General features: G+C 36.7%; 53 protein-coding genes (2 of these 53 cut by a window edge). 34 read left to right on the forward strand and 19 right to left on the reverse strand.

Annotation, left to right across the window (positions count from 1 at the left end; translation table 11 throughout):
• The 11 genes from D0T85_RS06020 to D0T85_RS06070 form a co-directional block, all read left to right on the forward strand.
• Nucleotides 1-4,262, forward strand: the 3' portion of a protein-coding gene (locus tag D0T85_RS06020) for an RHS repeat-associated core domain-containing protein (RefSeq protein WP_163211232.1). The gene continues 1,648 nt to the left of window position 1, outside the view; the window shows 4,262 of its 5,910 coding nt (coding positions 1,649-5,910); its start codon lies off the left edge, out of view; it ends in the stop codon at nucleotides 4,260-4,262.
• Complete coding sequence (locus D0T85_RS06025; RefSeq protein WP_163211234.1) at nucleotides 4,262-4,504, forward strand: hypothetical protein; 243 nt, start codon at nucleotides 4,262-4,264, stop codon at nucleotides 4,502-4,504. Before D0T85_RS06020 ends, D0T85_RS06025 begins: the two co-directional genes overlap by 1 nt.
• Before the next feature lie 154 nt (nucleotides 4,505-4,658).
• Complete coding sequence (locus D0T85_RS06030; protein WP_163211236.1) at nucleotides 4,659-4,820, forward strand: hypothetical protein; 162 nt, start codon at nucleotides 4,659-4,661, stop codon at nucleotides 4,818-4,820.
• A 292-nt stretch (nucleotides 4,821-5,112) separates the two neighbouring features.
• On the forward strand, nucleotides 5,113-5,442 hold the full coding sequence (locus tag D0T85_RS06035) for a DUF1493 family protein (protein WP_163211238.1): 330 nt from the start codon (nucleotides 5,113-5,115) through the stop codon (nucleotides 5,440-5,442).
• A gap of 165 nt (nucleotides 5,443-5,607) precedes the next feature.
• Entirely contained in the window at nucleotides 5,608-5,931 is a 324-nt protein-coding gene (locus D0T85_RS06040; RefSeq protein WP_163211240.1) for a hypothetical protein, read from the forward strand.
• A 140-nt stretch (nucleotides 5,932-6,071) separates the two neighbouring features.
• The gene (locus D0T85_RS06045; RefSeq protein WP_163211242.1) at nucleotides 6,072-6,470 is read left to right on the forward strand and encodes a D-Ala-D-Ala carboxypeptidase family metallohydrolase; all 399 of its coding nucleotides are present in this window, start codon (nucleotides 6,072-6,074) and stop codon (nucleotides 6,468-6,470) included.
• A gap of 86 nt (nucleotides 6,471-6,556) precedes the next feature.
• Complete coding sequence (locus D0T85_RS06050; protein ID WP_163211244.1) at nucleotides 6,557-7,132, forward strand: hypothetical protein; 576 nt, start codon at nucleotides 6,557-6,559, stop codon at nucleotides 7,130-7,132.
• Nucleotides 7,133-7,247: 115 nt separating this feature from the next.
• Nucleotides 7,248-7,754, forward strand: a complete 507-nt coding sequence (locus tag D0T85_RS06055) for a hypothetical protein (RefSeq protein ID WP_163211246.1) — start codon at nucleotides 7,248-7,250, stop codon at nucleotides 7,752-7,754.
• 66 nt (nucleotides 7,755-7,820) lie between these two features.
• Nucleotides 7,821-8,276, forward strand: a complete 456-nt coding sequence (locus D0T85_RS22485) for a hypothetical protein (protein WP_203558422.1) — start codon at nucleotides 7,821-7,823, stop codon at nucleotides 8,274-8,276.
• Between the two features lie 127 nt (nucleotides 8,277-8,403).
• Complete coding sequence (locus tag D0T85_RS06065) at nucleotides 8,404-8,979, forward strand: helix-turn-helix domain-containing protein (RefSeq protein ID WP_163211250.1); 576 nt, start codon at nucleotides 8,404-8,406, stop codon at nucleotides 8,977-8,979.
• Nucleotides 8,980-9,068: 89 nt separating this feature from the next.
• Complete coding sequence (locus D0T85_RS06070; protein WP_163211253.1) at nucleotides 9,069-10,718, forward strand: AMP-binding protein; 1,650 nt, start codon at nucleotides 9,069-9,071, stop codon at nucleotides 10,716-10,718.
• Between the two features lie 100 nt (nucleotides 10,719-10,818).
• Here D0T85_RS06070 and D0T85_RS06075 read toward each other — a convergent pair whose 3' ends face one another.
• The 6 genes from D0T85_RS06075 to D0T85_RS06100 form a co-directional block, all read right to left on the reverse strand.
• Nucleotides 10,819-11,658, reverse strand: coding sequence for a LytTR family DNA-binding domain-containing protein (locus tag D0T85_RS06075; protein WP_163211255.1), 840 nt, complete (start codon nucleotides 11,656-11,658; stop codon nucleotides 10,819-10,821).
• Nucleotides 11,659-12,155: 497 nt separating this feature from the next.
• Nucleotides 12,156-13,121, reverse strand: a complete 966-nt coding sequence (locus D0T85_RS06080) for a phosphatase PAP2 family protein (protein ID WP_163211257.1) — start codon at nucleotides 13,119-13,121, stop codon at nucleotides 12,156-12,158.
• Nucleotides 13,112-14,122: an NAD(P)-dependent oxidoreductase gene (locus D0T85_RS06085; protein WP_163211259.1), complete on the reverse strand. Its 1,011-nt coding sequence runs from the start codon at nucleotides 14,120-14,122 to the stop codon at nucleotides 13,112-13,114. The genes D0T85_RS06080 and D0T85_RS06085 overlap by 10 nt, the downstream gene beginning before the upstream one ends.
• Nucleotides 14,123-14,204: 82 nt before the next feature.
• The gene (locus D0T85_RS06090) at nucleotides 14,205-15,218 is read right to left on the reverse strand and encodes a 2-oxoacid:ferredoxin oxidoreductase subunit beta (RefSeq protein WP_163211261.1); all 1,014 of its coding nucleotides are present in this window, start codon (nucleotides 15,216-15,218) and stop codon (nucleotides 14,205-14,207) included.
• Between the two features lies 1 nt (nucleotide 15,219).
• Nucleotides 15,220-17,076, reverse strand: a complete 1,857-nt coding sequence (locus D0T85_RS06095) for a 2-oxoacid:acceptor oxidoreductase subunit alpha (protein ID WP_163211263.1) — start codon at nucleotides 17,074-17,076, stop codon at nucleotides 15,220-15,222.
• Between the two features lie 394 nt (nucleotides 17,077-17,470).
• A complete protein-coding gene (locus D0T85_RS06100; RefSeq protein WP_163211265.1) occupies nucleotides 17,471-18,019 on the reverse strand; it encodes an RNA polymerase sigma-70 factor in 549 nt (182 codons plus the stop codon).
• 417 nt (nucleotides 18,020-18,436) lie between these two features.
• Here D0T85_RS06100 and D0T85_RS06105 point away from each other — a divergent pair, with 417 nt between their 5' ends.
• The 8 genes from D0T85_RS06105 to D0T85_RS06140 all read left to right on the forward strand — a co-directional run bounded on the left by D0T85_RS06105 (nucleotide 18,437) and on the right by D0T85_RS06140 (nucleotide 28,894).
• A complete protein-coding gene (locus D0T85_RS06105; protein ID WP_163211267.1) occupies nucleotides 18,437-19,372 on the forward strand; it encodes a FecR family protein in 936 nt (311 codons plus the stop codon).
• A gap of 256 nt (nucleotides 19,373-19,628) precedes the next feature.
• The gene (locus D0T85_RS06110) at nucleotides 19,629-22,946 is read left to right on the forward strand and encodes a SusC/RagA family TonB-linked outer membrane protein (protein WP_163211269.1); all 3,318 of its coding nucleotides are present in this window, start codon (nucleotides 19,629-19,631) and stop codon (nucleotides 22,944-22,946) included.
• Nucleotides 22,947-22,951: 5 nt separating this feature from the next.
• Complete coding sequence (locus D0T85_RS06115) at nucleotides 22,952-24,577, forward strand: SusD/RagB family nutrient-binding outer membrane lipoprotein (protein ID WP_163211271.1); 1,626 nt, start codon at nucleotides 22,952-22,954, stop codon at nucleotides 24,575-24,577.
• A 480-nt stretch (nucleotides 24,578-25,057) separates the two neighbouring features.
• Nucleotides 25,058-25,552, forward strand: a complete 495-nt coding sequence (locus tag D0T85_RS06120) for a DUF3836 domain-containing protein (protein ID WP_163211273.1) — start codon at nucleotides 25,058-25,060, stop codon at nucleotides 25,550-25,552.
• Between the two features lie 54 nt (nucleotides 25,553-25,606).
• On the forward strand, nucleotides 25,607-26,401 hold the full coding sequence (locus D0T85_RS06125; RefSeq protein ID WP_163211275.1) for a CPBP family intramembrane glutamic endopeptidase: 795 nt from the start codon (nucleotides 25,607-25,609) through the stop codon (nucleotides 26,399-26,401).
• Nucleotides 26,402-26,502: 101 nt separating this feature from the next.
• Nucleotides 26,503-27,456 (forward strand): IS110 family transposase, encoded by a 954-nt coding sequence (locus D0T85_RS06130; RefSeq protein WP_163211277.1) that lies wholly within the window; start codon nucleotides 26,503-26,505, stop codon nucleotides 27,454-27,456.
• 640 nt (nucleotides 27,457-28,096) lie between these two features.
• Complete coding sequence (locus tag D0T85_RS06135; protein WP_163211279.1) at nucleotides 28,097-28,672, forward strand: DUF2975 domain-containing protein; 576 nt, start codon at nucleotides 28,097-28,099, stop codon at nucleotides 28,670-28,672.
• An 18-nt stretch (nucleotides 28,673-28,690) separates the two neighbouring features.
• Nucleotides 28,691-28,894, forward strand: a complete 204-nt coding sequence (locus D0T85_RS06140; protein WP_163211281.1) for a helix-turn-helix transcriptional regulator — start codon at nucleotides 28,691-28,693, stop codon at nucleotides 28,892-28,894.
• Between the two features lie 125 nt (nucleotides 28,895-29,019).
• Here D0T85_RS06140 and D0T85_RS06145 read toward each other — a convergent pair whose 3' ends face one another.
• Together D0T85_RS06145 and D0T85_RS06150 are read right to left on the reverse strand one after the other, a co-directional pair.
• Nucleotides 29,020-30,216 carry a DUF418 domain-containing protein gene (locus D0T85_RS06145; protein WP_163211283.1) on the reverse strand — a complete coding sequence of 399 codons (1,197 nt, stop codon included), beginning with the start codon at nucleotides 30,214-30,216 and terminating at the stop codon, nucleotides 29,020-29,022.
• A 99-nt stretch (nucleotides 30,217-30,315) separates the two neighbouring features.
• Nucleotides 30,316-30,852 (reverse strand): RNA methyltransferase, encoded by a 537-nt coding sequence (locus D0T85_RS06150; RefSeq protein ID WP_163211285.1) that lies wholly within the window; start codon nucleotides 30,850-30,852, stop codon nucleotides 30,316-30,318.
• Between the two features lie 461 nt (nucleotides 30,853-31,313).
• On the opposite strand from D0T85_RS06150, the gene nadA reads away from it, so the two are divergent.
• A complete protein-coding gene (gene nadA / locus D0T85_RS06155; protein WP_163211287.1) occupies nucleotides 31,314-32,306 on the forward strand; it encodes a quinolinate synthase NadA in 993 nt (330 codons plus the stop codon).
• Between the two features lie 25 nt (nucleotides 32,307-32,331).
• Here the strand turns inward: nadA and D0T85_RS06160 are convergent, their stop codons facing one another.
• The 3 genes from D0T85_RS06160 to leuS all read right to left on the reverse strand — a co-directional run bounded on the left by D0T85_RS06160 (nucleotide 32,332) and on the right by leuS (nucleotide 36,785).
• Nucleotides 32,332-32,907, reverse strand: coding sequence for a non-canonical purine NTP diphosphatase (locus tag D0T85_RS06160; protein WP_163211289.1), 576 nt, complete (start codon nucleotides 32,905-32,907; stop codon nucleotides 32,332-32,334).
• A 66-nt stretch (nucleotides 32,908-32,973) separates the two neighbouring features.
• Nucleotides 32,974-33,855: a YitT family protein gene (locus tag D0T85_RS06165; RefSeq protein ID WP_163211291.1), complete on the reverse strand. Its 882-nt coding sequence runs from the start codon at nucleotides 33,853-33,855 to the stop codon at nucleotides 32,974-32,976.
• A gap of 95 nt (nucleotides 33,856-33,950) precedes the next feature.
• Complete coding sequence (gene leuS / locus D0T85_RS06170; protein WP_163211293.1) at nucleotides 33,951-36,785, reverse strand: leucine--tRNA ligase; 2,835 nt, start codon at nucleotides 36,783-36,785, stop codon at nucleotides 33,951-33,953.
• A gap of 263 nt (nucleotides 36,786-37,048) precedes the next feature.
• On the opposite strand from leuS, the gene D0T85_RS06175 reads away from it, so the two are divergent.
• The 9 genes from D0T85_RS06175 to D0T85_RS06215 all read left to right on the forward strand — a co-directional run bounded on the left by D0T85_RS06175 (nucleotide 37,049) and on the right by D0T85_RS06215 (nucleotide 44,889).
• Nucleotides 37,049-37,570, forward strand: coding sequence for a porin family protein (locus tag D0T85_RS06175; RefSeq protein WP_163211295.1), 522 nt, complete (start codon nucleotides 37,049-37,051; stop codon nucleotides 37,568-37,570).
• A 903-nt stretch (nucleotides 37,571-38,473) separates the two neighbouring features.
• A complete protein-coding gene (locus D0T85_RS06180; protein WP_163211297.1) occupies nucleotides 38,474-40,027 on the forward strand; it encodes a tetratricopeptide repeat protein in 1,554 nt (517 codons plus the stop codon).
• Between the two features lie 223 nt (nucleotides 40,028-40,250).
• Nucleotides 40,251-40,895, forward strand: coding sequence for a hypothetical protein (locus D0T85_RS06185; RefSeq protein ID WP_163211299.1), 645 nt, complete (start codon nucleotides 40,251-40,253; stop codon nucleotides 40,893-40,895).
• Nucleotides 40,896-40,907: 12 nt separating this feature from the next.
• The gene (locus D0T85_RS06190; RefSeq protein ID WP_163211301.1) at nucleotides 40,908-41,471 is read left to right on the forward strand and encodes a hypothetical protein; all 564 of its coding nucleotides are present in this window, start codon (nucleotides 40,908-40,910) and stop codon (nucleotides 41,469-41,471) included.
• Nucleotides 41,472-41,530: 59 nt separating this feature from the next.
• Entirely contained in the window at nucleotides 41,531-42,193 is a 663-nt protein-coding gene (locus D0T85_RS06195; protein ID WP_163211302.1) for a hypothetical protein, read from the forward strand.
• Between the two features lie 163 nt (nucleotides 42,194-42,356).
• The gene (locus D0T85_RS06200; protein WP_163211304.1) at nucleotides 42,357-42,842 is read left to right on the forward strand and encodes a DUF5025 domain-containing protein; all 486 of its coding nucleotides are present in this window, start codon (nucleotides 42,357-42,359) and stop codon (nucleotides 42,840-42,842) included.
• A gap of 106 nt (nucleotides 42,843-42,948) precedes the next feature.
• Nucleotides 42,949-43,554 (forward strand): hypothetical protein, encoded by a 606-nt coding sequence (locus D0T85_RS06205; RefSeq protein WP_163211306.1) that lies wholly within the window; start codon nucleotides 42,949-42,951, stop codon nucleotides 43,552-43,554.
• Between the two features lie 82 nt (nucleotides 43,555-43,636).
• Entirely contained in the window at nucleotides 43,637-44,215 is a 579-nt protein-coding gene (locus D0T85_RS06210) for a hypothetical protein (protein WP_163211308.1), read from the forward strand.
• 23 nt (nucleotides 44,216-44,238) lie between these two features.
• Nucleotides 44,239-44,889, forward strand: coding sequence for a hypothetical protein (locus tag D0T85_RS06215; RefSeq protein WP_163211310.1), 651 nt, complete (start codon nucleotides 44,239-44,241; stop codon nucleotides 44,887-44,889).
• A gap of 103 nt (nucleotides 44,890-44,992) precedes the next feature.
• Here the strand turns inward: D0T85_RS06215 and D0T85_RS06220 are convergent, their stop codons facing one another.
• Entirely contained in the window at nucleotides 44,993-45,538 is a 546-nt protein-coding gene (locus D0T85_RS06220; protein ID WP_163211312.1) for an NERD domain-containing protein, read from the reverse strand.
• Complete coding sequence (locus tag D0T85_RS06225) at nucleotides 45,538-46,587, reverse strand: ATP/GTP-binding protein (RefSeq protein ID WP_163211314.1); 1,050 nt, start codon at nucleotides 46,585-46,587, stop codon at nucleotides 45,538-45,540. The genes D0T85_RS06220 and D0T85_RS06225 overlap by 1 nt, the downstream gene beginning before the upstream one ends.
• An 83-nt stretch (nucleotides 46,588-46,670) precedes the next feature.
• On the opposite strand from D0T85_RS06225, the gene mutS reads away from it, so the two are divergent.
• The 3 genes from mutS to D0T85_RS06240 all read left to right on the forward strand — a co-directional run bounded on the left by mutS (nucleotide 46,671) and on the right by D0T85_RS06240 (nucleotide 49,925).
• Nucleotides 46,671-49,304, forward strand: coding sequence for a DNA mismatch repair protein MutS (gene mutS / locus D0T85_RS06230; RefSeq protein ID WP_203558423.1), 2,634 nt, complete (start codon nucleotides 46,671-46,673; stop codon nucleotides 49,302-49,304).
• Nucleotides 49,305-49,387: 83 nt separating this feature from the next.
• Nucleotides 49,388-49,621, forward strand: coding sequence for a hypothetical protein (locus D0T85_RS06235; protein WP_163211316.1), 234 nt, complete (start codon nucleotides 49,388-49,390; stop codon nucleotides 49,619-49,621).
• Nucleotides 49,614-49,925 carry a type II toxin-antitoxin system RelE/ParE family toxin gene (locus D0T85_RS06240; RefSeq protein WP_163211318.1) on the forward strand — a complete coding sequence of 104 codons (312 nt, stop codon included), beginning with the start codon at nucleotides 49,614-49,616 and terminating at the stop codon, nucleotides 49,923-49,925. Before D0T85_RS06235 ends, D0T85_RS06240 begins: the two co-directional genes overlap by 8 nt.
• 68 nt (nucleotides 49,926-49,993) lie before the next feature.
• Here D0T85_RS06240 and lgt read toward each other — a convergent pair whose 3' ends face one another.
• From lgt to ychF, 3 genes are all read right to left on the reverse strand, one after another.
• Entirely contained in the window at nucleotides 49,994-50,857 is an 864-nt protein-coding gene (gene lgt, locus D0T85_RS06245) for a prolipoprotein diacylglyceryl transferase (RefSeq protein WP_370459934.1), read from the reverse strand.
• A 45-nt stretch (nucleotides 50,858-50,902) separates the two neighbouring features.
• Complete coding sequence (locus tag D0T85_RS06250) at nucleotides 50,903-51,808, reverse strand: ketopantoate reductase family protein (RefSeq protein ID WP_163211320.1); 906 nt, start codon at nucleotides 51,806-51,808, stop codon at nucleotides 50,903-50,905.
• A gap of 92 nt (nucleotides 51,809-51,900) precedes the next feature.
• On the reverse strand, nucleotides 51,901-53,004 hold the full coding sequence (ychF, locus tag D0T85_RS06255) for a redox-regulated ATPase YchF (protein ID WP_163211322.1): 1,104 nt from the start codon (nucleotides 53,002-53,004) through the stop codon (nucleotides 51,901-51,903).
• A 235-nt stretch (nucleotides 53,005-53,239) separates the two neighbouring features.
• Between ychF and D0T85_RS06260 the strand changes: the two genes are divergently transcribed.
• Both D0T85_RS06260 and D0T85_RS06265 read left to right on the forward strand, forming a co-directional pair.
• Nucleotides 53,240-53,749: an RNA polymerase sigma factor gene (locus D0T85_RS06260; RefSeq protein ID WP_163211324.1), complete on the forward strand. Its 510-nt coding sequence runs from the start codon at nucleotides 53,240-53,242 to the stop codon at nucleotides 53,747-53,749.
• Nucleotides 53,750-53,932: 183 nt separating this feature from the next.
• Nucleotides 53,933-54,442, forward strand: a complete 510-nt coding sequence (locus D0T85_RS06265; RefSeq protein WP_163211325.1) for an RNA polymerase sigma factor — start codon at nucleotides 53,933-53,935, stop codon at nucleotides 54,440-54,442.
• Between the two features lie 4 nt (nucleotides 54,443-54,446).
• On the opposite strand, the gene D0T85_RS06270 is transcribed toward D0T85_RS06265, so the two are convergent.
• From D0T85_RS06270 to D0T85_RS06280, 3 genes are all read right to left on the reverse strand, one after another.
• Nucleotides 54,447-55,700 carry a histidine phosphatase family protein gene (locus tag D0T85_RS06270; protein WP_163211327.1) on the reverse strand — a complete coding sequence of 418 codons (1,254 nt, stop codon included), beginning with the start codon at nucleotides 55,698-55,700 and terminating at the stop codon, nucleotides 54,447-54,449.
• A 1-nt stretch (nucleotide 55,701) separates the two neighbouring features.
• Nucleotides 55,702-57,102: a glycoside hydrolase family 28 protein gene (locus D0T85_RS06275; RefSeq protein WP_163211329.1), complete on the reverse strand. Its 1,401-nt coding sequence runs from the start codon at nucleotides 57,100-57,102 to the stop codon at nucleotides 55,702-55,704.
• A 181-nt stretch (nucleotides 57,103-57,283) separates the two neighbouring features.
• On the reverse strand, nucleotides 57,284-57,671 hold the final stretch of the coding sequence (locus D0T85_RS06280; RefSeq protein WP_163211331.1) for a GH92 family glycosyl hydrolase. 1,913 nt of this gene lie beyond the right edge of the window; 388 of the gene's 2,301 nt are visible here — the last part of the coding sequence; its start codon lies off the right edge, out of view — the gene reads right to left on this strand; the stop codon is at nucleotides 57,284-57,286.

Consider the following 57,671-nt stretch of genomic DNA (forward strand, 5'->3'; position numbering starts at 1 on the left):
GCAATGTAGCACCTACGGTAATTCTTGACAAGTGGTTACATATGTTATCATTGAATATACAGGGGAATATACAATTTTTTGTTGGTCATTTTAACAACGACCGCTATGCCGATGTACTTATATCGAATGGAAAAGGTGGAACTGGATATATTGGTGAGTTTACCCTTTTTACCAACAACGGAGCATCAGATTTCATAATTAAACGAGGAGTTGCCAATAGAACAAGCACAAAAACCCTGTTTGCCATTACTGATTATGATAAAGATGGAGTAATGGAAATGCTGGAGTTTACCAGTTATGCCGACGAGGGTTTAAAGAATAATAATATAACCCCCAGTATATACAATGTATATGTAAGTTGTACAAAATTTAATGGTGAAAGAGGCGTAACAACCAACATGAATTATCATACTCTGCATCTTTCCGATCCTATAAATCCTGGTCCCGGATATGTAGTGCAGCCAGGTTATTACTTATATAACCAAAAGGTGTACAAGTATCCGAAGTCATACGAAATGATAGCAGGTAATTTTACAGCCGACGGAAGAACAGAGTTGCTATTTATGAACTATTTTACACAACCCGATGGTAGCACATTAATAAAAAGAAACATACTGTCGCTAAGTGAAAATGACAGATCGGATTTAATTACCGATATTGTCGATGGCAACCATTCTGTTCGTTCTATTCAATACGAATCATCGTTGGGGTCGAAAGTAGGAAAAAAAAGATACCACAGTGTGTATTATACCGATTGGAGCAAAAATCCACCCAATATGCCAACAGTATCAAATATAAAGCTTACCAATAAAAGTAAGAATATTGTAATGGAAGATAAATCGTACGAATATAAAACGCCATTATACCGAAAGTCTGGCGCAGCCCGCTTCATGGGATTTGCACAGGAGATAATTACCGATAACTTGTATAATACAGTGCGAACAAATACTTACAATGCAATAAATGCATTTGTATACAATAGAAGTTCGGAAGAAAAAACAAATAGTTTATCATCAGTATTATATGAATGTGTATATTTCAGTAGTAGTTATGCATACGGAAGGATTTATCCACGCTTGTACATGACTCGTGAAAAAAGCAATCTGACACAACAAGATATAACAACCATTTTTTCTAATGATAATCATGGAAATATTATCCAAAAGAATATTTCCTATAAGAATGGGGCAAATAGTACAACCGAAAACCATACCATGACGTATCTTACTTTTGGTCGATATCCGTCCAGAGTAGCTACTCATTCGGTGGTGTACAAAAAGTCGAATATGCCTGATATTACCCGCAATAAAACCTATACATACAATGCAAAAGGCAAAGTGAGTACCGAAACCAACAATGGACATACCATTGAGTATGGATATGATGGCACCACCGGATTACCAACCAGTGTAACAAAAGTAACAGGAACAATTCGAAGAGTAACGCAGTATGCATACGATGCTGAAAAGAAATATATCAATAAAATTACCGGACCAACAGGATTAATAAGTAGTTTTACTAGAGATGAATACGGAAATCCGCTAACAGAGAAAGCACCTGGTAACCTAACTACCCAATACAGTTATGATAACTTTGGCCGGGTTATACGTATTACAGCTCCTGATGGCATAATTACTACTAATACTTATGGCAGAACAGACACTGAGTCTCCTGCAAATACGGTTAATTATGTAAGTGTTCAATCGAATGGATCATTTGCAGGCGCACAACATCTGGATTGTTTCGGAAGAACTTTACGTGAAATAAGTCCGTTATTAAATGGTAAAAAACAATATATTGATTATATTTACAATTCTAAAGGTCAATTGTTAAAAGAAGAAACTGTGTATCCTTCTGCATCAACTACCCCAACGCATCGTATTACTTATACATACGATAATTATAACAGAGTAACCAAACTGGTTTCTTCTGCCCGTAATGCTGTGGGTAGCACCGGATTCACAACCACTTATAACTATTCCGGACCAAGTATATCCACTACTACTGTTTACGGTAATGCAGCCGATACAAAAACCAGCACTCAGGTCTATAACTGTTCCGGATTGCTGGAAAGCGAAACTGACAATAGTGGAACAACTTCATATACTTACGATGCTGCCAGCAACCTGATTAAAACTGTTACAGGAGGATATGCCATTGAAGCTGCATACAATACGTATGGATTACGAACCAGTTTAAAGAATTCCGATAGTGGAACATCAACTTACAAGTACAATTTATTTGATGAGTTGATTGAAGAAACCGATGCTGCAGGTAATATAACTACTTATACCTATAACAACAATGGTGATGTAGTGACTCGTAAAGTTGGTGGTAAAACAACCACATATACCTATAATGCAACTTCGGGACTTCCGACTAAAGTTGAAATGGCCGGACACAAAATAGAGTATGTGTATGATAACCTTTACAGGGTTACCAAAGAAACCCAGACTATTGGTACTGAGGTTATGGCCAAAAGTTATAGTTACGATACAAAAGGAAGGTTGGCTACCTACACCAGCCCATCTGGTTTAGTGCAGAAAAATGTATATGATGCTTATAATGATTTAACTGAAATCAGAAATAATGCCAACAATGCATTGATCTGGAAAAGAAACGTAGTTGATAACCGGGGCAGAATAACCCAGGCACTCAATGGCGCCAATAAGCAAATTAATTACACATACGATAATTTCGATAACTGTACGCGTATACAAGTACCTAATGCCATTGACTTTGTATATACTTACAACGACAGGGAGTTACTGGCATCGCGTAATGAAAAGTACTATGTAAATGCAGCTTGGAGTGGCTTTACCGAAAGTTTCGGTTATGATAAACCTGAGAGACTGACTTCGAGCAAAATTGGAACGAGTGCTGCTAAAACGGTAACATATAGGGAAGGCAGTAAGATAGATAATAAATCTGATATTGGTACTTATTATTATTCGGCAGGCAAAGGACAAATCAGACGCATCGTTCCTGCCAGCGGCTATACAGCACGTAATCAGGATTTAACGTATAATGCCACCAATCGGGTTGCTTCTATTACCGAGAATGGCTATACCTGGAATTATGAGTACGATGTGTTTAATGCGCGTATGAAATCTACTCTAAAGCAATCATCAACTTTAAAGAAAACCCGCTACTATTTTGGAGATTACGAAAAGGAGGTAAATGCTACAAATGGAGTTGCAACTCATACGGATTATATATATGCGTATGGTGATTTAGTGGCAATGCAAAAGAAAACAGGTACCACCGCTACATTATACTATACTTATACAGATAATCTGGGATCAATCCGATGTATAACCGATGCTTCGGGAAACATTGTACAGCAATTAAGTTATGATCCGTGGGGTAAAAGAAGAAATCCAACCACAGGAGCGGTACTTACAGCAGCACAATTAACCAGTGCGTCGAGTATTAGCAGCCGGGGATACACATTGCATGAACATATTGATGAAATGAATCTGATTAATATGAATGCACGTATTTATGATCCGGAGTTGGGCAACTTTATCAGTGTGGATCCAAAGGCTGAGAAGTATTTCTCAAGTAGTGCGTATACATATTGTGGTGGTAATCCGATGAATGCGATTGATCCGACGGGGGAAGATTGGTATAGAAATGGAGATGGGAGTGTTTGGGTATGGAAGGACACTCAAGACAGTGATATCACTGTCACAATAGAAGGGGATGAAGGTTCTGAGACAATACAATTGTTTAACTATGGCTCCTCATATATTTCTTATCTAGATGATGGAACTACATTATTCTGGGATCAGAATAAATTAAGTTCGGTAAGAGAACCGCAATACTTTGAGTCTGGGGAAGTCGGATTTTGGGAGAATATAAGCAACTCAAATAATTTCTTTTTAAACTTAGGTTATAATATTGCGAATGACTTATACATTGTCTCTCAATCTTTTACATTTGGAATGGTTGGTGAATATAATACTAATGAATTGACAGGAAAAAGAGCATATAAAAACCTAGATGGAAGTTCTAACTATAAAGGTATTGATTCTTTTATTAGCGTTGCTAATAGTTTTATACATCCGGCAGGAGTATCGAGATACATGAACGTATATCAACAAACTATTCCTAAAGGACTTCTCAACATCAACTATGTTAGTCAAGGAAAATGGTATTCTACAGGATTAAATTTTGGGTTAAAAACTATAAATTCTCAGATAGCGGGAGGTAAAATAGTTAAGCAGATAAAAAATATAAACTCTAATAATTCAGAATAATGGATGATAGTTTTATAGATTTATTTTATGATCTTATTGCAGATCCGATAGGTGTTTATACACGTTATTTCTTTTTTAAATTAATACGCAAAGAAAAAAACTTAGAATATTTGAGAGGTAATTCTGTTGATCCATCAAATAATTTAAGTCATACAACAATAAATTTTATCGTTGGAATAGCTGTTTTATGTTCCATTATTTTAGGAATTGCATACTTGTTATTTATTCTCGGATTATTATAATATGTCTTGCTTAACATAGGCTAATACTAACATCTCGACAGATGAGAAATTTGTCGGGATGTTTGCCAAATTTACTTGGATATAGAATAATTATAATGGAAATAACAGAAAAACAAGATTAAAATTTGTTGGGGTTTCGAAATCGTGGGATGAGATGTTTGATTTTGTGGCAGGTATTAACCCTAAAAATGAAGAAAATTCTTCTAATTCAATAGTCCCACATGTTTTAGGAGGAATAGGAGTTGGATTGGTTGGTACAACAGGGGGAGTAATTCATAAAAATTCTAAGTTTGCAAGAGCCATTTGGAGCAAGTAGAGTTGCTTTGGGGTCATCTAAACATACTTCTATTTTGTCACTCATACTTAGAAAAAATGAAGAAAAAGTAGTCAAACGAATTCCTAACTGGTTGCTCAAGTATTTACCAAAGGCCACTTCAGTTGGAGGACAATTAGGTCGATTGGGGTTACCCTTACACCTGTAGGAATTGGTTTTATAATTTATGATGCGTTCCAACTAGGATATAAATATGGTCCAATTTCTACATATATTGAATATAAAAGAAAGCCAAAGCCATTTAAATCAGTCTTATTAAATTAATATTATAATCATGAATAGAGAATTGATTGATTTCATAATAAAATCAACTACTTTAAAAGAAGAGGTTTTAAATGAAAATGCAAAACTAGAAAAAGATTTATATTTTTATGGAGAAGATGCGGATTTTTTTATGTATAATTATAGTGAATCCTTTCATGTTGACATATCAAATTTAGATTTTTCTCTATATTTTACGCCTGAAATATATTTCTATTTTTACCCTTTATATAGACGTTTTTCTAAACGCTATAAGCAAAAAAAAGATTTAACTATAGGAGATTTAGAAAAAGGCATCAAATATGGTCGCTTAGATGATGAAATTATTTTTATGAAAGACTGACCCTATGTTATAGAAAGAAGAGAAGGAGATACTAGAACTCGTTATAAACAATGAAGTCATCTTGACTTTTATGAATTAGCATAAAAAATAAGGAAGCGTTAACTTTGTAATTGCTAAACAACAAATAACGCTTCCTATGTACATCGATTTAAAGCAAACTAATTTATGATTAAAGACCAAATCAATTTACTAAAGAACAGTCTTTATAATTTAGGACTTTCTTTCTCTGAACAACAAAAGCTTTTTCCTGAATTCGTTGATATTGTAGATGAAGTGGTAGATGACTTTGCCAACTCATTTCAATACCTCCCGTATTTGATGGAAAATAAAGCTATTGAGTATGACACTGTAAGATATATTATTAAGTGCAAAATTCAAATAGATCAAATATGGAATGACGAGGAGAAACTTACTGATGAAAGTTTTGCTTCGGATAAATCTTGGAATTTATTGAGAGGATATGCTAAGAAAGCATTGGAATCATTTTAAAGAATGTCTCACTCTTCTTTTTACAGACAAGCAGTAGCTTGTCTGTGTCCCTTGATACTTTATGTCTTATCTTAGATTATTAACATCCTGGCAGATAAAAGATCTGTTGGGATGTTCTCCCTTACTTAATTATAAATCAAATGACCCACTTCACCCTCCCGGAACTCTGTCGCAGCGCTACAGCCCGGAAATACAAAATAAACAACGAATGTTCCCTCGACCACATTCAAAAACTAACCTCTTTAGTAACCAATGTACTTGATCCGCTTCGCGAGGCTTGGGGCAAACCCATATATGTAAACAGTGGATATCGATCGGCTGCATTAAACAGGAAATTGAAAGGAGCACCAAACTCGCAGCACTTAACCGGCGAAGCTGCCGATATTACTACCGGAAGCATAGCGGGTAATAAACAACTGTTTGAACTGGTGCAAGCGTTGAATCTTCCGTTTGATCAACTGATTGACGAGAAAGGATTCAGGTGGGTACATGTTAGTCATCGGGAAAAGAGGAATCGGGGGCAAGTGTTGAGGAAGTGAGGGAAAGTTTCGTTATCTTTGCCTAAGTCGCTTGTAATTAATGGAGTAACGCATACATATAGGTCGCAAGTATTATGAAAAAAAACATGTTATTATTAATCGTTTTATTATTTTTAAGCTGTTCTTCATCAAAGAATACAAAAATGATAGTGAAGTATAGCCAAAAAGAAGATGTTATCTCTCTTGTTATATCAGACTTTATAAAGACATGTAGATTGTATAAAGAAGATTCTGTTTTTTTTATTTCTTTTCTTGATACTGTGCATGGGTTAACTCTAAAAAGAACAGAAAACACTTATGTATGGGTTCGCGATACGATTTATGAAGATCTGATAGCAGTCAGCATATCTGGAGGACGTAGTAAATGGTTGTATGGGCAGTTTAGCAAGTTGCCTCCTATTCAATACATAGAGAAAAATGACAGACTCTTTTATTGGTTAGAAGATTATCCATCATCTGATGAGATACTCAATGTATTGCAAAAATATGATATGTTACAGTATGATGAAGGAGGATGGATTAAAATGCCTGATGCAGTAATTGATGATTCCAAGAAAGGTGCTGATTATTATTTTTGTAGAAATAATATATTGAAATATAAAAAGATTATTACTAGTAAAGGTACTGGGTATTATAAACCTCCTAAAGTAAAATGTAATTAAATTATTATACTCTAGCTTAACATCCTGACAGATTTATCGGTCGGCAGGTAAGCAACTGTTTGAACCTGGTGCAATCGTTGAATTGATGAGATAGTGTTTAAAATGGACAGTAATTATGAAAAAATTATATCTGATTGGAGGATTCCTTTTAATTCTATCTTGTGGAAATCATAGAGAAAAGATAGCAATATCTATTTTTGATTCTACAAGACTAAATAAAGATTTTATAGAATTGATACATCCAAAACTACGTGAAGGAATATTGGAGTTAGTAAATGATAGTACTCTTATCCAGTTTTATCCCGAGATTGAAATGAAGGAAAGTTGCTTGGTTCTATATTCTATGGTTAATCCAGAACTAAAAGGAATCTATTTTTCTGATACTACTTTAAATATTACTTTCAATTCTGATGTTCTTTCTTTTGATAATTATAAAGGGGTTATAAATGTCGAAGGCTACAATATAGCTATTTTCGATGCCTATAATTTTATGGGAAACTATTATAATATGGATAGTTTACAAAATACTCCTTACTCTAAATTCAAGAAATATTCTTTAAACATAATAGAAACAATGAGTTATTATTTAAAGAATGGGCAGTTATATTATTGGAATCCTTAGCATATTTAGACATTCTAATATTACTAACATCCTGACAAACAAAATTATGGACCTAAATTATAGTACATGAAAACAAGAATTATATTTTTTTCTTTTATTATATTCATTATATCTACTTCATGTGTATCAAACAAGCATACAGAAATTACACATATAAGAAATATTGATTCAACGCATGTTGCATCGAAGTTATACGAAGTATACAAAATTGATTCTATTAATAATTACTATTTGATTTACTTAAGGAAGGATTCCCAAAAGTATAAAGTAGTATCGAAAATGGAATATGTACCATTTGGCAAGAAAATAAAGTTGGGTACTAAGTATGATTTTTCTTTAGAATCATTGTTTGATGTTGATATTTCAATAAATGGAATAAATGTGAATCCTGCTCATACATCTTTAGTAGAATGTATTTATGTAGATAAAATGACTTATGTTTGCATAGAAAGGAACGACTCTATATTTGACTTGTTTCGTGCGAAAAATTTAACAGGTTTATATATTCATAAAGCGTTTTAGAATACCTGTTTACTGTATCCAAATCTTATATTCTTTGCATAAAATTGCGCATATAATAAAGATTTGATTAAATTTGCAGCCGTTTAATATTAAATCATCACTATTTCACTAGCAAAGACAAACAATTATGGATACGAGTAAAATTGTAGGCGAGAAAATTAAAGCGCTTCGTGAAAGCAAATCAATCAGTATTGAAGAACTAGCAGAACGTTCGGATTTGGCAGTAGAACAAATTCAACGGATTGAAAACAATATAGACCTGCCATCACTGGCACCTCTTATTAAAATAGCACGTGTATTGGGCGTACGGCTGGGAACATTCCTCGACGATAACGATGAAACAGGACCGGCAATTTGCAGAAAAGAAGGAGCCACAGATAGCATCAGCTTCTCTAACAATGCTACACATTCGCGCAAGCACATGATGTATCATTCACTGGCAAAATCAAAAGCCGACCGCCACATGGAGCCTTTTATCATTGAAGTATCTGCCACCGAAGACAGTAACTTTGTTCTCTCGTCGCACGAAGGGGAAGAGTTTATTATGGTACTCGAAGGCACTATGGAAATAAGCTATGGCAAACATAAATACATTCTTGAAGAAGGAGACAGTATTTATTATGATTCGATTGTACCTCACCATGTACACGCTTTCGAAGGAAAAGCTGCAAAAATATTAGCTGTAATTTACACTCCACTATAAATTAGTTGAGAGTTAAGAGTTGAGAGTTGAGAGTTGCCATGCGGCATCATAACTCTCAACTCTCAATTCTCAACTCTCAACAACTAATTATGAAGTTATATGATAGAACTTTAGGCCAATGGCTTGAGCATTGGGCTGAAGTAACTCCGGAAAAAGAAGCCATTGTTTATTCCGACCGTAATCTCCGATTCACATGGAAAGAGTTGGATAACCGGGTAAATGATATGGCCAAAGGGTTGATATCCATTGGTGTAACCCGCGGAACCCATGTAGGAATATGGGCAGCCAATGTACCCGATTGGTTAACCTTGCTTTATGCCTGCGCTAAAATTGGTGCGGTATATATCACTGTAAATACCAACTATAAACAAACCGAGTTGGAGTATCTGTGCCAGAACTCGGATATGCACACATTATGCATTGTGAATGGTGAAAAGGATAGCGATTTTGTACAGATGACGTATAATATGCTGCCTGAACTTAAAACCTGTCAACGCGGACACTTGAAGAGCGAAGCCTTTCCATATATGAAGAATGTTGTATATGTAGGGCAGGAAAAGCATCGCGGCATGTACAATACCTCCGAACTTCTGTTGCTTGGCAATAACATTGAAGATGAATGCCTCAATAAACTCGAAAGTCAGGTAAGCTGCCACGATGTGGTGAATATGCAGTACACTTCCGGTACTACCGGATTCCCAAAGGGAGTAATGCTTTCTCATCATAACATTGCTAACAATGGTTTCCTTACAGGCGAACACATGCAGGTTACAGGCGATGATAAACTTTGCTGTTGTGTGCCCTTGTTCCATTGCTTTGGAGTGGTGTTGGCTACCATGTGTACGCTTACCCATGGCGCTACTCAGGTTATGGTAGAAAGATTTGATCCTCTGGTAGTGCTGGCTTCCATACACAAAGAACGATGTACTATGTTGTACGGTGTTCCAACAATGTTTATTGCAGAACTTAACCACCCAATGTTCGAAATGTTCGATGTGTCGAGTTTGCGTACCGGCATTATGGCAGGATCTCTTTGTCCGATTGAACTGATGAAACAGGTGCAAGAAAAGATGTTCATGCGCATAACCAGCGTTTACGGCCTTACAGAAACTTCTCCGGGGATGACTCAAACCCGCATAGGCGATTCTTTCGAAGTGCGTTGCAATACAGTAGGAAGTGATTTTGAGTTTACCGAAGTGAAGGTTCTTGATCCTGAAACCGGTGAAGAATGTCCGGTTGGGGTACAGGGAGAAATGTGTTGCCGGGGATACAACGTAATGAAAGGTTATTATAAGAATCCCGAAGCCACAGCCGAAGTAATCGACGCAAACGGATTTTTGCACTCGGGCGACCTTGGAATAAAAGACGAAGATGGTAACTATCGCATTACCGGACGTATTAAGGATATGATTATTCGTGGTGGCGAAAACATCTATCCCCGCGAAATAGAAGAATTCCTGTATAAACTCGAAGGGGTAAAGGATGTTCAGGTAGCTGGTATTCCATCACCCAAATATGGCGAGGCAGTGGGTGCTTTTATTATCCTTAAAGAAGGTGCACAGCTCGAAGAATCGGATGTGCAGGATTTCTGCCGCAATAAGATTGCACGCTATAAAATACCTAAGTATATATTCTTTATCAACGAATTCCCCATGACCGGAAGCGGTAAAATACAGAAGTTCAAACTAAAGGAACTAGGGGTGCAACTATGCAAAGATAAAGGAATTGAAATAATTTGATTAGTAGATAGTAGTTAGTAGATAGTAGTTAGTAGCAAGAATCCATGCGGCATCGCTACTATCTACTAGCTACTATCTACTATCTACTAACTACTATCTACTAACTACTAATCATAAACCAGTGGGTTACTTTTTCATTATAAGTCTTAGAGATCGGTATATCCGGCACATTTTCTAAACCGAATTCCATATAAATTCCATCCTTTTGCCTGCGGATAACTTTTACTTGCGAAAAGTTTGCAATGTACGATCGGTGACAACGTAGTACACTTGTATCTTTGAGGCTTTCTTCAATTGCCTTCAAAGAATTGCGAAGCATAAATTTAGTCAGTTGTCCTTTGTTTAAGTACCAGATATACACATAATTGTCTGCCGATTCAATGTATAACAAATTACTTTGTGTAACAGATAGTCGGAGTTCATTTTTCTCATCATAGAACGAGTGAACTACACTTCTTGATGTACGCTCTTGTCTTTCTTCTTCCAGTTGGCGGATGCGTTCGCGACTTTCTTGATATGAGAGCCACAGATGAATGGCAGAATAAGGAAGTAACAGAACAAGTGCAGTATTAATAAACGACTCACGGAACACTGTTAACCACTCTCGTTGTGGATTTACCGAAAGTGTATAAATGGTATAGAAAAGAGACATACTGAATATTTCCAAAGCAATCCATATAGCATATTGGCCAGTATTAATAATGTGACGTTTGCCCCAATAAAACATTATGATACGACTAATTACTACAACAAGTACCCCAGTAAGTATAATCAAACTGGAAAATATAAAGAACTTAAATTCCGAAACCTGATACCAATTGGGAGAGTTGAATGGCTTATATATATTAATGAAGACGAGTGCAAAAAATGCCGTCAACAGAATAAGGCGGATAATATTGCCCTTTTGTAGAATGTAATCGGGAACTTTTCTTTCAAACATGGTTACTCTGTTTCATTATGCGGAACAAATATACATAATTATTGAGGTTACTTTCGTCCCTAAATACCAATTTTTATCCCTAAATGCAGTTTTTCGTCCCTTACGGTACTTGGTAACAACATAAATTTGATAAGAAGCATTTTGTGTTGTTTATTTGCATCCGATACAACACAAGCACATTAGCGAGTGTAAAAATTGTACACGGAAAATAGCAGGTTTTATTGCACATTTACCCTGCTGTTATAGCGTAAAGCACTCCTCCTTCGGCGGAAGGGGGAGATTCCGTATACTTGTAGGAGGAGGTAAAGTGAGGTAAAGGAGGTAGGGGAGGTAAAGTAGCGATGCCGAATATAAGTAGATAAAGGAGATAAAGATAATAAAGGGGATAAAGTAACGATGCCGATTATAAGTAGGTAAAGTAATAAAGAAAATAAAGGAGGTAAAGTAACCGCATGGAACTTTATCTCCTTTATTTTCTTTATCTCCTTTACCTACTTTCACTTAAACATCGGCACTGCAAACCATTTTTTAAACATCTTGGTAACGATTACATAAAGTGGGAATGCTGATACAAATCCTACAATAGAATCAATCAGATAATGTGCCTGTATATATACAGTGGCCAAACAAAGACAAAGATAAAATGGGAAGAGGAAAAGGAATAATTTCTTTGTTGCTCTCCATGCCATAATCATTAGTATGGTAGACATGGCTACATGCGAACTGGGGAAAGCTGCTGTAGGACGTTCGCCAACCTTTTGTGTAAGCTTTACCAGGTTGTGGAAGAAACCCTGTTCGTACTCAGGAGCCGGAACAAGTTCTATATTGTGGTCGAAATAATCGCCTATGGGAGGAAAGATACCATTTGCCACATTCTCGTATCCAATAACCGGAAAGTAGAACTGTGGACCTGCACAGGGTACAAATATAAAGACGAAATAGTACACAAAGAAACAGGTAACAAGTACAAAAGATAACTTCTCGAAAAGATCGAATCGATAAATGAAATAGAACATGGCAACGAGTACAATCATGGGGTAATAGAAGAAATAACCCATGTTAAGCGGTTCACTGATCCATATCTGTGGGAAGTTCTTAGCGAAAAGAATAGCTGGCTGACAGCCAAATGTCCACTGTTCGGCCGAAGCAAAAACGTGGTCAAGATTGGGAAGTACTCTGTTTATCTCGAAAGTATCCGGATACCAGTAAGAGAGTAAACTCATTTGAACTGCAATGCGAATAAAAGCTGTGAGTTTACATGGTGCCAGTCTGTACAGATACATTAATAAAAATGTCATACCAGCAATCGCAGCCCTGTCGCGCAACATTATCAACGGATGATCCATCCGTTGGAATAGAAATAAGATTAAAATGGCGGTTAATAAGTTATAGATCAGTGAGACCTTTTCTACAGCAAATAATCCTTTTCGTGTTTCAACCTTCTTTAATAAGTCTAAAGCCATTCTTTTTGTTTATACCAGGCAATTGTTTCCTTAACTCCGGCCTCCAGATTATATTCAGGAGTATATCCCAGTTCATCTATAAGTGGAGAAATGTCGCATTGCCAGTTTCGTTGTTTCATTATTTTGTATTTATCCGAATTAAGCGTACTGCTATTACCTGATAAATTTGCATAAAATTCAGCCAGCAAAGATATAGCTTTTAAAATAAATAACGGACATTTTATGTGAAATACAAACGGACTGCCTAGTTCTTTTTTTATTAAATCGGCAAATGTACTGCTCTGATACACACTTCCATCGGTTACAGTATAAGCGCGGCGCGAAATGTTTTTATCAATTCCCAGAAAGATTGCATTAACAAGATCGTTAACATACACAAATGTTAAGTCTTGCCGTTTAAAACCTACCGAGAAATCAAAATGTTTTTTTATGGATTTAGCCATCAGGTAATAATCCCTCTCACGGGGGCCGTAAACTCCTGTTGGCCGATAAAACACGTAAGGAAATCCCGGAATACTTTGAATATACAATTCGGCTTTTAGTTTACTTAGCCCATAATCGGTATTTGGTGCCGGTACATCTGTTTCACGTATAGGGGCATAGTCTGTTTCGTGTATGGGACCAAATATACTTAAGGTACTGATGTATACAAATTGCTGAGGAACCATGTTTAGTTCCTTTAGTGTATCAATAAAATATTTGGTTTGCAGGTAGTTAACCTTCTCGAAGTTTTTAGAATTGTTTGTTTTTGTTAGTCCGGCACAGTGTATAATATAATCGAACTTATTGTAAGTGCCCTTATAACCGGATAGTTGTGCCCGCAACTCATTGGGGTGTGCAAAATCAAGTTCCAGGAAATGAATTTTTCTGTCGGTAAGATATTCTTTACTGCTCGAAGAACGGATACCGGCCCACACATTATATTTGCGCTTCACCGCCTCCTGAACAATGAAACTTCCTATAAATCCACTTGCGCCTGTAATTAGAATACTCTTTGCCACAATTTAGTTATGAGTAGTGAGTAGTGAGTTTTGAGTTCGGTGCCGCATGGATACTCATAACTCAAAACTCATAACTCAAAACTTATTTCACTTCCCAAACTTCACCCATCATAAGTAATTCATTCAGGGTTCTATTTGTTTTTTTAGCTTTTACTTCTTCTATCTGTTGATAGATACACTCGTTATACGAAGGTGCTTCAACATCACGGATAACTCCCAGTGCTATGGGGAAATCGGGTCCCGACATAAGGGCCAGTTTCATGTGCAGGGTATTATCTTCGCAATGTGCATCGTGTACCAGCAGATCTTTCTCTGTAATTCCGTTTTCGCCCAGTTTCACTACTTTAAGCCCGAAACCTTGCTGCATTAAACCAAATTCATTGTTTTCGCCAAAGATCATGGGTTCACTTTGTTTCAGGTAGATAGCATTCTTTGCACGGTCGGCTTTTGTAGCAACCATGCTTTGCGAACCTTCATTAAAGATAACACAGTTCTGAAGAACTTCTGTAACCGATGCACCTTTGTGTTTTGCTGCTGCAACAAGCACTTCAACAGAGTTAGGACCATCTACATCAACACAGCGGGCAAAGAAACGACCGCGTGCTCCAAAAGCCAGTTCGGCAGGGCGGAACGGATCTTCTACAGTTCCATAAGGCGAAGATTTAGTCACCATACCACGAGGCGAAGTAGGAGAATACTGTCCTTTGGTTAATCCGTAAATCTGGTTATTCAATAATACAATATTTACGTCTACATTACGCCGAAGGATATGAATAAATTGGTTACCACCAATTGCCAAACCATCGCCATCGCCCGAAATCTGCCAAACAGATAGTTCAGGATTTGCTACTTTAACACCTGTAGCAATAGCAGCTGCACGTCCGTGTATGGTATGGAAACCATAAGTGTTCATGTAATAAGGTAAGCGCGAAGAACATCCGATACCTGAAATAACAGCAATGTTGTGAGGCTCAACATTTAGTTCGGCCATTGCTTTATGCAAGGAACTAAGAAAAGCATGATCACCACATCCGGGACACCAACGCACCAGTTGTTCACTCTTATAATCTTTGGGGCTATATTTCATTTCACTCATTTTACTTTTCCTCCATTATTTTATTGAATTCCTCAACCAGTCTTAATACATTAAAAGGCTGACCTTTTACGCGGTTAAACTGTTTTATATCAACACATGGTGCTTTTGTGCGAAGTATTGCAGCAAACTGTCCGGTGTTTTGTTCGGCTACAACTACTTTGGGGTATTTTTTCAGAATCTCTTCTGTATTTTTAGGTAATGGGCTGATGTGCTTGAAGTGGGCCAAAGCAACCTTTTTACCTTCCTGTAGCATTATTTCCAGTGCCGAGTAAAGATGACCGTAGGTACCACCCCATCCAACAATTAGTAGTTCGGCATTTTCTACATCTCCTATAACTTCTTGTTCGGGGATAACTTCTGCTATCTTATCAATCTTTGCCTGACGGGCAACTGTCATTTTCTGATGGTTGCTTGCATCGGTCGAGATAACACTGGTATCATAGTCTTTTTCAAGTCCACCAATTCTGTGTTGGAATCCGGGTGTTCCTGGTTTAGCCCAGTAGCGTACCATGTTTTCCGGATTGCGGTGATAGGGCTTCCAACCCTCTTGCATGGTTGGTTTTATATAAGGAGGTTTAATTTCCGGATAGTTCTCTAAAGTAGGGATTTTCCATGCAGCGGCACCATTAGCAATATAACCATCGGTTAATAAAATAACCGGAGTCATGTGTTCCAATGCTATTTTTGAGGCAGTATAAGCAGCATCAAAACAGTCGGTTGGCGAAGTAGCAGCAATAACAACCAATGGGCTATCGCCATTACGGCCAGACATTGCCTGGAACAGGTCGGATTGTTCGCTCTTTGTGGGCAGCCCTGTTGAAGGTCCGCCTCGTTGAACATTTACTACCACAAGTGGAAGTTCGGCAATTACTGCCAGGTTTATTGCTTCACTTTTCAAACAAACACCCGGGCCCGAAGTGGTAGTTACTCCAAGTGATCCTGCAAACGATGCACCGATAGCACTACAACAACCCGATATCTCGTCTTCGCATTGTACAGTTACAACGCCAAGTTCCTTGAACTTAGCCAGATAATGAAGTATATCTGTTGCCGGAGTTATAGGATACGATCCTAAGAACAAAGGTATGCCTGCTTTTTCGGCAGCGGCAACAAGTCCGTAAGCTGTGGCCAGGTTACCGTTAACATCGGTGTAAAATCCTTTTTCTTTTTTCCCTTTAGATTCAATGCGGTATGTAGAAACCGATGCATGGGTATTGTGCCCAAAATTATAACCATCGGTAAGTACTTTTGTATTGGCTTCGGCAATAACAGGTTTCTTTGCAAATTTGTTTTGCAGCATGTGTATTGCATATTCTAATGGGCGGTTAAACAGCCAGCATACAATTCCCAGTGCAAACATGTTCTTGCAACGTAGTATTGCTTTATTATCGAGTCCGGTATCCTTTAGGCTTTCCTTGCACATAGAAGAGATTGGAGCATCGATAACCTGATTATGGATACCGAGTTCGGCAAAAGGATCGTCTGTGGTATAAAGAGCCTTTTCCAAATCTTTCTTAGTAAAAGAGTCTGCATCGATAATAATAACAGAATGAGGGGTAAGGAACTTTGCATTTGTTTTCAACGCTGCCGGATTCATTGCTACAAGAACGTCGCATTTGTCGCCCGAAGTGTAAACTTTATCAGCCCCAATATGCACCTGAAAGCCTGATACTCCACTTAAAGTACCTTGTGGTGCACGAATCTCAGCCGGATAATCAGGAAATGTAGAAATATCATTACCTACCACAGCTGATAGATTGGAGAAAATATTACCGGCTAACTGCATTCCATCACCAGAGTCACCCGAGAAGCGAACTACTACTCTCTCCAGTTCTTTAACCATCATTTCATCTGCCATAATCTTGTCATTTAGTTTTAAATTCAGTTCCTGAGCTATATAGCAAAGGAACGACAAAGGTCGCAAAGTTATACGACTTAGCAAAATGTTTTTTTAAATATCTAACATGCGATGATATAAATGTTTTCTAAAAACGCGTTTTTGGAAATTTGTGTTAGCAAAATTGTTAATTTGTGATAGTTGAAGCAAATATTCTGAATCATTTTGATATTAGCACGGTTGACTATAATTCTGTATTTTTATTCATTATCGAAGCTTTGTGTAAGCTAATTGTGGGTATTTTATTTATTTTGAGATAGAACTTCCGCTGTTTTTGAATCTTATTGTAGATTTTGTTATTCGCTGACCAGCCGAATCATGTCGTTAGGTTAAAGAACTTTGAGTTGCTTACAACTCAAAACAAATAATCTTTCAATTCTTGTCGTAACAGCTTTAATGCTTTCGTTATATGAAATTCAACACTCTTAACAGATATGCCAAGGTCGGAAGCTATTTTTTTGTTGGGAGTATCATGATGCCTGCTTAGGGTATAAATGCGGCGACTTTGTTCGGGAAGTTTTTTCAAAGTCTTTTCTACAATAGCCTGAATTTCGGAATCGAATATTCTATCTGGTTCGGATGCTTCGAGGGTAGAAATGCGCAGGTTTAATTCGCGTTGCGCATGTTCGTTTATATTTTCTTCGGCCCGGTAGCGAACTTGCAAATGTGCCAGATAGTTCAGTGCTTTATTTTTTATAATGGTGAGAAGCAGTCCATGCAAATTAACAGAGTCGTCCCAACGATCCCGGTTTTCCCATAAAGAAATCATTGACTCCATTAAAATATCTTCTGCATCTGCCCAATTCCGAATGTATGAATAAGCAAATGATAAGAACTTCTCCTGATTTTCCTGAAAAAACCGGGAGAATGTATCTATATTGTGTAAATTATCAGACTCAGGCATTAACTATTTGCTAGTTATTTCATGGCAAAGAAAGATATCCTTTTTGGATTATACAAGAGGGGGCATGATATTTTTTCTGATCTGGTAAAATAATGCATTGAAACAGCTTTTTAAAACAATTAAGTAACACAATTGAAAATCAACAAATTACAGTACCACTTATTTTTTAGGCTTGAGAAAAAAGTACCACCAATCGTTTTAGGCTTGAGAAAAATGTATCATGCCGGTTGAGACAAAAGTATCACCACTAAGATACTTTTGTACCACAAGCGTGATACTTTTGTACCACAAGCATGATACGAAAACAAAAAACTTCCTCTCACCGTTAGGGTTCTTTGCCCCTCACCTGTTATATTAGTAACAAGAGAAAAAAAATCACCTCAAAAAACATACAACTAGAAAATTGGTATTAGTAAGATGAATCAAACAACATTACATAAATATTTCCGGGGAGACACTTCGGAAACAGAAGAAAAATTCATTCTAGACTGGGTAGAAGAATCGGAAGATAACAGAAAGTTATTCCAAAAAGAACGGATGCTTTATGATATTACACTGTTTCATAATACAACAGAAAAGAAAAATAACAATATACAAAAGCGTTCTTTGAGCATTACAAAGTGGACTGTGCGAATTGCCGCCTCAGTAATAGTTATTTTAAGTGGTTGGACATTATTAAGAGAGAATCAATATAGGAAGGAGGCCCCATTACAAACAATTACTGTACCTGCGGGGCAAAGAGCTGAGGTGATGTTGGCAGATGGGACTAAAGTATGGTTAAACTCAAAATCTACTTTAACCTATGCTGCCAACTTTGGAAAAAACAACCGAAAGGTTGAATTAGATGGTGAAGCCTATTTTGAAGTTACCAAAAACACAAAAATGCCGTTTTTTGTGCATACCGAAACAAACAAAATAGGTGTGGTAGGAACTAGTTTTAATGTAAATGCGTACCGGGGAACAAACGAATTTGAAACAATATTGGTTGAAGGAATAGTTGATATATACAACGCTAACGCTACCAAACCAATTACCCGGCTCGAAAAAGATGAGATATTTTCTTCAAACAAAGATAATGTTTCTAAAAGAAAATCAAACGCTAACGATTATCTCAGATGGAAAGAAGGGGTATATGCTTTCGACGATTCATCTTTTGAATATCTGATAAATAAACTGGAAAAATATTATAATGTGAAATTTATAATTGATAATAACAATGTTATGGATTACCATGTTACAGGTAAATTCAGAGCCGAAAACGGTGTAGAACATATACTAAAAACAATTCAGAAAGATCATTGTAAGTTCAATTATTCAATTAACAAAGATAACGATACGATAAGAATTTACTAACAAAATAAATACTTAACACGAAAATATGAAAAACAACTTAAATTTAATACTAACTTTATGAAAGGAATAAGGAAAGGAATAACAAAATAAGCAAAAAGAAAATCGGAAAGTACCCCCATACTTTCCGATTCGAAACAGTCACAAATCGACCTTAATCAATTTATTAACTTAACACGATTACAAAGATATATATAAATTTTCTTTGTAGGAGCTTTATTGCCCAAAAAAGTTTTAAATTGAAGCTTATTTTACAACTATGAAGATAAAGTTCATTTCTCTTCTATTCGTAATTTTATGTGCTTATTCGGGAAAAATACATTCGCAAAACGCAAAAGTAACAATCACACAATCCGATATTAAGGTCAACGACTTGCTTAATCTTATTGAATCGCAAACAAATTACCTGTTTGTTTACAATAAAAGAAATATTGACCTTAGGCGCAGAGTAAATATCGATATCAAGGAGAAAACCGTTTCCGAAGTCCTATCAGAAGTATTTAAAAACACTGGTATTAAATACATTATGGAAGGAGATAATATTATATTAACCAAAAGCAAAGAATTGCCGGTGTTACAACAAAACTCTGTTGTAATTAAAGGTAATGTTACCGATATGAAAGGTGAAGAAATTATTGGTGCAACAGTGGTTGAATATGGCACTCGGAACGGAGCCATCACTAATGCATCGGGAAATTTTACAATCACTGTATCGCCGGAAACCGAATTGCTTATTTCCTACCTGGGCTATAAAACACAAATCATATCAATAAAAGAAAATACATACATAACAGTACGATTGGAAGAAAACACCCAGATACTGGACAATGTTGTTGTTACAGCAATGGGTATTCGCAAAAAAGAATCTTCGCTAACCTACTCTACCCAATTAATTGATGGTGAGGAATTAACACGTGCCAAAGATATCAATCTTATTCATACTTTAGCCGGAAAAACAGCTGGTGTGCAAATTGCTCGCAATTCATCCGGTTTAGGAGCATCGGCCAAGGTTTTAATCAGAGGAAACCGTTCTATTAACGGAAACAATCATCCGCTATATGTTATTGATGGAGTTCCTATGCTTAATAATAGTAATGAACAAGCGGTGTCGGCTATTGGTGGAATTGCCAACTCGGGAAACCGTGATGGAGGCGATGGAATTTCTAATCTTAACCCCGACGATATTGAAAGTATTAATATCTTAAAAGGTGCTTCGGCAGCAGCATTGTATGGTTGGCAGGCTGCTAATGGAGTTATATTAATCACTACCAAAAGAGGAAAACCAGGAGTACAAAAGGTAACGTTTTCATCAACCCTAACCACCGATAATGTTATTTCCCTACCCAAATACCAAAACAATTATGGCATGCACCCTATTGAAAAAAACAGTTGGGGCAAGAGGAATGAACAACAACAAAACTTCAACAATACCAACGATTTTTTTAATACAGGTATTACTACCATAAACTCTATTGCTTTTACTACAGGTAACGAAAAAGTGCAAACCTATTTTTCGTATGCAAATACGTATGCCGAAGGAGCCATCAAGACCAACAACCTGGCAAAGCATAACATTAGTTTTCGCGAAACAGCCGGCTTCTTCAATAACAAATTAACCCTGGATGCCAACTTAAACCTGATGATCCAGACTGTAAAAAACAAACCTACATCTGGTGGATATTATATGAATCCGCTGATAGGACTCTATACTTTTCCACGGGGCGAAGACATATCCGAATACAAAAATAAGTTCGAAGTTTTTGATCCGGAAAGAAACCTGAACCGCCAAAACTGGTACACATCGTACCAGGATTTTGAACAAAACCCCTACTGGTTATTATACCGGGCAAAGAGCAAAGATAAACGTATGCGTGCCATAGCATCGTTAACAGCAACTTTGAACATTACCAACTGGCTTACTTTGCAAGCCCGGGGCACTGTTGATTATGTAAACGATGACTATGAACAAAAGATGTATGCCACTACTGCCCCTTCGATTGCAGGCGACAATGGCCGTTATATAACCTATAACTATAAAGAGTCTTTGGCGTATGGAGATGTAATGGCACTGATTAATTACGACTGGAACAACTATTCTTTTCAGGGAGCACTGGGAAGTAGTATTACCAGTACAAATGTTTCGTCGTTGCGGTTAGACTCTAAAACGGCATCATTATACTACCCCAATGTGTTTACGGTGGCCAACATCCGGATGAATCAGGCAGCCTATATCCAACAACAACAGGAAGAAAAACGCATTCTGCAATCAGTTTTTACAACACTGCAACTGGGTTGGAAAAAAAGTCTTTACCTTGAAGTAACTGCCCGCAACGATTGGTCGTCGACCTTGGCGTTTACCAAAAGTATGGGGTTTTTCTATCCGTCGGTAGGTGTATCGTGGGTATTAAATAAAACACTCAAATTACCCGAATGGCTATCGTATGGTAAATTAAGAGCATCGTGGGCTAAAGTTGGTAACGACCTACCTATTTTTATCAGCAATATAAAACCCGGCAGTAACGATATTATTGGTGCCGGAGGTTCAATAATTAGCTATTCGGGTGCACCGTTGGGCGATTTGAAACCAGAAATGAGTACATCGTGGGAATTGGGTTCCGAATGGAAATTCTTTAATTACCGGGCCGATATAGATATTACTTACTATAAAACCAATACCCGCAATCAGCTGTTTACAACACCTACATCGGCAGGAGCTCCCTATAAATATCATGTAGTTAATGGCGGAAATATAGAAAACAAAGGTATTGAAATTACTATGGGGGTAGTTCCTGTTTTATTGGAAAACTTTTATTGGAAAACCCAATTTAATTTCTCTACCAACAAAAATAAAGTAATAGAAATACATCCCGACCTTAATATGGTTATTTATGGCGATGAAGGATTTTCTTCATCCTATTCAATGAGGCTACTTAAAGGAGGATCGTTTGGTGATATCTATGGAAAAGCATTTGAACGCGACGATAACGGAAACATTGTAATCCATACCAATAGCGAAGGAAACCCCATTCCGGGAGTTATTGGCGAAGGTAATACCATTAAGGTAGGAAACTGCTCGCCCAACTTTTTACTGGGATGGAACAATACTTTCAGATACAAAGACATTACTGTATATCTCCTTATCGACGGTAGGTTTGGCGGAGATGTTCTTTCGCATACAGAAGCCGAACTCGATCAGCGGGGTGTTAGCAAACGTACAGGCATAGCCCGCGATCGTGGCTATGTGGATATTAACGGAACCCATATTGATCCTAAAGACTTTTATACAGCCATCAGCGGACGTTCTGGCTGTACCGAGTTTTATATGTTCGATGCTACAAATATTCGTTTGCGCGAACTATCAATCGGATATTCTTTTCCTAAAAAACTATTAGGAAAAAGCAATATCTTCGAAAACATACAGCTATCTTTTGTAGGACGAAATCTTTTCTTCTTCGCAAAGAAAGCTCCTTTCGACCCCGATGCAACACTTTCTATTGGTAACGATAACCAGGGAATTGATGTATTTGGAATGCCATCTACACGAAGTTTCGGTTTTAATGTTAAATTTGTATTCTGATAAATATGAAGAGCGATAAAACCAATATAATTTTTCTGTGGGTATGCATGCTGTTTGGCAATACAGCGTGTACCGGAATGTTTGAGTCGTTAAACACAAACAATAGTGGATTCGACGACGAGAAGAAAAAAGAAGATTATAACTACTATGGAATTCCTTTAGGTATCGTTCAGCAGGGAATATACTATAATTACGATTGGGGTGGTGGCAAGAACTGGCCCTTCCAGATTATGCAAAACTTAAGCGCCGATATGTTTTGCGGTTATATGCACGACCATAAAAACTTTAATAGTGGCCGAAGCAATACAACCTATAATATGATGGATGGATGGAATGGAACAGTTTGGGATAACGTGTACGGTTATATATTTCCGGAAGTTCGAAAGGCCGAACTCATCAATAAAGATATAAATAAAGGTTTTTATGGCATAACCCTTATTCTTAAGGTTGAATTAATGCACAGGGTAAGCGATATATACGGCCCCATTATATATACCAAATTCGGTAACGAACTAGGCTCTATGCCCGACACTCAGGAAGAAGCCTATAATGCCTTTTTCAAAGATCTGGATCAAGGCATTAAAGAGATTGAAGAACACATTGCTCAAAACAATAATTTGGAGAACTTTGCCAAATTCGACATTCTGATGAGCAAATACAAAAGAAATTATGTACAATGGATTAAATTTGCAAACTCGTTAAGATTACGATTAGCAGTGCGTATAGCAATGGCCGACCCTTCTTTAGCAGCTACCGAAGCTAAAAAGGCTTTAAACCACACACGCGGATTATTAGAAAGTTCGGACGACCTGGTAGCTGTATCTACGAGTATAAACTATGCCAATCCGCTGGGCGAAATAAATAAAGCATGGAACGAGGCCTATATGAATGCAAACATGGAATCTATTATGGGAGGATACGAAGATCCTCGCTTAGAAAAATATTTTATGCCTGCTACAGCCCGGAGCAAAAATGGTGATATTCCCGGAATTATACCTTATGAGGGAACATATAAAGGTATTCGCCAAGGAACAGGATTTAATCATCTTAATTATATTGGATGTTCGCGCATTACCATTGAACAAGATACCGATGCAATTCTTATGACTGCAGCCGAAGTATGGTTTTTACGTGCCGAAGCAGCTCTACGAGGATGGTCGGCCGAATCTGTAAAAGAATGCTATGAAAGAGGTATCCGTACTTCGTTTTTTCAGTGGAATGTAGAAGAAATAGACGAATACCTTAAAAATGAAAAGCGCCCTAAAGATTTTATCGATGCACTTGATCCGGCTTATAACATAAAGGCAGTAAACACAGTTACGCCAAAATGGAACGAAACAGCAAGCAATGAAGAAAAACTGGAAAAAATAATTGTGCAAAAATGGATTGCCTGCTATCCGGAAGGATGCGAAGCTTGGGCAGAATATCGCCGAACAGGGTATCCAAAACTGTTTCCGGTACTTATAAACGATAGTCCGGTAATAGACTCGAATAAAGGCCCCAGAAGATTAAATTTCTATGTGGCCATTCGCACAGCAAACCCCACACAGTACGAAGCACTGCTCACTGCACTGGGAGGAGCCGATAATTGTGCAACAAACTTATGGTGGGATAAAGGAAGAAATTTCTAACCTACATTATTCATACTATAGAATGGAAGGAGTTATCGCTTCGCTAGGAGTTAAAGGAGTTAAAGCTTTAGATGCCCTGAAGTATCTTAGAGCAGGCTAAAAAAATATTCTTGATTAGTGGTGTTTTCTCCGTATTAGTACTAGGAGAAAAGGTGAAGGAGTGAAGTCGTGAGACTTTGCTCCTTTTCGGTTTTTAACTGTTCAACTATTGATTGTAAATAAGTGCTATATAGTATTCGGGTTTGGTGCTATATAGCTCGGAGGATGCGTGCTATATAGACCGAGGGGTGCGTACTATATAGCTCAAGGTTGCTCTTCTATATAGCTCTGTTTATTGATAAAAGCATATTAAATATTGAAAAACATACTTTTTTTATTGTTTTTCGATAAAAACATTTGGTAGATTCAAAAATAATATATTTCTTTGCATATCGAAAAACGATAAATTATTATTGAATAACAAATTAAAACCATACCATTATGAATCTTTTTACAGCAACAATCGTAGCAGCAACAATTTTGTCGGCAACAACTAGTGTAAGTAACAACTATGTGTACAATGTAAAAAACACCAACGAAGCAGTAACCGAACAAACCGTTTACAAAGTAGACGAAAGCGGAAAGTATCTAACCAATCATATTAAATATGATTATAGCTACGATAACGAAAACCGCTTGAATACAAAAACAACCCTCCGTTGGAACGATGTAAACCAAAAATGGGAAAACAGCAGTCAGCTTATCTATACCTATAACGAAAGCAATTGCATTGTTGAATATGCCCGTTGGAATAAGAACACAAATAGTTTCTCGGAAGTAACAGAAAAAGTAGTATATGCTTGCAATAAACTTCAGGAAGTAACCGGTTATCAATCATTTAAAATAAACGAAAAAACCAATGAATGGCATTTGGTTATGAACCACGAAATTAATATTCCACAAACAGACTTCTATTGGTTTGCACAAAATAAATAAAAAACGTAATATTGTGAGGGTATCACTTTTTACCCTCACAATCATAATATAATAATGAAAACAGCAATAAAACTGGCTCTTATTTACTACGCCTTTCAATTAGCAGGAACGTTTTTAGGAAGTTTTATAGGTACAACCTACTCGCTTCTTTTAAAGGGTTCGCCCGAGGATATAAAAAGTACTACATTATCACTTAGTTTACTGCTTGGCATACTATTCACTACCTTTTACCTCTTTAAATGTAGATACATCAGTAAAGAGAAAGTAACATGGTCGCCCATTTCTGTAATCTATTTAATACTAACTGCGGTTATCTGTTTAGCCAGCATCACATTGCTTGATTTCGTACTGTCGTACATGCAATGGCTTCCTAATATTTTGGAAGAGACTTTTTCAACGCTTCAAGCCGGATGGTTGGGTATATTATGTATTGCCATACTGGGGCCAATACTCGAAGAACTATTGTTTCGCGGAGCCATAACTAAAGTTTTATTGCAAAAATACAATCCAACAAAAGCAATTATTCTGTCGGCACTTATATTTGGTATTATTCATATAAACCCCATACAAGTAGTATCTGCTTTTCTTATGGGTTTACTTCTGGGCTGGATTTATTACAAAACAGCTAGCCTTATACCTTGTATATTAATACATATAATAAATAATAGCCTTTCTGTTTATCTATCACTTAAATATCCGGATGTTGAAACAACAAAAGAATTATTTGCAGGTTCCGAATATTATTTCATTGTAGCTGGAGCTTTGATTATCTTTGCAGTTGCTTTTTTGATAATGAATAAAACAACCATAAAGTATCCCTGGAAAGAAAACAATCAAACTATAAATTAATATATTATGAAATCCCCATGATCTAAAAAAACTCGCCAAAGAGAATGAAAATGTTAATCTGAAGTTACCTTTGTGTGTGATAACCTTTACAAACGAAGAGTATGGCAGAAGTTACATTCCCTCAGTTGATACAGCGTGCTTGTGGTATCGACGTCCACTTGAAGGTGGTGGTGGCAACAATCGATGGTGTGGGTCTCGACCGTGAAACCCGCTCTTTCGCAACCTTCACTAGTTCTTTGACAGAATTGAAAGAATGGCTATTGTCCAATGGCATTACTCATGTTGCTATGGAGAGTACCGGTGTTTATTGGAAGCCTGTCCACAAAGTGCTTGAAGGTTTCATTCCCAATGTTTGGATTGTCAATGCCCGTCATATAAAAAATGTACCTGGACACAAAACCGACAAAAAGGATAGCGAATGGATTTGCAAATTGCTTTTGGCCGGTTTATTGAAGGCTAGTTATATTCCCCCCAAGGAACAGCGTCAACTTCGTGATCTGACCCGTTACCGCAACAAGCTGATCCAGCAGATGGCATCGGAGAAGAACCGGATGATGCGTATCCTGGAAGACTGTAACATCAAACTCTCCAGTGTGGTAAGCAGTACATCCGGTTCAACGGCTACTGCTCTTATTGATATGCTTTGCCAAGGTAAAAAGTTGACATTGGAAGATATAGAGTGTGTTTATCATAGGAAGCTAGCAGCTACTCCGGAAGAATTGCTGGAAGCATGTACCGGTTTTGTTGAGGAACACCACATTTATCTGCTCCAGATGATACGCAAGGACATTTCGCAGACACAGAAACTGGTAGATGAGCTTTCGGAACGTATAAAGAAACTTCTTTCTAAGTATGAGAATGTGCTGGAGTTGCTGAAAGAAATCCCCGGTTTCAACACGAAAGTAGTAGAAGACCTTGTGGCGGAAATCGGATTAGATATGTCCCACTTTCCTTCGGAAAAGCATCTTTCTTCTTGGGCGGGTGTTTCTCCGGGCAACAATGAGAGTGCTGGCAAAAAAAAAGCGCAAGAATCACTCACGGAAACAAACAAGTAAAGGCGGTTATAACAGAAGCCGCATGGGCAGCGACCCGCACAAAGAATACTTTTTTCAGTGAGAGATACCATCGCATTGCCGCACGCAGAGGCAAGAAACGTGCATTGATAGCAGTCGGACATTCACAAATAGTAGCTTTGTATTTGATATTAAGCACTGGTGCCCCTTATCATGAGCTTGGAGCGCAGTATGTACAGGAAAAGATCGAAAAGAAACGGAAAGCTTATTTATCCGCAGAGTTGAAAAAACTAGGGTATACGGTTTCTTTAACCAAAATACCCATAGAGAACACCTGCATTTAAATACTACTAGTCTAACAAAAGGCCGATTGTTACTGGAACAACCCCAGTCCGATTATGAAATTGGTCTATGTCAGCTAAGCACCAAAGATTGTGACTTATGTACACGTGTATGAAACTTTATTATTCTTAGCTGATGATTTTTGTCGTAAACAATAGTCGCATTTGTCATTACACGAGTGCTATTCTTTCTTTTGTCTTAAAACTTAGATATTATTGAATTAAAGTATAAATAATGTCCTACAGCTATGCAGGACGCTTAATATTTACGTATGAAACAACGTTTAAACATACTGTGTGTTCTTGTTATATGTATATTGTGTATCTCAATTTTTCAAAGTATGTATTATTTTGGTGCTGGGGCTTCTTCTGGCATTAAAGCAGGTACAGATCTCGATAAAACGAAGATAGAAAAAATATCCAATCTGCAAGTAATATCATTACTTCCGGATAACTTTATCGATTTTAACGATTCTATTTTCAACAAAAAAACAAATACGTATGTTCCAGCGTTTTATGCACAATTGGGTGTAAGTGTTCCTACAGAAAAGAATATATCATTGGAAATAACAAGTATGCTGTCTTATTTCATCTGTATGCTAACTGTATTAGCAGCAATTATAGTATTCATTTTGATAATTATATCCATAAACAACTCGAATATATTTAGTTGGAAAAATGTATCAAGACTACGGTGGTTAGGTGGATTACTTGTTGTAAGTTTTATAACTTCTGTTATTCCGGCTTTTATTTCATTCCATATACTAACCAAAAGTTTTGCTGTAGAAGGTTATAGTATGCACATTCATGATTTTATATCTATAATAACTCTTGTGTTAGGTGTTTTATCGTATATAGTAGCCGAAATATTTGCCATAGGCCTCAGATTAAAAGAGGAACAAGACCTTACTATTTAAATTTTTAAGAAAAAACTTATGCCTATAATTGTGAATTTAGATATAATGATGGCCCGAAGAAAGATTTCTTTGAGCGACCTAGCGGAGAAAGTTGATATTACTCCGGCTAACCTATCCATATTAAAAACCGGAAAAGCTAAAGCTATCCGGTTTTCAACACTCGAAGCTATTTGTAAAGAATTAGATTGTCAACCAGGGGATATATTGGAATATAAGGAATAGAATTAAATAAGAATTAAAGTCAAATAGTTCTTTGAATTACCAATTACCCTGGGTGAGCAAAGCGTAACGCGGGGTAGATAAATTCTTGATTTTCTGAGCTCCGAAGGAGTTCAACCTTTTTAAGGCTATCTCTTCAAAGGAACCCTCTTAAACCAGGTAGCCGTTCGCCATAACCATTCAACAGGACCATAGTAATATCTCTTCATCCACCAATTACTAAATATTATTTGTATGCCATAAATTACCAGTCCAGCTAAAAAGCATTGTAGCAAACTAAATTCAACTGCCAGATTTAAACCAAATCCATAAAATAAAGGTACACCTATAAATCCTTGAGTCATATAAGTTGTTACACTCATTCTGCCAACAGGAGCTATTTTATCTAATATTCTACGTGTGTTTGTTCTATAATATAAAATCATAAAACCACTAATATACATAAGCATCATTGCTAAATTAATATAGGTTTTAAATAAAACATTTCCTACCCGCAGTGCATATCCTTCAACACCCATACATGGAAGTAACAGATAAATGCTATAGAATACAACAAAAACAGCTATACTATAAGGTAGTACTTTATAGCTGAATTTCAGCATTTTATCTTCACTTTTATGTATACCATAACGACCTATTAACATTCCGGTTATAAACAACCCGATTAGTTGTGGATAACGTAAACTATTCCATACCCATAATAATTTGGCAAATTGCCCTTTCCACAAGTTGAAATTAAGAACATCGGTAAACGAACCATTAATAAAAGTCTCAGCACTCTCTACATACAGTTTATCCATATATACCACAGTGGCAGAAGGTTCGTTTAGAGAATTTCCACTTAACAATGAAACAAAACTGATAATTTCCGGAATCTGTAAAAACAGTATTCCTGCAATTATGGCCAGCCATTTGGTTTTAACTTTAAAGAGCGGAACCAATACAACACCAAGAATAGCATAAACTACAAAAAATTCGCCCATGTATATTAAACCATTAATATAACCAAGCACCAATAATAAAGCCAAACGCCATAAAAAACGGAAACGGAAATCCACATCTTTGTCGGCCTGCGAATCCATCTGCATAAAGAAACTTAAACCGAAGAGTAATGAAAAGATAGCATAAGATTTACCTGCAAACAGAAAAGTAATAGTATCTAAAACAATAGTATCCACTTCCTGCCAGAATGGAGAATCTAAGACAGGTGTGTACATCAAATCAAAATGTTCCATACAATGAAACATCAAAATGCCGAAAAGGGCAAAACCACGAAGCGCATCAATTGAATTAATACGCTTGCCGGGAACAATAACTTTTTTCATAAGTTGTATTTATATTGCGTTTTAAATTTGCAATAGTACAACTCCTCATATAAGTAAAATGATAATTATCGACCAATAAAGAAGACTTATTAACCAAAGTCAGATAACCGTACTTAATTTGCCAAAAAAGTCCCAAATAACAATACCTGCTGTTACCGATACATTCAGTGAATGTTTGGTTCCATATTGTGGTATTTCAACACATCCGTCAGAATTGTTAATAACTTCCTGTTTAACACCTTTTACCTCATTTCCAAACACCACAGCATACTTTTGTTGCTTATCTAGCTGCAAATCATTAAGCATAATACTGCCTTCGGCTTGCTCAACAGCGTACACAATATATCCATTATTCTTAAGGTTATTAACAGCTTCAACAGTATCTTTATAATATTTCCAATCAACAGTGAATTCGGCTCCTAATGCAGTTTTATGCATTTCCGGCTGTGGGGGAGTTGCTGTTATTCCACACAGATAAATACACTCTATACGAAAAGCATCCGAAGTACGGAATACAGAACCTATATTATGAAGGCTACGTATATCGTCTAAAACAATGATTAAGGGCAATTTCGATGAAGTTTTAAACTCATCAGGAGTTATTCTGTTTAACTCGGTTATCTTAAGTTTTCTCATACACAATTTTTGTTCATACAAAAATACACCTTTTAAATATATTGTGAAAGTTCTGTTGAAAAGCTGTTAAATAGACCTGAAATCTTTTTCAAAAGTTCTAAGCTAAAAATAACGCAATACTAATAATTAATTATATAACACCTCCATATTAACATTCAAAATAAGTTAGCATATTTTTTTAAGGTGAGTTCCAACACAATTTTCATCTATTGACTTCCGGTTAATAACTGTAAAGTTCTTAACTTTGCACTTTATTAACTACCTGTTAAAAGGGTTTAATATATGGCTTATTATCAGGGAATAACACTATTTATAACTGTTAGTATTAAACTAACAACCTATTCTTTTAGACTAATAACTAATTGAGCAAGAAAAAACAGATTAAAGTTCTAACACTATTAACAGGATAGTATAATCATCATAGATTTTTTTCAGATTAAAAACTAAAAAATAATATAATAATGAAAAAGCAAGAATGGTTGATAAATGGTTTTGTAGGTGAGCAGATTGATCCGGATTTGGATATAAAGGCAGCAATCAAACAATTGAAGAAAGAAAAGAATGCTGTGATAATGGCACACTACTACCAAACAGGCGATATTCAGGATATAGCAGATTATGTAGGTGATAGTCTTGCTTTGGCACAGTGGGCTGCTAAAACAGAGGCCGACATTATAGTATTGTGTGGAGTACATTTTATGGGCGAAACTGCTAAGATACTTTCGCCAAACAAAAAGGTATTGGTTCCCGACCTGAATGCTGGATGTTCGCTGGCCGACAGTTGTCCGGCGGATAAGTTTGCCGAGTTTGTAAATGCTCACCCGGATTACACTGTTGTTTCGTATGTAAATACCACTGCTGCAGTGAAAGCTTTAACTGATGTGGTGGTAACTTCGACCAATGCCAAGCAAATAGTGGATAGTTTTGCCGCTGACGAGAAAATAATCTTTGGTCCCGATAGGAACCTCGGAAATTATATAAACTCCATAACAAGGCGGAAAATGCTATTGTGGGATGGCGCCTGTCATGTACACGAACAGTTCTCGGTTGAGAAGATTGCCGAGTTAAAGAAACAATATCCGGATGCTTTGATTCTTGCCCATCCTGAGTGTAAAAGTACCATTCTGGCTATGGCCGATTTTGTAGGCTCTACAGCTGCTTTACTTAAGTTTTCAACTCAGAGTAACAGTAAGCGGTTTATTGTTGCTACAGAGTCGGGCATATTGCACGAAATGCAAAAGCAATCGCCAGATAAAGAATTTATTCCTGCTCCTCCTAATGATAGCACATGTGCATGTAATGAGTGTAACTTTATGCGGTTAAATACAATGGAGAAATTATATAATTGTTTGAAATATGAATTCCCTGAAATAACTGTTGATCCTGAAGTAGCAAAGGAAGCTGTAAAGCCAATAAAGAGAATGTTGGAGATATCGGAGAGGTTAGGATTGTAGAATGAATGCCCTTTGGGCATTCATATCAATAGAAAAACTCACAAAGCTTTTTAATAGCCAGCGCCCTATGACTAATTGTATTTTTGATATCATTTCCTAATTCAGCAAATGTTTTATCATATCCATCGGGCATAAAGATGGGGTCGTAACCAAAGCCGGCCCCTCCCCTCTCCTCTTCAATGATTTGTCCTTTAACAATGCCTTCGAACAGATATTCTTCACCATTCAGAATTAATGAAATGGCTGTGCGGAATTGTGCTTTCCGATTGGTTTTACCTTTCAGGTTTTGCAAAACCTTCAGCATATTGGCCTTAGAGTTTTTGTCTTCTCCGGCATACCGGGCCGAATAGATTCCTGGTTCGTTGTTCAGGGCTTCTATTTCAAGACCTGTATCATCGGCAAAAGCATTTAAACCGTAGTTATTATAGATATATTGTGCTTTAAGTAATGCATTTCCTTCTAATGTATCTGCTGTTTCGGGGATATCTACATCACAATTTATATCTTTTAAACTGAGTAACTCTATTTTGTTACCCAGTATTTGAGATACTTCTTCTAATTTATGTTGGTTATTAGTTGCGAAAACAAGTTTTCTTTTCATTGGTTTTAATTATAGTTCTTGGGTTTTATAGTGCCGCATGGAAACCTCGCAGCGGCACGTTGCCGCCTATTTTACTTTTATTCTGTCGAAACCTTCGCCATATACTCCAATTACAGAACTTTGGGATATAAAGGCATTTGGATCTATATCTTTTACCAAACGGAATATACTAACCGACTGACTTTTTTTAGCCAATACAACCAATACTTTCACATCATTTTTGCTGTACCATCCAGTACCATTGAGTACGGTTACTCCCCGGTGCGTATCCGAGATTATCTTATCCGCAATTTTTTGATATTCCTTAGAGAATATAAAGAACTGAACCGACTGGCGTGCACTGTTAATTATCAGATCGAGCACATAACTGATTACAACCAATGTTACAAAGCCAAAAACCACCCGTTGCCAATCGTGGAAGATAAAGTAACAAGAAGAAATTATAACGATATCGCAATACAATATCATTCTTCCAAAAGTTACATCTCTGTATTTATTAACAACAGCAGCAATAATATCTGTACCACCGGTGCTTCCGTTATTAACGAATACAATACCTAAACCAAGTCCGCAAAGAACAGCTCCTACAATACATGCCATAAATTCTTGTCCCGGACCAATTATTTGCTGTGTACCTATTAGCTTTTGAAACAATTCTAATAAGAAAGTAAGCATGAAAATAGCAAATAATGTTTTCAGTGTGAATTTAGAACCTAAAATTCTAAATGCACCCAGTAATAATGCTGCATTAATAGCAAAGTAACTGTATTGTATAGGTATATTGGTAGCATAGTAAATAATAGCTGCAATACCCGTTACACCACCCGTTGTTATTTTGTAGGGTAGGAAAAACGCCGACCATCCCAACGCATAACAAGCTAAACCAAATGTAATAAATATTAGATCCCTGCCATCTCTAAGCAGTTCGGATTTAGAAGGTTTTTTCATAAAATTTAGTAGTTAGTAGCTAGTAGTTAGTAGCTAGTAGTAGTTAAAATCAGTAACTAGTAGCTACTAACTACTGACTACTAGCTACTAACTACTTAAATTACAATATTAACAATCTTCTTTGGAACAATGATGATCTTCTTAGGTTCTTTACCTTCCATCCATTTTTGTGATCTTTCATCGTCCAATACTTCGGTCTGAATAGCATCATTCGATGCATCGGCAGCAAATTCCATATTGAAGCGTGCTTTACCATTGAAAGAAATGGTGTAATTTATAACATCTTCTTTCAGGTATTCTTCGTTGAATTTTGGCCAGGCAGCATCGCATATAGAACCTTGGTTTCCTAATGCTTCCCACAATTCTTCGGTAAGGTGAGGGGCAAAAGGCGACAGTACAATGAGCAGTTCATTGAGAATTTCTTTCTTGTACGATTTCAGACTGTATAATTCGTTCACACAAATCATAAAGGCACTAACTGATGTGTTGAAAGAGAATTGCTCAATATCTCCAGTTACTTTCTTTATCAGTTTATGCAGGGCTTTTAATTCGTTTTTATTTGCTGGCTCATCTTTAACTAGGTACTCTCCTGCTCTATCATAGAACAATGACCAGAATTTACGAATGAAACGATAAACCCCATCAATACCATTTGTATCCCAAGGTTTTGATTGTTCTAACGGTCCAAGGAACATTTCGTACATACGCAATGTATCGGCACCATATTTTTCGACAATCATATCCGGGTTTACTACATTAAACATGGATTTACTCATCTTTTCTACAGCCCATCCACAAATGTATTTACCATCATCTTCCAGAATAAATTCGGCATTATTAAATTCTGGTCGCCAGGCTTTGAATGCTTCTACATCCAGTATATCGTTCGATACAATATTTACATCTACATGGATAGGTGTGGTATCGTATTCATCTTTTTTATGTAGCGATACAAACGTATTTGTATTCTTTATTCTGTACACAAAGTTGCTACGTCCCTGAATCATTCCCTGATTAATAAGTTTCTGGAATGGTTCTTCGGTTACAGTAACACCTATGTCGTAAAGGAATTTATTCCAGTAACGAGCATAAATAAGGTGGCCGGTAGCATGTTCGGTACCACCCACATAGAGGTCTACTGTTTTCCAGTAATTAATAATTTGCGGTGCAATCAGGTAATCATTATCGTGCGGATCCATATAACGCAGATAGTAAGCTGATGAACCAGCAAATCCCGGCATGGTATTTAACTCTAATGGGAAGATGGTTTTATGATCAATCAATGAGTTATCTACTACTTTTTTATTTACAGTATCCCATGCCCAAACCGTAGCATTACCCAATGGAGGCTCGCCGGTTTCGGTAGGCAAATATTTGTCTACTTCGGGGAGTTTCAAAGGCAAACAGTCTTCGTCTAATACCTGTGGCATTCCATTTACGTAATATACAGGGAATGGTTCGCCCCAGTAACGCTGACGCGAGAAGATAGCATCGCGCAAACGGAAGTTTACTTTAACTTTACCAAGTCCGGTTTCCTGTATATAATTTTTTGTTTTCTCGATGGCATCTTTTACTGTTAGTCCGTTTAGCACCAACCCACCTTCGGCAGTTCCGGGCCGTGGAGAGTTCATCATGATACCTTCTTTAGCATCGAAACTTTCTTCCGAAACATCGCAACCTTCAATAAGCGGACGAATTTCCAAACCAAAATGTTTGGCAAAAGCATAGTCACGGCTATCGTGTGCAGGTACAGCCATTATGGCTCCTGTACCATATCCAGCTAATACATAATCGCTTATCCATACCGGAATAGCCTCGTTGGTTAATGGGTTAATGGCATAGCTGCCAGAAAATACCCCACTAACACTGCGGTCGGCAATACGATCGCGCTCGGTACGTTTTTTGGTACGTTCCAGATAAGCATCTACTTCGGCTTTTTGTTCGGGAGTAGTTAACTGAGCCACCAATTCGCTCTCGGGAGCCAGTACCATGAAGGTTACACCAAACACCGTATCGGCACGGGTAGTAAAGATGGTAAATTCAATATCCGAATCTTTTACTGTGAACTTCATTTCGGCACCCTCGCTCCTACCAATCCAGTTGCGTTGAGATTCTTTCAATGAATCTGTCCAATCTATAGTATCCAATCCATCTAATAATCTTTGCGAATAGGCTGATACACGTAAACACCATTGGCGCATTACTTTTTGGGTAACAGGAAAACCACCACGTTCCGACAGTCCGTCTATTACTTCATCGTTAGCCAAAACGGTTCCCAAACCTTCGCACCAGTTTACCATGGTTTCGCCCAGGTAAGCAATACGGTAGTTCATCAAAACTTCCTGTTTCTTCTTGTCATCGTATGCTTTCCACTCGTCGGCAGTAAATTCCAACTCTTCGCTGCAAGCAACATTCATGGGTTTAGAACCTACCTGATTAAAAGCTTCGATTAGTTCGGCAATAGGTCGGGCTTGCTTTTCGTCGTTACAATAATAGCTATTGAACATTTTTACAAATGCCCACTGTGTCCATTTGTAATATTCCGGATCGCAGGTTTGTACTTCGCGACTCCAGTCGAACGAAAATCCCAGTTTATCTAATTGCTGGCGATAACGTTTTACGTTTTCTTCGGTAGTTATTGCAGGATGTTGGCCGGTTTGAATGGCGTATTGTTCGGCAGGTAACCCGTATGCATCGTATCCCATAGGATTTAATACATTGAATCCTTGCAAACGTTTATAACGTGCATAAATATCAGAACCAATGTATCCTAATGGATGGCCTACATGTAAACCGGCTCCCGATGGGTAAGGAAACATATTTAGTACATAAAATTTTTCCTTTGAATTATCTTCTTTTACCTGATAGGTTTTTTGTTCTTCCCATCGTTTCTGCCACTTCTTTTCGATTTCCCTGAAATTATACTCCATAGCGGTAATCCTTTAATAATGATACTATTAATGCTCTTTTCGAGCTGTGTTTATTTTAGTGTACAAACTTAGATAAAAATCTTCGATTTATATACCAATTATATAAAAAGATTCACCACAGAGTACGCAGAGGACACAGAGTTCATTTTTTCCTCTGCATCCTCTGTAGTGAATTTATTTATAGTAGAAAAGTACCATAGCCAGTTTTTTTAATTGAACAATATTACTACTTTTGTTACCTTAACCATAAACCATTAATAAATATGAAAAAGGTATTGATACTGTTTATAATTATTTCCGGATGTTTTTTATCTGCCTCTGCACAATTCGATCCACGTAAAGTAACAATAGGAGGGGGGCTTGGTTTGCAATTTGGCGATTATACATTAATTAATGTTGCTCCTCAAATTGGATACGATTTAAGCAATAAGTTTAATGTAGGAGCTGGTTTTTCTTACACTTATTACAATGAGAAACACGATTATAACCGTTTAAAACAAACCAACAGTTATTTGGGATTTAATGTATATGCCAAATTTTATCCTATACCCTATATTGTTTTAATGGTTCAGCCCGAAGCCAACCGAATGTGGCGCACTGTTGAACATAGAGATACGGGCGATAAATATTCAACAAATAAGTTTATATCTTCGTGCATTGTGGGTGGCGGTATCAGACTAGGTGCTATGACTGCAATGTTAAAATACGACCTTGGTCGCAATTCGGATTCACCTTACGGTACCCGCATATTCTATAGTATTGGCTATACTTTTGGTTTCTGGTGATTTTTGAAACACTGAGTTACGCTAAGTTACGCTAAGTTTTGAACCCAATTTATGAAATATGAATAGTCCATACAGGAAGTTTACGGCGAAAAAAGTGCCATAAGTATCATAAGTGCAATAACGCGCTAATAATCAGTTAATTAATTTATGGCACTTCGTTAAAAAGTAAAACATAAGTACCATTCGAAGTATCATAACTCTTTCATCCTATAGGGAGAAAAGTATGGTTCAATAACAAGTAAAACATCTTTCTATATAGACGAAGAGTTCGATGCTATATAGATCGAGTAGGCTGTACTATATAGCTTTGAGGGTCAATACTATATAGCATCGACCCTCAAAGCTATATAGAAAAATATTTTACTTATAATAGCATTTTTTTCTTAATCCATTCAAGTATAATCCATAATACTATAAATATAGGATTATATAATGTATAGCACCACAAAGGTATTACACTTTCGTTTTTACTTCTAAAAATCAAAAAATCATTTCAAAAACTATCGCTCTGTATAGTTGTTTTACGCCTTCAAAAAACAATAAAATACAGAAAATCACCTTGCTTACCCCTGTTATACGTGCTACAGAGCCTATTTTATGGTGTATTTTCAAAATGCAGCATTTTGCATTGATGAAATGCTGCATTTCGTTTAATCAAAATGCTGCATTTCGAAAGTGTGAAATGCAGCATTTTGAAATAACGATTTGCAGCATAAAAAATGGTAATTATTTGTTGATAGATAAAAATAAACATTTAGACACGGATTACGCGGATTTCACGGATTAAGAAACACGGATAAATATATGATACTAAAATCCGTGTATTAATCCGTACAATCCGCGTAATCCGTGTTTAAAAACTTTCTGTGTTTTAATTACCAAAATATTTGTTACATTTGCAACATGATTTTTTTTAAATGGAATACCATATACGGAATCATTGCGATTCTTTTACTTTCTTCGTGCACTATTAGTAACACTAAAAAGTTGTTGGTGCATGCAGAATATGTTATGCAAAATCATCCGGATAGCGCTTTAATATTATTGCGCGATTCTATAGATGTATTATCTTTAAGCTATCGGGATGTACCACTCTATGCTTTACTTTACACACAAGCCTGCGATAAAAACTACGTTCTACATACCAGTGATTCATTAATAAATATTGCAGTACAGTATTATAAATACACTAATAATTTAAGAAAAGCACAGGCGTATTTTTATCAGGGTAGTGTTTATCGTGATATGGAAAGAACTACTGATGCCGTAGATGCATTTCTGAAAGCAAAAGAAGAATTACCTACTGGGTATAACACTCGGTTTAGTGATATGATTAATAGGAATTTGGCTTTATTGTATGAAAGATTAGGATTGTTCGAAAAGGGAATGGAATTTGTACAAGATAATTATCAGGCTTGCTTAAATCGACATGATTCTGTAGAAATAATGTTTCCATTAAATGATATAGCACATTTTTATTTATATGAGGGTAAATATGATAGTGCTTTAATTTATTATCAACAGGCTTTAAATGCAAGTAAGGTTATAAATGATTCTTTAATGCGTATTAGTATTTTGTATGGTATATCTCAAACATTTTATTTAATGCATGATTATCCTCATGCTAACTACTATATTGAGGAAGCTATTTCCATTTCCAAAGATGATAGTGATTCTTTATTTTATTATACATTAAAAGGAGACATTCTTTTAGCTTTGGATAGCATTGATGCTGCACGTTATTTTTTAAAGAAAGGAATTCATAGCAATGACATTGATATTTCATTTTATTGTGCCGAATCATTATATTATTTAGAAAAGGATTTTGGAGATCCTCAAGATGCTTTCATATATAACGATTTACATTTAGCTTTAAAGGATTCGTTAGATGAAATGAACCGACGTGCCGATGCATTAGCATTAATAAATAATCATTCAACAAATAAACATACTAAGCAATTACTTACCGAGTGGAAACAAGAACGAATAGTTTGGATTGTTAGTATAGGAATTCTTATAGTTTTGCTATTGTTTTTTGTATTTAAGGTGTTTCAAATAAAAAAAAGAAAAACAAAAGAATCTTTGCCTGTTAATCAACCAGAAAAAAGTATTATTGATGCTCTGCAAGATGCTAAACTTGTTTTTGTGAATTCGGAAGTTTACCAATACATGGTACATATTAACTCTTGTGTATTAACCAACGAATTGAACCTTTGTTTAAATGAGCGGCAAGAAATAGCAAAGAAATCTGCCGAATATTTCTCGGAAATCATTATTAAATTGAAAAACAAATATGCGTTGACAGATGATGATGTATATTGTTTTATATTGCATTATTTAGGCCTTTCGGCTAAGGCAATTACTACCCTTATGGGTATAACTTCGGATGCATTAAGGTCTAGAAAAAAGAGAATCCGAAGAAAATTGGATGAAGAATTACTGTTTGTAATTGATTGATATTCAGTTTAAAAACTAAGTGACACAAAACTGACACAGACTTTTTATTACCTTTAATGATATAAATTATTCCTTTGTATACGAATTTAATATTTCTGTTGGAGGGGCAATTATTGGATATATTCCCGAAGTATTTACTATAAAAAGTGTTCATATATTTGGTGCTGTAAAGTATAACAATAAATGGAGAGGCATACGTTTCTATAAAAATGATTAAAAAACAATGAAATTCTTACTCATTATCTTTATGATGTATCCTGTAATCTTATTTGGACAAGTCCGAATAGGGTGGGGAGGTGATGCAGCTATATATGGCAATTACAGTTATGGAACATTTATGGGGCATATCTCAATTACTCATAATTGGCTAATGAGTAAGAATTTTGCATTTTCATTAGGCGTAATGTATTCTTATACTCGGATTGATGAATTAAGTGCATGGAAAACTTCGGAGGCTCATTATTTTTTTGAAGACGATGTTGTTAATCGTATTAATATATTGGCTTCTGTTACATATGCTCAACCAATTCTAAAGAATACAGGAATTTATGTAAGTGGATCTGCTTTTGCAGAACCTATACCATTCAGTTACGTTAGTATTGAGAAATCTACTAATGTTTTTGACAGTACCTCAAAAGGTAAATACGCATATACACGATTTACTCCAGGTGCATTTATTGACATTGGTATCTATCATGATTTCAGAAAAGGGAATAATTTACTGAAAGTTTTCTTTGGTATTGGTTATGGGTTGCATGATCCGCTACCTGATTATCGAAATATTAGTATAGATGGACAGGATTTATCAACCAGAATTCCTGATAAGAAAGACTTATATCGTGTAACATTAAGAATAATGGGTTTTTAAAAAATAATATTTATGAAAAAATTAATTTACTGTTTTACTCTATTATTTTGCTTATTGCCTTTAGTTAAAGCAACAGCACAAAGCCAAAAGATACGTGTTTATATCGAAACTTCTTATTTATATGGTTTAGCTGAAAAAGGTGATGGATTTAAACTTACTCGTAGTGATAGTAAGATGAGTGGTGTGGGTTTGCATTTATCTGCTCTATATTCTTTTTCTAAAACATTTTCAGTTGGTTTAGGTTTGGGTTTAGATAGATATAATAATCCGGGATATAACTCATTACCTTTATTTGTTTCATTACAATGCATGCCATTAAATTTTAATAGGAATATATATGTATTTACTAATGTTGGATATGGAGTTGGTGGAGCAGACTTTACTAAAGGCGCAATGTTGGATGCAGGTGTTGGTTATAAATTGATACTTAAAGAGTCTTTTGGTATAAATTTAAGATTAGGTTATAATTTGAAACAAATAGATACGAAAGTGAAAGATTTCTGGGGTACTACTGAAATTGGTAGAATAGATAGAAATCGGCATTCTTTATTTATTGCTATAGGTGCCATACTTTAATAAATGGAGAATAGGTTGTAGTTCCACATTGGTTGCAAAAAAGAAGAACTTTTTAAAACATGAAAAGAGTTAACATAACTAAATATCTTTTTTTACTTATCATAATGCTATGTTTAAGCCCACAAATAGTAAAAAGCCAATCCAGATTCTCCCTTATGCCTGGTATTTTTTATAATGGAAGTTTTGTGCGTGAGGATGTAAGTGGAATTGGTTTAATTATGGGGATGGAATTTATGCCTAAAACAAATCATTTCTTTAGTATTGAATTGAGGACTAAGTATGGATATTATAGTTTTGATGATGGAACAAAGTGGTCGCAAGATAATGATGGTTATTGGGAAGCGCCAGTAAATAGAGGTGATCCCCGTTTAGAATATTCGCTATTTAGTTCGCAAATAGGTATAGTACCTAAATTTTATTGGCATATAGATGAATCAGTATCGTTGTTTGTTGAAAATGAATTTGCAAGTGGATTAATGTCGGGAAGGTTTAAATTTAAGAACAAAGAGAAATCAAAATTTACTGAGCCTATTTTTTGTTATAACATAGGTATTGGTGCTGAATTCAGAGAAAAAAAACATGTCTTTGTGGGTTCACTAACATTCTCAACACTTAATTTTCGAAAAAATATAAAGAAGCACAAACCTATTGGGTATAATGAATATATTCCTGATCAGAGTGTTTTATTTCTTGTGAATTTTATTTATAAGATAGCACTGTGAAAATAATCAAATAGATCTTATTGAAAATAATTAGCTTAAATATGACAAAAAACCTACCACTCTTATAATTAAAGGAATTATGAAACTCAACAGAATAATATTTTGCTTTTTTGTTTGTATAATGTCTTTATTATCCTGTGATAATGATGCAAAGAATTATTTTATGTCTAAAGAAAATTTAGACTGGGGGTATTTTACAGGCACAATAAATGGGAATAAAATAGTATTAGAGAATGCTGCTTATCCAGATAATCTTAATAATCCGGTTAAAAGCTTGCGAGAGTCATTACATCCACAAAATAATTATGGCGAATTAGATTCAATTAATATATTGAATACGGGTATTTTGATAGATAACTCTACTACAGTCTTTATTAGATTATATGAATTGATAGTTGGTGAACGTTATTTAATTAGTAATAAGCAGGAAACTCTATATGTTAACAACATTACATTTACAAAAGTAAATGGCGAGGATACAAAGATATACGAACCCAGTTGTCATAATCCTTTTTATATTGAAATTACAGATGTTTCTTGGATAAATTATTATACTCCAATTGTTGAAGTTAATTTGAATGGGGTTTTGTATAATATGGATAATAAGAAAGATTCTGTTATTATTAATGCCAAGTACGGTACTAGATAGTTGCCCAGAGGGCATTCATATCAATAGAAAAACAATATCATAACACAGTAAATCCCCATAGGGGATTCATTGATAATGAATAGAAAACAAATTTAACAAACAAACAATGAAACAAACATTCATCATCTCACTATTGCTATGCACAATTTTCGCAGTTCAAGCACAAGTAAAACTAGAAAGCGGTCTTCTTATTGGTGGTGGTAAAAGTAACCCATCCACAAGTCTATACCCTGATTTTGCTGTCTTCTATAATGATTACGCAGTAAAGAACAAATTCCATTTCTCGTTAGGTTACCGTTTCCGGTTGAAACCAGTAAACTCTCGTTTCTTTTACGACTTAGATTTAAATGTCGGCATAAGGAGTTTTAACCACGAATATAGCGAAAAGAATGAATCCGCACAATGGCAATTTTACTCCGGATCGGATCAAACCTATGCACATGCAGCACTAGCATTGGCCGCCAATTATAAAATATACAAAGGTTTAAGTGTTGGCGCAGGTGTTGAACCCCGGTATTATTTTTACCAGAGTGGAGATAAATTAGTAAACCCAGCAATAGATATTCCTATTGTAACTAAGCTGGCCTATAATTTCCGTTTCATAGAGGTTGGGTTGGCCTATAAACCAACAGTATTTAAATCGTTAAAAGTTGGTGGCGTAAAGTCTCTTCGCTTTAACGATTGGGAAATATCTCTATACATTCCCTTTTAATAAATATTTAGAATTTTTGAGTAGGGAATATCTTCGTTCCCTCTGTCTTTATTGATATACAACAATATTAATATCAATAATTATGAAAACGAAACTATTACTATTCGCATTTTTACTTTTTAATTTAAGTGGAGTAAACGCACAAAAAGTGCAAAATTTACCAAAGGTTCAATTTGTACTTGATTACCATTACAATTTAGGAATAATTGAGCGGGGAGATCTTTATAATATCAATCGTTCCGACTATCACATGTATGGCAATTCTTTGCGGTTATCTGCTTTATACAATCTAAATCCTAAATTGGCATTGGGTGCAGGTATAGGTCTTGATAGATACGAAGCCATCGGACATAACACATTGCCTGTGTTTGCAACCTGTTATTATTCGCCATTAACAAAGCTACCACGTGCATACGTATATAGCAATCTGGGTTACGCTATTGGTAACGAAACTCATTTTACACGAGGAATGCTTTTTGATTTAGGTATAGGGTATAGGAAAATGTTTAAAAAGCACTTCGGATTAAACTTTCAGATTGGGTATAATTTGAAACAATTTAGAGGAGATAGATTAAACTGGTGGGACACAGACGAAATTGTTGTTGAAAAATACAGTCAATTCCGACATTCTCTCTCAATAGGATTTGGGTTTATATTCTAACTTACTCAAACAGGAGGTTTGTTATGAAATTAAAAAGATTCTTACTTATTATTTTTATCTGTAATCCCATTTTGTTGTTTAGCCAAATCAGAGCAGGGTGGGGTGGCGATGCGGCTATGTATACAAATTACGATTATGGAACTTTTATGGGCCATTACTCAATTGCTCGTAGCTGGTTAATGAACAGAAACTTTTCGGTATCGCTAGGTGCCATGTTTTCTTATGCCCGGTTAGATTTACCAGGATTACAAACTGCGGATGCTCATTATTATTTCGACGATGAATATGTTGGGCGTTTAAATGTATTGACATCCGCTACATATACCCTGCCCATTTTTAAGATAGCAGGCATTTATGCCAGTGCATCTGCATTTGCCGAGCCTATACCATTTAACTACATCGGGATAGAAAAACATACAGCCACTTCTATTGATAAATCAAAAGGGAAGTTTGTATTTACCCGCTTTACCCCAGGTGCATTTATTGATGTTGGTATTTATACAGATTGTAAAAAAAACGATGGTATATTTAAAATATTTGTAGGTGTTGGCTATGGTTGGCACGATCCGGTACCCGATTACAGAAATGCCAGGTTTGACGGACAAAAGCTATCTGCCGGGTTTTCGGATAAGAAAAATATGTATCGCATAACAATAAAAATTATGGGTTTCTAATGTTTCTAATGTTTCTAATGTGCCAATGTGAAAATATGCCAATGTGCCAATTATTTGGATGCGCAGCCAATTGGCATATTGGCACATTATCTCATAATAAGAATCAGCGAAATCGAACCCTGATACCATCAATCATTGGAGGATTATCTATATTGTTTACTGAAATTCGCACTGGGTGTAACCAACTAAGTTTTTGTTTTAGTTTGTTATTCCATGCCGCCATTTTAGTTTTCTTTTCTTTTGGATTAGATTCATCAAACTCTATCCATGCAATAATGCGGATGGGTGTTTTTACCTTCAAGAATATTTCACCAAATAGTTTCCAAAAGTCTTCATCGTTGGTCGAAAAACGGGCTGCCGACATACCACAAGCCATTGAATCGCGAACTTTGATGGCTATTTCTGTCATTAATTCTTCGGCATTTGATTTCAATCTTTCTTTTGTTTTCGGATCACTTGTATGGCCACGGAAGTTTTTTACTTCAATAAATATTATTTTATTCTTTTCGTGAAGATAAATAAAGTCGACCCCTTTGGTCGAAATAACATCCTTAACTTTTATATGTGCAATGTTTTCATCAAACTTAATGCAATCGCAATTATGTTCGTTGTGTTCGAAAATGAGGCTACCTTCTGTAAATGTATTCATTACTGCACAGAATTTAAAAAGGATTGTTCCAAATCATAGTAATTTGCATATTCATCAAGAATAGGATTGTTTTGGATGCTAGATAATGTTTCTCCTTCTTCTATAGCAATAGTATTGTTTTGTTTTGAGAGACAGAAAAACTTCATGTCAGGTGTTTTTTGTTCTTCTTTGTATTCGGAATAAAGAGAAAGTAAGTGTGTGAGCAAATAATCGTGTGTTGCAATAAATATTTGTATTCCGCACCGGGCTAATTCTAAAATAAAACCAGCTACCACTTTTATTAGTGCCGGATTTAGATTTGCTTCGGGTTCATCCCAGAAAAGTATTGAGTTTTCTTTTAGTTCACCATTTAAAATGAGGTACATTACAGATGCTAGTTTCCTGAATCCTTCGGCAACCAAATGAGCTTCAGTTGTTCCATTTTCATCTTTAATATAAAAGCGTCCGTTTTCTTGAATAACATTAAAGTTCAGTTCTTTTTCCAGCACATTAATAGCCTGTTGAAGAGGGTTTTTAAAACTCTCTTTTAGTAGTGGTACATTTAATGATTTGGCTAATGAAATATAAGTTTCGTCGAAAGATATTTCTCTCTTTTCTGTTAATCCAATAAATCCTTCAAACAACGAAAGCATTTCTCTAGGTGGGATATACATGCTATTCATTTCTTCCCATTTTTCGTCCTTTAAAATAGATACATTATTTTTCGAGGTAGAATTAAATGAGTAAGTAAGTTCTTTTTTATTGATAGAAATAGAAACTTCGGCCTTAGGAGCATCACTGTTTTTCTTTTCTTTGCGTACAAGATTTCCTAAACGGTCGGGCTTAAAATAATTGATTATATTTTCAGCAATAAGAGTGCTCTTGTAGTCTTTCGAATCTTTTATTCCTGTTACTAACAAGTTATTAGCATTAACAGTGGCTGCTATGTTTTTTAGGATATGCGTTTTCCCAGTTCCATTTTTGCCAATAAAAACATTTATACTTTTACTGAATAGAAAAGTATTATCCCGAAAATTAGTGAAGTTGTTGAAACTTATAAAATCTATCATAATTTGATTGGATGTTTTATGCAAAAGTAATAATTATAACTCTTAATTCCTTATCTTTGCTTCCTTATTCAGCAAATAAAACAATGAAGAAGCACCCTGTAGGCAGCGATGATATAGTATTAACCCCAATGATGAAACAGTTTCTGGATTTAAAAGCTATACATCCGGATGCTGTTATGTTATTTCGTTGCGGCGACTTTTACGAAACATATTCAACCGATGCCATTCTTGCATCCGAAATTCTGGGAATAACCTTAACCAAACGGGCAAACGGAAAAGAGAAAACCATAGAGATGGCCGGCTTTCCGCACCATGCACTCGATACTTATTTACCCAAACTGGTACGAGCTGGTAAACGCGTGGCCATTTGCGATCAACTAGAAGATCCGAAGGCAACCAAGAAGTTGGTGAAACGTGGAATTACCGAACTGGTAACCCCCGGTGTATCTATCAATGATAATATACTGAACCACAAGGAAAATAACTTTGTAGCCGCTGTTCATTTTGGAAAAACAGGCTGTGGTGTTGCATTTCTGGATATCTCGACCGGTGAGTTTCTTACAGCCGAAGGGCCTTTCGATTATATTGATAAGCTATTAAATAACTTTGCTCCCAAAGAAATACTTTTTGAACGCGGTAAACGGAATGCTTTTGAAGGCAATTTCGGGAATAAATACTTTACTTTCGAACTAGACGACTGGATCTTTACCGACTCTACCGCCCGCGAAAAGTTGCTGAAACATTTCGAAACCAATAACCTTAAAGGCTTTGGGGTAGAACATCTTAAGAATGGAATAGTAGCTGCCGGAGCCATTTTACAATACCTGGAAATGACCCAGCATACACAAATAGGTCATATTACCGCCCTCTCCAGGATTGAAGAAGATAAGTATGTGCGTATGGACAAGTTTACCATACGTAGTCTTGAACTTCTATCTACCATGAACGATGGTGGAAAAAGCTTATTGGAAGTACTGGATCGTACCATCAGCCCAATGGGAGCCCGGTTGTTGAAACGTTGGGTTGTATTTCCGCTGAAAGATGTAAAACCCATTAACGACCGTTTAAATGTGGTTGAATACTTCTTTAAACAGTTAGAATTCAAAGAATTGATCGAAGAACAGCTTCAGCTAATTGGCGATTTGGAACGTATTATATCCAAAGTAGCAGTTGGTAGGGTTTCGCCTCGCGAGGTTGTTCAGCTTAAAATAGCTTTGCATGCCATTGAACCTATAAAACAAGCTTGTTTAGAAGCCGATAACGCTAGTTTAAACAGTATAGGCGAGCAGCTTAATCTTTGCCTCTCTATCCGAAGTAAAATAGAGAAAGAAATAACGAACGATCCCCCGTTACTTATCAATAAAGGCAATGTTATTAAAAGTGGAGTAAATGCCGAACTCGATGAACTGCGCCAAATAGCCTTTTCGGGAAAAGATTACCTGTTGCAAATACAACAACGCGAAAGTGAAGCCACTGGTATCCCCAGTCTGAAAATAGGTTTTAATGGCGTATTTGGTTATTTCATTGAGGTGCGTAACATTCATAAAGACAAAGTTCCGCAAGAATGGATAAGAAAACAAACTCTTGTAAATGCCGAACGCTATATAACACAGGAACTAAAGGAATACGAAGAAAAAATACTTGGTGCAGAAGATAAAATACTTTCTCTCGAAACCAGTTTGTACAATGATTTGGTATTATCATTAACAGAGTTTATTCCTGCCATTCAGATAAACGCTAACCAGATAGCACGGTTAGACTGCTTGCTGGCGTTGGCCAATATTGCCCGCGAAAACAAATACATGCGTCCGGTAATTGTGGATGATGATGTATTGGATATCCGTCAGGGACGCCATCCGGTAATTGAAAAGCAAATGGCGATAGGAGAGAAGTATATCGCAAATGATGTAATGCTGGATACCAATAATCAGCAGATTATAATTATTACCGGACCTAATATGGCCGGTAAATCAGCTTTGTTACGCCAAACAGCACTTATTACTTTAATGGCACAATTGGGATCTTTTGTTCCTGCCGAAAGTGCCCACATTGGTTTGGTTGATAAGATTTTCACCAGAGTAGGGGCTAGTGATAATATATCGCTGGGCGAATCTACATTTATGGTAGAGATGAACGAAGCAGCCGATATCCTGAACAACGTATCGACCCGTAGTTTAATTCTGTTCGATGAACTTGGTCGCGGTACCTCAACCTACGATGGTATTTCCATTGCCTGGGCCATAGTAGAATACATCCACGAACATCCTAAAGCTCGTGCACGCACTTTATTTGCCACTCATTACCATGAACTCAATGAGATGGAGAAATCCTTCAAACGGATTAAAAACTACAATGTATCAGTCAAGGAGATAGATAATAAGATTATATTCCTTCGCAAGCTGGAGCGGGGTGGGAGTGAGCACTCCTTTGGTATTCATGTAGCTAAGATGGCTGGTATGCCCAAAAGCATTGTAAAGCGTGCAAATGATATATTAAAGCAACTCGAATCCGATAATCGCAAGCAAGGAATATCCGGTAAACCACTGGCTGAGGTTAGCGAAACACGCGAAGGAATGCAATTGAACTTCTTCCAACTGGATGATCCGGTATTAAGTCAGATCAGGGATGAAATATTGAATCTGGATGTAAATAACCTAACTCCGTTAGAGGCGCTTAATAAGTTGAGTGATATAAAGCGGATAGTGAAGGGGAAGTAATGAACAGAAATGATGTTTAACGAGTTATATTTTTATTTCTCTTTTTTATTGTTTACATTTGTGTTATATTAAAAGTTTTGATTATGACCACGTTGGAGTTACAAACAAGAAAAGTTGAATTAGCAAAACGCATATTAAGTTCAAACAATGAAGAACTTATAGAGAAGATGTCTAACTTATATAATAAAATAGCAGGTAGTTATCCATGTGATTTTACTATAGAAGAAGTTGCTCAAGCTTGTGAAGAAGCAATTAAACAATATAAAGAAGGAACAATAACTCCACATAGCCAGATTAAACGCAAAGTTCATGAGTAAAATGTTGGGATGGTCGGATAAGGCAAAAGAAGATTTAGAAGAAATTTTTGAGTTTTATTTTTTCAAAAATCCGCAATTAGCCGCAAGAATTCATGATGGAATTTTGGACGAAGCAGAAAGATTAATAGAATGGCCGGAAGTAGGACAAATTGAAGATGAATTAGTTAGGTTTAATCTTGAATATCCGTTTCGGAGACTTGTTACAAGGAATGGTTTATTTAAATTGATCTATTATATAGTTGATGATAGCGTAATCATTTCACGTGTATGGTGTTGTCGTAAAGATCCTTTAGATTTTGAATAATATAATAGAAAAGCCCTTTTCAATTGATAGTACTTTATCATTGAAAAGGGCTTTTACTATTAACTCTATTATCGTTTTATCTCCGGTTTCATCTTATCCAGTTTCTTTCCCGCGAATATGCAAGCCAAACCAAGGATAATGAAAGGAACACTTAGCCATTGTCCCATATTAAACTGCATGCCATCTTCGAAGGTTACCTGGTTTTCTTTCAGGAATTCAATAAAGAAACGGAAGGTAAAGATGAGTGTAAGACACAAACCGAAGAAGAAGCCCCGGTGTAATTTAGTACTGTACTTTTTGTACAAGTAGATCATGATAAAGAAGAATAAGAGATATGCCAGTGCCTCGTATAGCTGTGCCGGATGTCGTGGAACCATTCCGGCTTCGGAATTGTTGGCAAATATAAAAGCCCATGGAACATCGGTGGCCTTACCTATAATTTCGGAGTTCATTAAGTTAGCCAAACGGATAAAGCAGGCTGTTATAGGAGTAGCTACTGCAATCATATCGAGAACATCTACGTAGTTGAGTTTTGTTTTCCGTACGTAAAGCCAAAGTGCAATTATTAGCCCTATGGTGCCTCCATGGCTGGCAAGGCCTGAATAACCTTTAAAGTGCCATTTTCCTGCAACATCAATATGTATAGGCAGAATAACTTCTAACGGACTTTGAACAAGAAGTTCGGGTTGGTAAAATATAACATGTCCTAAGCGGGCACCTATTAAAATACCAAAGAAACAATAGAAGAAGAGTGGTTCGAACTTCTTTTCCGGTATTTTCTTGTCCCTGTATTGGTAACGTACAATTATATAGGCAAAGAAAAGGCCTACACCCCATAAAAGCCCGTAGTATCTGAGTGGTATACCAAATATCTTGAATAATTCAGGATTCGGATCCCATACAACCTGCATGGGCACTGCCATTAAATTCATTAGGTTAGTCATATTCTCTCTGTTTATTACTCTTGTAAGAGCAGGTTAATTAAATTTTGCAGCAACTTTGTTGTATGTAGGGGTTTCAACGCCACATTCTTTGGCCAAAGTTATCAGATCGAATAACAATCCCTGTACTTCCGAGTCGTGACCGCGTTCCATGTCTTTTTGCATAGATGCTGTGCTTTGCGGATCAAGCTTATCAATTACTTTAAGATTATATTCAATCATATCTTCCGGAAACTCAATACCAAGTTTAATACCAATTTCAGTACTTTCCCGGGATAATCCTATAAATGTATCACGAATTTCTCCCGGTTTTTGCACTTCACCCATAGGTACATTATAGTAAGCCCCGGTACATGCCATAGCCGATATAAACGACCATTTAATAAATGTGTCTAGCTTGATATCGTTTGATATTTCGGCTTTTATTCCACTTTCTATCAAATCGTTTTGTACATCTTTCAATAAATCGGGCGATACGTTTGTACCTTTGTGCGCACCAAACACCATGCGGAAGATGGTTCCCATTTGGGTAATCTCGCCCGGTGCCGAAATAAATCCTACTATATAAATACAACCATCCAGAACAGTGATTCCCGGTAGATATTGTTGTAGTTTTGGGCCTGTACCATATACATTAAGGATAGGAATTACAATTGTACCTTTGTGTGATGCCCTTTTTATCAGATCGATAATAGAATCTATCGAGTATCCTTTTACGCAAACAAAGATAACATCTGCTTTATCTGTATATTCTTCGGCTGTGCAGGCCTTGATGTGAATTGTATGATTGCCTTTTAGCCCGGATTTTAGTTTTAATCCGTTGGATTGTATAGCTTTGAGATGTTCGCCCCGGGCAATACAGGTAACATCCTTGCCTGCAAGGGTAAGAAAAGCTGCTATACTACCACCAACTCCGCCGGTACCGGCTATAAGATAGTTCATTGAATTTAGTAGTTAGTAGCTAGTAGTTAGTAGCTAGTAGATTAGAACTGCATAGTTCTACTGACTACTGGCTACTAACTACTGACTACTGATTAAACATTAAACCGGAAGTGCATAATATCACCATCCTGTACAATATATTCTTTTCCTTCTACGCTAAGTTTGCCAGCCTCTTTAACAGCAGCTTCCGAACCGTATTTAATAAAATCATCATATTTAATAACCTCGGCACGGATGAATCCTTTTTCAAAGTCGGTATGGATTACAGCGGCACATTGGGGTGCTTTGCTACCTTTAAGGTATGTCCATGCCCTGACTTCCTGTACACCGGCAGTAAGGTATGTTTCCAGATCAAGTAATTTATATGCAGCTTTAATAAGGCGTGATACTCCCGATTCTTCCAGACCGGCTTCTTCAAGAAACATTTGGCGGTCTTCGTAAGTTTCCAGTTCGGCAATATCCGATTCGGTTTTTGCAGCCACTATCAATATATCGGCGTTTTCGTCTTTTACAGCTTCGCGAACCATATCAACGTATTTGTTACCGCTTACAGCACTGGCTTCATCTACATTACATACATATAATACAGGTTTGCTTGTAAGCAGAAATAATTCGCGTGCAACCTTCTGTTCGTCTTTCGTGTCGAATTCAACGCTGCGGGCAGATTTTCCTTGTTCCAGTGCTTCTTTATACTTCACCAATACATCGTATGCAAGTTTAGCTGTTTTGTCGCCACCGGTTTGCGCCTGTTTTTGAACTTTCTGAATACGGCTTTCGATAGTTTCAAGGTCTTTCAGCTGAAGTTCGTAGTCGATAATTTCTTTATCACGAACCGGATTTACACTACCATCTACATGGGTTACGTTCTCGTCATCGAAACAACGCAATACGTGTAAGATAGCATCTGTTTCGCGAATGTTGGCAAGGAACTTGTTTCCTAAACCTTCGCCTTTGCTGGCTCCTTTAACCAATCCGGCTATATCAACTATTTCTACTGTAGTTGGAACGATGCGTTGCGGATGAATTAATTCGGCCAGTTTATTTAATCTTTCGTCGGGAACAGTAATTACCCCTACATTGGGTTCTATTGTACAAAAAGGAAAGTTAGCAGCTTGTGCTTTAGCGTTTGATAAACAGTTAAAAAGAGTGGACTTTCCTACGTTAGGCAATCCCACTATACCACATTGTAATGCCATATTAAGTTGAAAATTGAAATTTCATGTTGAAAACTGCCAAATGAATGGCTTTATTGGTTGCAAAGATAGCAGAAAACTATCAAAAAACACCTGAAAACTATCTGATGTTAATTTTCACCCCAAATCATAATTGTTCTTATCCCGTCCATATTCGATATGAGCCATACATTTGCATCATCATTGATTTACGAAACAAAAAATAAAAAGAATAATAACCCCTTTAAAATTAACCCGTATGAAAAGTAGTAGTTTCAATTTCAGAGAAAGTTTGGTAAGTGTTCAAAGTGACTTATTACATTTTGCGTATAAATTAACCTCGAATAGCGAAGAAGCTAATGATTTGTTGCAGGAAACCTCATTAAAAGTATTGGATAACGAAGATAAGTTTACTCCGGATACAAACTTTAAAGGTTGGGTTTACACCATTATGCGTAATATCTTTATAAACAACTACCGTAAGATAGTGCGCGAACAAACTTATGTTGATACTACAGATAATCTTTACCACCTTAACTCGTCACAAGAATCTGGTTTTGAGTCGACCGATAGTGCTCACGACCTGAAAGAAATGAAAGCTATTGTAGGAAAATTACCAGTAGAATATCGTCAGCCTTTTTCAATGTATGTTGCAGGCTTTAAGTATAGAGAAATTGCAGAAAAAATGGATTTGCCTTTAGGTACAGTTAAAAGTAGAATACATTTTACCCGTCAAAGGCTTCAAGAGGAGTTAAAGGATTATAGATAGGGTTTTACCAACCACCTACTTTCTATCAAAACACCACCCAAAAACTATCTTAAATGGGTTAATGATAGTTTTTGGCCCAATTCATAATTGTTTTTGGTCTCTTGTTTTTTTCTGCCGGGCATATCTTTGCACTGTAATTATGTTAAGAAAAAGAATAGTAACCCCCACATAAAATTAGGTAATATGAAAAGTGATTTTAGTTTCAGGAAAAACCTGATAAACGTACAGGATGATTTATTACGTTTTGCATATAAGTTAACATCAGATACAGAAGAAGCCAATGATTTGCTACAGGAAACTTCGTTAAAAGCATTGGATAATGAAGATAAATTTACCCCTGATACAAACTTTAAAGGTTGGGTATCTACTATAATGCGTAATATCTTTATTAATAATTACCGTAAGAATGCCCGCGAACAAACATTTGTTGATACAACAGATAACCTCTATCATTTAAATCTGTCGCAAGACTCGGGATTTGAAACTACTGATAGTGCATACGATTTAAAGGAGATGCGACGCATTGTTGCTGCTTTATCGGCAGAATACCGTCAACCATTCTCCATGTATGTAGCCGGATTTAAATATAGAGAAATAGCCGATAAAATGGATCTGCCATTGGGTACTGTTAAAAGCAGAATCCATTTTACCCGCCAGAAGTTACAGAGTGACTTAAGAGATTTCAGAAACTAAGAATTTAATTAATAATAGATTTATAAAGGGTTTTAACCTGTTCCCATTTATAATAGGGTTTTGCTGTGGGGCTGCCGAGAGGCAGCCTCACTTCGTTTTCATTATGTAGCAACTTCACAATAACTTCTCCTTTTTTATTCTTGAAGAATATTAATTGCAGATTGGCTCCCATGGGCGATATGCGGAAATCTTGCCATGCCTGATAGTATTTCTTGGGGTCGGTTTCCTGATTATTGCAACCTTCTACCTGCATAAGCGCCAGTAAACGGATAAGGTTGGTATCATGGCCAAAACGAAGATCGGCATAGGGAGTTTGTTCCTGGATTGCCTTATCGGCACTTTCGATAATGTTTTTTAGTAGCGATGTTGCACTTAGTGGCGCTATCCCCTCATTAATAGGGCAGTTGCCATTGCATACATACATCCGGTAGTTTACTGTTTCCCAGATATTGAATAGTTCTTCGTTTTCGAATATATCGTAGAATGTTACCGGTAGTTCTACATCTTGCATATCAGCAGCAATCCAGTATAAGCCCTGCATAAGTTTTACGGGTTTTTCGATGGATTCCGGTTGTTTGAATAACGATTTCATTAAACGTTCCGGATGAATGTTGGCGGCTTCGAACTTATCGAACTCTTTTTTCCATGGGGTGTCTTCGGAATATAGTTGTTCGTGCTGTGGCGAAGTATAGGCAATGTAAGACATATTGCGCTTGCTTGCTTCGCGGATTATTTGCAGTGAAGGGTTTAATTCCTTCAATTGTTCGCAAAAGGCAGCCATACTTATTATGCAACGGGGAGAAGTGCTTGAGTTGGCCAATACTTTGGCATCTTTTTTAAATAGTTGCGGATAGTTTTTGTATAGACGCTTGGCTATGGCTTTGTGCTGACGTTCGCCCAGCGGGGTTAGATCTCCGCCGCGGCCTTGTGCATCTTCCCATACTTTGTAAAGCCGTTGCCTTACATCTTCGCCCAAAGCAGTTAGGTTATTTTGTTCTTTTTCGAATATATCTAAAACCTCCAGGTAGCGTTCGTCGGATGTCATCCAACGGGAGCCGTGACGGCCGTAATGGCTTACATAAAAAGGTGTGTATCCTTTAGGAACAGGGGTTTGTACTCCATTGGGTTTGGGATATGCATAGTATATGCTGCCCATCTTTTCGGGGCTTTGCAGTATTTCGTTGCGTAGGTTTTGTGCTGTAGCTGTTCCAATAAAACAGCTAATGAGCAGTGTGTATATAAATATTGTTTGCTTCATCTTATTTCTTGTTTACACGTACTGTATTCTGTTCTTTTATGTCTCCTCCAATTTGTTTGGGTTTGGGATTACTCCAACGTACATTGCAATCGTTGATAGTGATATCCGAAGCTGTATCCAGATAGAATGCATACGTTTTATCGTGAATAAATCCTTCGCCGTTGCAGGGGCGTTTATCGTATATGCCACCGGGATAAGAAGTTCGTTTCGTCAGGTTAATATCTACATCGCTGAAGTAGATGTGATTCACTTTATCCTGCGTATCACCACCCACAAAAATTCCATTCTCGCTGGTACATTTAATGTTGTTGAAGAAGATGTTGCTTACCTCGCCCGAGCGTCCTTCGGTAGCTCCTTTGGGGAAACGCCAACCGGCATCTTTATGGTTGCCAATGGCTCGCGGGTAAGAGGTTACATAAATGGGTTCTGCCTTTCCCCACCACACATCGGAGAAGAATAAGCAATCTACTATCATATTAGAGAAGATAATGTTGCTTACTGTACCTTCGTCGCGGTTTTGTATGCCAATACCTCTGTTGCTGGCTTTGATTATGCAGTTCTCGAAAATAACATTATCTATGCTGTCCATATTCTCGGAGCCTATTTTAATGGCACACGAACGGGAAGTCATTACACAGTTAGTTACTACAATGTCTTCGCATGGGCCGTACTCTTGAAATTCCCGGCGGTTTTTGAGGCAGATGCAATCATCGCCCGACTCAATGAAACAATTGGCTATTCTTACTTTCCGCGAGTGGTCGAGGTCGATACCGTCGCCGTTGCGTACTTTCAGGTTATTTATCAGGCTGATGCCTTCAATAAGGGCATCGTAACAACCAATCAGGTGGATGGTCCAGTAAGCGCTGTTACCAATGGTTATATCGCGTATAACAACCTTTTTAGCATTAATAAGGGTTAATACATGTGGGCGGGGGTCAAAGTTGGTTATAGGCTTTAGTTGGTAAGAGTCGTTTAGTTCCTCGCCCATGAACGAAATTCCGTTTCCGTCTATTTCGCCTTTTCCGGTTATAGAGATGTTTTCTATATCCTGTCCATAGAGCCACATCATTCCTTCGCCTTCGTTTTCGCGGAATGCACTGATTTGATAGATGCTCTCGTTGGGGTTAGCCAGTAGTTTGGAGTTAACTTGCAAGTGCAGGTCTATGTTCGAGGCCAGTTTTAACGGGCCCGACAGGAATGTATATCCGGTGGGGAAGAGCACTTGTCCGCCACCATTTTTTGCACAGGCGTCGATGGCGGTTTGTATGGCTACAGCATCATCGGTGGTGCCGTTGCCTAGGGCACCGTAGTCTAAAACATTGAATACGTTTTTAGGTGTGTTTGCACAGGATGCTAGTAGGAGTAGGGAAAGGATGATTCCCGGTAGTTTTATTGGTTTCATAGGGTTATTATTTTATTAACTATAATCAAATGTTGTTGCCGCATGGAATTCCCCGCCCTTGAGGGGCGGGGTGGCCTTTAGGCCGGGGCGGGGAGTATATTATCTGCATAGTGGTATCACCCCCCTCTCCGCCCTTTGGGCACCTCTCCCCTCTAGGGAGAGGAATTCCATGCGGCAAAGTTTAATTGTACGACGGCGGACAATCTTTAGCCCCCCATTCCTTATTTGGCTGATTCCCCATAACAAACTCAAATGTTCCTCCCGATACAATATCGTTATGCGAAATATAATTCTTTGTGTACTCTTTGCCATTGAGTTTGGCCGATTGGATATAAATATTCTCGTGCGAAGCATTGTATGCCTTTACTGTAAAAGTATGGCCGTTTTCTAACTTAATAGTAAGTTCCGGGAACGATGGACTAGCCAACACATAATAAGGAGTGCCCGGACACACCGGATAGAAACCCATTGCAGCAAACAAATACCATGCAGCCATTTGTCCGGCATCGTCGTTACCGGATAATCCGCCGGGTTCGTTAAGGTATTCTGTTTCCATTATATGACGCACT

Source organism: Bacteroides sp. 519 (assembly GCF_010500955.1).
Lineage (GTDB): Bacteria > Bacteroidota > Bacteroidia > Bacteroidales > Bacteroidaceae > Bacteroides.

What these genes read in the sequence shown, in the direction of transcription:
- D0T85_RS06095 (WP_163211263.1), bottom strand. Translation starts at nt 17,076, where the DNA reads ATGGCAGATGAAATGATGGTTAAAGAACTGGAGAGAGTAGTAGTTCGC.
- D0T85_RS06275 (WP_163211329.1), bottom strand. Translation starts at nt 57,102, where the DNA reads ATGAAACCAATAAAACTACCGGGAATCATCCTTTCCCTACTCCTACTA.
- leuS (WP_163211293.1), bottom strand. Translation starts at nt 36,785, where the DNA reads ATGGAGTATAATTTCAGGGAAATCGAAAAGAAGTGGCAGAAACGATGG.
- D0T85_RS06080 (WP_163211257.1), bottom strand. Translation starts at nt 13,121, where the DNA reads ATGGCTTTAGACTTATTAAAGAAGGTTGAAACACGAAAAGGATTATTT.
- D0T85_RS06195 (WP_163211302.1), top strand. Translation starts at nt 41,531, where the DNA reads ATGAAAAGAGTTAACATAACTAAATATCTTTTTTTACTTATCATAATG.
- nadA (WP_163211287.1), top strand. Translation starts at nt 31,314, where the DNA reads ATGAAAAAGCAAGAATGGTTGATAAATGGTTTTGTAGGTGAGCAGATT.
- D0T85_RS06240 (WP_163211318.1), top strand. Translation starts at nt 49,614, where the DNA reads ATGAGTAAAATGTTGGGATGGTCGGATAAGGCAAAAGAAGATTTAGAA.
- D0T85_RS06165 (WP_163211291.1), bottom strand. Translation starts at nt 33,855, where the DNA reads ATGAAAAAACCTTCTAAATCCGAACTGCTTAGAGATGGCAGGGATCTA.
- D0T85_RS06145 (WP_163211283.1), bottom strand. Translation starts at nt 30,216, where the DNA reads ATGAAAAAAGTTATTGTTCCCGGCAAGCGTATTAATTCAATTGATGCG.
- D0T85_RS06075 (WP_163211255.1), bottom strand. Translation starts at nt 11,658, where the DNA reads ATGTTTGAAAGAAAAGTTCCCGATTACATTCTACAAAAGGGCAATATT.
- D0T85_RS06160 (WP_163211289.1), bottom strand. Translation starts at nt 32,907, where the DNA reads ATGAAAAGAAAACTTGTTTTCGCAACTAATAACCAACATAAATTAGAA.
- D0T85_RS06055 (WP_163211246.1), top strand. Translation starts at nt 7,248, where the DNA reads ATGAAAAAATTATATCTGATTGGAGGATTCCTTTTAATTCTATCTTGT.
- D0T85_RS06125 (WP_163211275.1), top strand. Translation starts at nt 25,607, where the DNA reads ATGAAAACAGCAATAAAACTGGCTCTTATTTACTACGCCTTTCAATTA.
- D0T85_RS06200 (WP_163211304.1), top strand. Translation starts at nt 42,357, where the DNA reads ATGTCTAAAGAAAATTTAGACTGGGGGTATTTTACAGGCACAATAAAT.
- D0T85_RS22485 (WP_203558422.1), top strand. Translation starts at nt 7,821, where the DNA reads ATGAAAACAAGAATTATATTTTTTTCTTTTATTATATTCATTATATCT.
- D0T85_RS06115 (WP_163211271.1), top strand. Translation starts at nt 22,952, where the DNA reads ATGAAGAGCGATAAAACCAATATAATTTTTCTGTGGGTATGCATGCTG.
- D0T85_RS06090 (WP_163211261.1), bottom strand. Translation starts at nt 15,218, where the DNA reads ATGAGTGAAATGAAATATAGCCCCAAAGATTATAAGAGTGAACAACTG.
- D0T85_RS06215 (WP_163211310.1), top strand. Translation starts at nt 44,239, where the DNA reads ATGAAATTAAAAAGATTCTTACTTATTATTTTTATCTGTAATCCCATT.
- D0T85_RS06120 (WP_163211273.1), top strand. Translation starts at nt 25,058, where the DNA reads ATGAATCTTTTTACAGCAACAATCGTAGCAGCAACAATTTTGTCGGCA.
- D0T85_RS06130 (WP_163211277.1), top strand. Translation starts at nt 26,503, where the DNA reads ATGGCAGAAGTTACATTCCCTCAGTTGATACAGCGTGCTTGTGGTATC.
- D0T85_RS06030 (WP_163211236.1), top strand. Translation starts at nt 4,659, where the DNA reads ATGTTTGATTTTGTGGCAGGTATTAACCCTAAAAATGAAGAAAATTCT.
- D0T85_RS06140 (WP_163211281.1), top strand. Translation starts at nt 28,691, where the DNA reads ATGCCTATAATTGTGAATTTAGATATAATGATGGCCCGAAGAAAGATT.
- D0T85_RS06270 (WP_163211327.1), bottom strand. Translation starts at nt 55,700, where the DNA reads ATGAAGCAAACAATATTTATATACACACTGCTCATTAGCTGTTTTATT.
- D0T85_RS06035 (WP_163211238.1), top strand. Translation starts at nt 5,113, where the DNA reads ATGAATAGAGAATTGATTGATTTCATAATAAAATCAACTACTTTAAAA.
- D0T85_RS06175 (WP_163211295.1), top strand. Translation starts at nt 37,049, where the DNA reads ATGAAAAAGGTATTGATACTGTTTATAATTATTTCCGGATGTTTTTTA.
- D0T85_RS06185 (WP_163211299.1), top strand. Translation starts at nt 40,251, where the DNA reads ATGAAATTCTTACTCATTATCTTTATGATGTATCCTGTAATCTTATTT.
- D0T85_RS06065 (WP_163211250.1), top strand. Translation starts at nt 8,404, where the DNA reads ATGGATACGAGTAAAATTGTAGGCGAGAAAATTAAAGCGCTTCGTGAA.
- D0T85_RS06050 (WP_163211244.1), top strand. Translation starts at nt 6,557, where the DNA reads ATGTTATTATTAATCGTTTTATTATTTTTAAGCTGTTCTTCATCAAAG.
- D0T85_RS06250 (WP_163211320.1), bottom strand. Translation starts at nt 51,808, where the DNA reads ATGAACTATCTTATAGCCGGTACCGGCGGAGTTGGTGGTAGTATAGCA.
- D0T85_RS06100 (WP_163211265.1), bottom strand. Translation starts at nt 18,019, where the DNA reads ATGCCTGAGTCTGATAATTTACACAATATAGATACATTCTCCCGGTTT.
- D0T85_RS06225 (WP_163211314.1), bottom strand. Translation starts at nt 46,587, where the DNA reads ATGATAGATTTTATAAGTTTCAACAACTTCACTAATTTTCGGGATAAT.
- D0T85_RS06220 (WP_163211312.1), bottom strand. Translation starts at nt 45,538, where the DNA reads ATGAATACATTTACAGAAGGTAGCCTCATTTTCGAACACAACGAACAT.
- D0T85_RS06135 (WP_163211279.1), top strand. Translation starts at nt 28,097, where the DNA reads ATGTATTATTTTGGTGCTGGGGCTTCTTCTGGCATTAAAGCAGGTACA.
- D0T85_RS06265 (WP_163211325.1), top strand. Translation starts at nt 53,933, where the DNA reads ATGAAAAGTGATTTTAGTTTCAGGAAAAACCTGATAAACGTACAGGAT.
- D0T85_RS06045 (WP_163211242.1), top strand. Translation starts at nt 6,072, where the DNA reads ATGACCCACTTCACCCTCCCGGAACTCTGTCGCAGCGCTACAGCCCGG.
- D0T85_RS06235 (WP_163211316.1), top strand. Translation starts at nt 49,388, where the DNA reads ATGACCACGTTGGAGTTACAAACAAGAAAAGTTGAATTAGCAAAACGC.
- D0T85_RS06040 (WP_163211240.1), top strand. Translation starts at nt 5,608, where the DNA reads ATGATTAAAGACCAAATCAATTTACTAAAGAACAGTCTTTATAATTTA.
- D0T85_RS06205 (WP_163211306.1), top strand. Translation starts at nt 42,949, where the DNA reads ATGAAACAAACATTCATCATCTCACTATTGCTATGCACAATTTTCGCA.
- ychF (WP_163211322.1), bottom strand. Translation starts at nt 53,004, where the DNA reads ATGGCATTACAATGTGGTATAGTGGGATTGCCTAACGTAGGAAAGTCC.
- D0T85_RS06180 (WP_163211297.1), top strand. Translation starts at nt 38,474, where the DNA reads ATGATTTTTTTTAAATGGAATACCATATACGGAATCATTGCGATTCTT.
- D0T85_RS06025 (WP_163211234.1), top strand. Translation starts at nt 4,262, where the DNA reads ATGGATGATAGTTTTATAGATTTATTTTATGATCTTATTGCAGATCCG.
- D0T85_RS06110 (WP_163211269.1), top strand. Translation starts at nt 19,629, where the DNA reads ATGAAGATAAAGTTCATTTCTCTTCTATTCGTAATTTTATGTGCTTAT.
- lgt (WP_370459934.1), bottom strand. Translation starts at nt 50,857, where the DNA reads ATGAATTTAATGGCAGTGCCCATGCAGGTTGTATGGGATCCGAATCCT.
- D0T85_RS06070 (WP_163211253.1), top strand. Translation starts at nt 9,069, where the DNA reads ATGAAGTTATATGATAGAACTTTAGGCCAATGGCTTGAGCATTGGGCT.
- mutS (WP_203558423.1), top strand. Translation starts at nt 46,671, where the DNA reads ATGAAGAAGCACCCTGTAGGCAGCGATGATATAGTATTAACCCCAATG.
- D0T85_RS06105 (WP_163211267.1), top strand. Translation starts at nt 18,437, where the DNA reads ATGAATCAAACAACATTACATAAATATTTCCGGGGAGACACTTCGGAA.
- D0T85_RS06210 (WP_163211308.1), top strand. Translation starts at nt 43,637, where the DNA reads ATGAAAACGAAACTATTACTATTCGCATTTTTACTTTTTAATTTAAGT.
- D0T85_RS06190 (WP_163211301.1), top strand. Translation starts at nt 40,908, where the DNA reads ATGAAAAAATTAATTTACTGTTTTACTCTATTATTTTGCTTATTGCCT.
- D0T85_RS06260 (WP_163211324.1), top strand. Translation starts at nt 53,240, where the DNA reads ATGAAAAGTAGTAGTTTCAATTTCAGAGAAAGTTTGGTAAGTGTTCAA.
- D0T85_RS06150 (WP_163211285.1), bottom strand. Translation starts at nt 30,852, where the DNA reads ATGAGAAAACTTAAGATAACCGAGTTAAACAGAATAACTCCTGATGAG.